Genomic DNA, 57,671 nt, shown 5'->3' with positions numbered 1-57,671 from the left:
GCGTGTAATTACTTGATTCGGCAAGGAAGACGGCAAATTGCGCTGATCAATCCCGCTGCGAGCAGTTCAGCGGAGCAGGTGCTGTTAGGGTATAAGCGGGCGCTGGAAAATAACTTCTTACCGTTTAACCGCAACCTGATTTTTATGGATGCGTCTTCATCGTCGTCGGTGGCGCTGCAAGTGCTGCTCAATAACAGCACGACGCTGAATTTCAATGCGCTTCTGGTGGCGGATGAGCTGGAAGCCAAACGTGTGATTACGCAGCTTCAGGCGTTTAATAAATCCGTCCCCAAAGACATCATGGTATTCAGTCTGGCAGGGTCTCTCGATATTCCTGGCATTCCAGCGATACCCGCAATCGAATATTCGATGGATGCGGTGGCGGCCAGAATCGTGTCGTGGCTCAATGAGAAAACACAGGACGTGCTGGGTTCGTATGTCTTGCGGGGTGATTTAATCATTCCAGATATGGCTAACCGGCAATAAACGCGGCTCGTGCAATCTCCAAAATATAAAGCCCTTCTGAATCACGTATTCGGAAGGGCTTTTTGCTATTGAGTTTCTGTACTATTGAGTGATTGATAGGCTATGCAGGTTGTCGCTTAATCAGGCTGACAATAAACAGCAGCGATGCGCACAGCACCACCGATGGCCCAGCGGGCGTATTGTAGCCAGCCGAGAATGCTAAACCGCCTGTTACGGCAATCATTCCAACAATAATCGCGATGCTTGCCATTTGTTCCGGCGTCCGTGCGAAGCGTCTGGCGCTTGCCGCAGGAATAATCAACAGTGACGTAATGATCAGCGCACCCACAAATTTCATGGCGATACCAATCGTTAACGCGGTGGTCAGCATCAGGAGCAGCTTGGTGCGCTGTAGCTTCACGCCATCAACGTGCGCCAGCTCTGGGCTGATCGTCATAGAAAGTAGTGCGCGCCATTGCCAGCACATAATGGCAACAACAACGATGACACCAGCGGCGATAACCCACAGATCCTCTGTTGTGACAGAGAGCAAATCGCCAAACAAATAAGCCATCAAGTCCACGCGCACGTTATTCATCAGGCTGACGACCACCAATCCAAGCGACAGAGCGCTGTGTGCCATGATGCCGAGTAACGTATCGATAGCCAGATAGGGGCGTCGCTCCAGCCAGACAAGCCCCAACGCCAGAATGAGCGTCACGGCAATAACGGCAGCAAACAGGTTGATATTCAGCAGCAGGCCGAAGGCGACACCGAGTAAAGACGCGTGCGCCAGCGTGTCACCGAAGTAAGACATCCGTCGCCAGACGACGAATGAGCCGAGCGGACCGGCTGCAATCGCCAGCAAAATCCCCGCCAACCAGCCGGGAAACAGCAGTTCTATCATGCGTCGTTTCCACCTTGTCTTTTCAGAATGATACGTCCCTGTAGATCGTGACGATGATTATGATGGTGGCGGTAAACCGCCAATTGCTCCGCGCCGCGGTGGCCGAACATCGCTAAAAACTCGGGATGAAGCGAAACCACTTCAGGCGTGCCGGAGCAGCAAACATGTTGATTAAGGCAGAGAACTTCATCGGTTTTCGCCATCACCAAATGCAGATCGTGCGACACCATCAGTACACCGCAGTGGAATTCTTGCCGCAATTGGTTAATGAGGTCGTACAGCGCGAGTTGCCCATTGACGTCGACACCCTGCGTCGGTTCATCCAGTACCAGCAGTTGGGGCTGGTTGAGCAGCGCGCGTGCCAGCAGGACGCGCTGGGTTTCGCCACCGGAGAGCTTCTGCATCGGCTGTTCCAGCAGATGTGCAGCCTGAACTCGCTTAAGCGCCGGTAAAATATCCTGCTTTTTCACGCCGGGGCGCAGTTGCATAAAGCGGCTGACGGTCAAGGGCAGGGTGGTATCCAAATGCAGCTTCTGCGGAACGTAGCCGATACGCAGCGCGGGATCCCGTACCAGTGAACCGGAGGTGGGGGCAAGTAGCCCTAATACCACGCGCACCAGCGTCGATTTTCCTGCGCCATTCGGCCCGAGCAGCGTCAGAATTCGACCTGCCTGCAAGGTAAGAGAGATATCTGACAGAACCTTTCGGCTGCCAAATGTAACTGAAATATTATTAAGTGATACCAATGTGGACATAGAATTCGGTTTGCATAACCCATGTAACGTTATAATATAACAAACAACACGATAAAAATCGATGGGAGCGACTTTTCATGCAGCAGTCTATTCAACAAAAAAAATCTATTCAGCAAAAAAAATGGTTAAAAAGTGTGTTTGTTGCCAGCGTGCTGCTCGCAAGCGGGATGTCAATCAGCGCGGCATCCGCTGCGGTCATTACGTCAATTCGTCCTTTAGGATTCATTGCGTCAGCTATTGCCGATGGTGTGACGCCCACTGAGGTTTTGTTACCTGATGGTGCGTCGCCCCACGATTATGCCCTGCGCCCGTCTGATGTCCAGCGTTTACAGTCTGCTGAACTGGTGATTTGGGTCGGGCCGGAAATGGAAGCCTTTCTCGGAAAGCCGTTAGAGAAAGTTTCACCTGAAAAGCAGATTACGCTTTCCGCGCTCCCCGCGATTAAATCTGAGCTGGAAAAAGAGGCCGGACACGATCATGAGGATGGTCATGAACAGGCGCACGATGACCATGAAAAAGGCCACGATCATAGCCATGCCGCCCATGATGACGGCGACGATGGCCACCATCATGGTGAGTACAATATGCACATTTGGCTGTCGCCGGAGATGACAAAACAGACGGCAATTGCCATTCATGCAAAATTATTGGAACTTATGCCTCAGAATAAGGACAAACTAGACGCGAATCTGCTTTATTTCACGGATAAAATCGGGCAAGCAGATGAAAAAATTGTTAAGATGCTAGCGCCTGTGCAGGGTAAAGGCTATTTCGTGTTCCATGATGCCTATGGCTATTTTGAGAAACACTATGGGTTAAGCCCCTTGGGTTACTTCACGGTTAACCCCGAAATCCAACCTGGTGCACAGCGTTTACATCAAATACGAACACAGTTGGTTGAGCACAAAGCCGTATGCGTTTTTGCTGAACCACAATTCAGGCCAGCCGTTATTAATGCTGTTGCCAAGGGAACCGACGTGCGCTCGGGTGTGCTCGATCCATTGGGAAGCAATATTGCACTGGGTAGAGATAGCTACGCCGATTTCTTGTTGCAGCTATCGAACCAGTATGTGAGCTGTCTGGAGGAAAAATCATGAGGATACGAATAAGTGCAGCAGATAGTCCGAACTATCGCTCTGGCGTATAACAGCTTACCTCGGCCCCATCGCGTCATGCTGGGGTCGCTTACCGTTGTAACATTGGCCGTTGCTGTTTGGCGGCCTTTTGTTTATCCCCACGTCGATGATGCCCCCGTCATCGTGAAAGATATCGACCTGGAAACCAGCCAACTGCGTACGTTGACGCCTGAAGCCAGTGAACCGATAGACCAACCTTCGCCAGATGACGAGATTCCACAAGATGAGCTGGATGATAAGGTGGCCGATGAAGGCGGCGTACATGAGTACGTGGTCTCTACGGGCGATACCTTAAGCAGCATTTTGACGCAGTACGGCATTGATATTGCGGATGTCACCCAGCTTGCGGAGCAGAATAAAGATTTGCGGAACCTGAAAATTGGTCAGCAAATCTCATGGGCTCTGGCAGAAAACGGCGACCTGCAAAGTTTGACCTGGCAGATGTCCCGCCGTGAAACACGCATTTATGAGCGTGTTGGTGCCGATTTCAAAGAGCGCATTGAAACGTTGAAAGGCGAGTGGCGCAACAGCGTCCTGAATGGCCGAGTCAGTGGCAGCTTTGTCAGCAGCGCAAAAAACGCCGGTTTGACCAGCACAGAAGTGCGTGAAGTCATTAAAGCGCTGCAATGGCAGTTGGATTTCCGTAAATTACGCAAAGACGATACCTTCTCTGTCCTGATGTCCCGCGAAATGCTCGATGGTAAAAGTGAGCAGAGTGAGCTGGTCGGTGTTCGTCTGAATACGGGTGGCAAAGACTATTACGCTATTCGTGCAGAAGACGGTAAATTCTACGATCGTGAAGGTTCTGGGTTGACGCGCGGCTTTATGCGTTTCCCAACCATGAAACAATTCCGTATTTCCTCCAACTTCAATCCACGCCGTCTGAATCCTGTGACAGGGCGCGTCGCACCACATAAAGGTGTCGATTTTGCCATGCCAGTCGGTTCACCGGTTCTGGCCGTCGGTGATGGCGAAGTGGTGATCGCGAAACGCAGCGGTGCAGCGGGGAACTATGTTGCGATCCGCCATGGTCGCCAGTACACCACGCGCTATATGCATATGCATCGCATCTTGGTTAAACCAGGACAGAAAGTGAAACGTGGCGATCGTATCGGGTTGTCTGGTAACACAGGCCGTTCCACTGGCCCACATCTGCACTACGAATTCTGGATCAACCAGCAAGCGGTAAACCCGTTAACGGCTAAGCTGCCGCGTTCTGAAGGGCTGGCGGGTAAAGAGCGTCGTGATTATCTGGCGCAGGTTAAGGAAGTGGTACCGCAGCTTAAGTTTGATTAATGATATCCGTCATACTTCAAGCTGCTTGTGCGTTGGCCGCCCTTACTCACCCCAGTCACTTACTTGTGTAAGCTCCTGGGGATTCATGCGGTTGCCGCCTTCATGCAACTTGAATTATTTAGGATAGATATTGATTGCATGTTATGCCGGTGGGGCTTGCTGCCGGCATTTTCATTTATAGAACACAGGTTCCTGATTTTTTATTATCGAGCAGACGTGTTTTTGCGTAATTGCTGTCGGTGTTGCTAAACGCCGAGCGGCAATTATGATTATGTTTATTGATTGATCTGAAGAGTTTAGGCATGGAAAAAGAAAAAAAATCGAACGCTGAATTTGTTCCCCAGTTTCAACGCGCCTTTTTTCATCCGCGCTATTGGGGCGTTTGGTTAGGCGTTGGTGTGATGGCGCTCGCTGCCTATGTTCCCGCGCGATTAAGAAATCCAGTGCTGGGTGGGCTAGGGCGTTTTGTTGGGAGAATATCAAAAGGCGCCCGCCGCCGTGCCCGTATTAATCTGCTGTATTGCATGCCGGAATTAACGGAAGCACAGCGCGAAGCTATCATTGATGACATGTTTGCGACGGCTCCTCAGTCGATGATCATGATGGTGGAAGTGGGAATTCGTAACCCGAAGAAAATCGAGAAATACGTTCGCTGGCATGGCGAAGACATTCTGGAGCGTATTAAAGAACAAGAGAAGAACGTGATTTTTCTGGTTCCACATGGTTGGGGGGTTGATATCCCCGCGATGCTGCTGACCTCGCGTGGCCAGCGTATGGCGGCCATGTTCCACAACCAGAAGAATGCGTTGGTGGACTACTGGTGGAATCGGTTACGCCGTCGTTTTGGTGGCCGCATCCATGCTCGTAACGACGGTATTAAACCGTTTATCAGCTCCGTGCGCTCCGGGTGCTGGGGTTATTACCTGCCCGATCAGGATCACGGCGCTGAGCACAGCGAATTCGTCGACTTCTTTGCGACCTATAAAGCAACGCTGCCTGCCGTCGGACGGCTGATGAAAGTGTGTCGTGCTGATATCGTGCCGCTGTTCCCGGTGTATAACGCCAAAGACGGCTGCCTGGATGTGTTTATCCGTCCGCCGATGGACGATCTAGCGGATGCGGATGACGTATATATTGCGCGGCGTATGAATGAAGAAGTGGAAATTCTGGTCAAACCGAACCCTGAGCAGTACACCTGGATTCTGAAGCTGTTGAAAACCCGCAAACCGGGTGAGATTGAACCGTACTGTCGGGATGATTTATACCGCGACTAACTTATACGGTAGATAACAGCGGGCTGATAGGCCGCATAGATAAAAAAGCCGGACGAGAAATCGTCCGGCTTTTTGCTTGTATGAACCGTCCACCACCTCAGCAGCGGAGCGGCTATGGTACTGATTATTCCACGCGCAGGATGCGGATCGTGTTGGTGGTGCCAACGGTACCCATGATGTCACCTTGTGTGACGATGACCAGATCCCCAGACATCAGGAACCCTTTGTCACGCAGCAGGATCACTGCATCATTGGCGGCAGCAACGCCGTCCGTGTAGCTGTCGAAATGCACGGGAGTAACGCCACGATACAGCGCGGTCAGGTTCAGCGTGTGCTCATGACGAGACATCGCGAAAATCGGCAGACCAGAACTGATACGAGACATCATCAGGGCGGTACGACCAGATTCCGTCATGGCGATCAGCGCGGTAACCCCTTTCAGGTGGTTGGCGGCGTACATGGAAGACATCGCGATGGATTCTTCGGTGTTATCAAACTGCACGTCAAGACGGTGCTTGGAGACGTTGATGCTTGGGATTTTTTCCGCGCCTAAACACACTTTCGCCATGGCTGCGACGGTTTCAGCCGGATACTGGCCCGCAGCGGTTTCTGCTGACAGCATCACGGCATCGGTACCATCCAGCACGGCGTTGGCGACGTCCATCACCTCGGCGCGCGTTGGCATCGGGTTGGTGATCATCGATTCCATCATCTGCGTAGCGGTGATGACCGCACGGTTCAACTGACGGGCGCGACGAATCAATTTCTTCTGAATACCCACCAGCTCTGGGTCGCCGATTTCAACGCCCAGATCGCCCCTCGCCACCATCACCACGTCGGAAGCCAGAATAATGTCATCCATTGCGGCATCTGAGCAGACGGCTTCAGCACGTTCAACTTTTGATACGATCTTGGCGTGACAGCCCGCGTCACGTGCGAGGCGGCGTGCGTAGTTGAGGTCTTCACCGGTACGAGGGAAGGAGACGGCCAGATAGTCGACGCCAATTTTTGCGGCGGTAATAATGTCGGCTTTATCTTTTTCCGTCAGCGCTTCGGCAGACAGACCGCCACCGAGTTTGTTGATGCCTTTGTTGTTAGACAGCGGACCGCCAACGGTGACTTCGGTATACACTTTCAGGCCTTCAACCTGCAGGACTTTCAACTGCACTCGGCCGTCATCCAGTAACAGGATATCGCCAGGTACCACGTCGCTCGGTAAGCCCTTGTAATCGATCCCGACTTTTTCTTTATCGCCTTCGCCTTTCGCTAAGTTGGCATCCAGCAAGAATTTGTCGCCGATATTCAGGAAAATTTTACCCTCTTTGAAGGTAGAAACACGAATTTTTGGACCCTGTAGATCGCCAAGAATGGCAACGTGGCGGCCTAATTTAGCCGCAATTTCACGAACTTTGTTGGCACGTAATAGATGATCTTCTGCTGTGCCGTGAGAGAAATTCATTCGTACTACGTTCGCGCCCGCACTGATAATCTTTTCGAGATTATTATCACGGTCGGTAGCGGGCCCCAGGGTGGTGACAATCTTGGTTCTTCTGAGCCGTCTGGACATGTATAACTCCGTTCACTTGTGAAGCTGTAGTGTTGCGATTAAGCGTCGAATAACGGTGCAAAATGTCACTTTACAACAAAACTATTTCACCTGCGTTATCCGAACATCGTGTTGAGTCTGATTATCATACTGTACAGGTAATCCCCGCCATCTTTCTATGCCTGTCGTCTGTGGCCATATCAAGATGAAACAGGTTGATGATACCGCTCATTTTCCATTACCCGTCATACTTCAAGTTTCATGTGCGTTGACTGCGCTTACTCACCCGAATCACTTACTTGAGTAAGCTCATCGGGACTCCCTCGCTTGCCGCCTGCCTGAAACTCGAATTATTTAGGGTACAAAATATAGCTAAAAAACAAAGCATAACGTAAAACTTATCTATCACCTGAAGGGGTTAATCAATCGCTCGTCTTTATCAAAGCGTGACTCACGCAGGGCCTCTTTGACCCGTTTCAGGTTATCACGAAATTTTTCCCCGCGGCGTAGCGTGAAGCCCGTCGCCAGAACGTCGATCAACGTCAACTGAGCGATGCGGGACACCATCGGCATATAAACGTCGGTATCTTCAGGCACATCAAGCCGCAAGGCCAGCGACGCCTCACGCGCTAGCGGCGTGCCGTCCGAGGTAATGGCGATAACGGTCGCGTCGTTCTCGCGTGCCAACTGCGCCATTTCGACCAGACTTTTGGTTCTGCCTGTGTGGGATATCAATACCACGACGTCGCCGTCGCTGGAATTCATACAGCTCATGCGCTGCATAACGATGTCATCGAAATAGACAACGGGGATATTGAAGCGGAAAAATTTGTTCATCGCATCGTGTGCGACCGCAGCGGAAGCGCCCAGACCAAAGAAAGAGATTTTCTTCGCCTGCGTCAGCAAATCCACTGCGCGGTTGACGGCGATAATATCCAGACTGGATTTCACCTGCTCCAGGCCAGCCATCGCGGATTCAAAAATTTTACTGGTATAGGCGTCAACGCTGTCATCTTCTTCAACGTTACGGTTCACATACGGTGTACCGTTTGCCAGACTTTGCGCCAGATGTAGTTTAAAATCGGGAAAACCTTTAGTTTCAAGGCGGCGACAGAAACGATTAACCGTTGGTTCGCTGACATCGGCCATTTTGGCTAAGGTTGCGATGCTGGAGTGAATGGCCGTCTGCGGAGTGCTCAGGATCACTTCAGCAACTTTTCTTTCTGATTTGCTCAAGAGTTCTAAGTGACTCTGGATTTTTTCCAGCATATTCATACGACAAGGGCCATGTAAGTTTTTTCCAATTTCAACTAAAGGTACAACTGGCATGTATTACGTGAAAAAATGCACGTCGTGAAAATATACTACGACCCTGTAGTGGTTGGCAGAGGGCAACAGGCCAAGTTAGGTCCTTTTTTTGCCAGAACATGACATGTGTCTAACTTTCAGAAAAGTAATCGACTGTCAGAAACGACGAAAAATTTCGTTTTAGGGCGAATGCATAAGTGACTTCAGCCACTGCACAGACCGATTTATGCATGGTTTTCAGTCAATCCCGACCATTATTTAGCATTTTTATGATGGGTTTACTGGCTGTAGTCAAAAAGAGTACATTATCGCTGTAATAAAATTACAGCATCCTGCAACGAGGAGATGAACATGGCGGTAACTTCAACAGCCCAAGCGTGCGATCTGGTTATTTTCGGTGCTAAGGGCGATCTGGCACGCCGTAAATTGCTGCCTTCCCTTTACCAGTTGGAAAAAGCAGGGCACATCCATGCGGACACCAGAATTATCGGGGTGGGCCGTGCGGATTGGGATAAAGCGGAGTATACCCGCGTCGTGCGCGAAGCGCTTGACACCTTTATGAAAGAAGCCATCGACGATAAGTTGTGGGAAACGCTAAGCAGTCGGCTGGATTTCTGCAATCTTGATGTGGAAGACACCAAAGCATTCAACAAACTGGGCAAGATGCTTGACCAGAAAAACCGTACCACTATCAACTATTTTGCGATGCCGCCGAGTACATTCGGTGCGATCTGCAAAGGATTGGGAACCGCAGGGCTGAATAAAGAGCCCGCGCGCGTGGTAATGGAAAAACCGCTCGGTACCGATCTGGCGTCTTCTCGCGTCATTAACGATCAGGTCGCGGAATTCTTTAACGAGTGTCAGGTTTACCGCATCGACCACTATCTGGGTAAAGAAACCGTTCTGAACCTGCTGGCGCTGCGTTTTGCCAACTCGCTGTTCTCCTCAAACTGGGACAACCGGACGATCGACCATGTGCAGATCACGGTAGCCGAGGAAGTTGGGATTGAAGGGCGCTGGGGCTATTTTGATAAAGCCGGCCAGATGCGCGATATGATCCAGAACCACCTGTTACAAATTTTGACGATGATTGCGATGTCGCCGCCGTCTGATTTGACGACCGACCGCATCCGTGATGAAAAAGTGAAAGTGCTGCGTTCACTGCGTCGTATCGATCGCTCCAACGTGCACGAAACGACCGTACGCGGCCAATACACGGCGGGTTTTGTTCAGGGACATAAAGTGCCGGGCTATCTGGAAGAAGAGGGTGCGAACAAAAGCAGTAGCACGGAAACCTTCGTCTCGATTCGCGTTGATATTGACGACTGGCGCTGGTCTGGCGTGCCGTTTTACCTGCGTACTGGTAAACGTCTGCCGACCAAATGTTCAGAAGTCGTCGTGTATTTTAAAAACCCGGCGCTGAACCTGTTCCGTGATTCTTACCAGCAACTGCCGCAGAACAAGCTGATTATTCGCTTGCAGCCGGATGAGGGTGTGGAAATCCAGATTCTGAATAAAGTGCCAGGGTTAGAGCACAAACACCGTCTGCAAACGGTGAAGCTGGATCTGAGCTTCTCGGAAACCTTTAATCAGCAGCATTTAGCCGATGCTTATGAGCGTCTGCTGTTGGAAACCATGCGTGGGATTCAGGCGCTGTTCGTCCGTCGTGATGAAGTTGAAGAAGCCTGGAAGTGGGTGGATTCCATCATGGATGCGTGGGCGATGGACAACGATGCACCGAAGCCGTATCAGGCAGGAAGCTGGGGGCCGGTGGCATCCGTGGCGATGATTACCCGCGATGGCCGTTCCTGGAATGAGTTTGAGTAATTTTTTGATAATACGTCAGTAATGGGGAGGCTGATCGAGGACGGTCGGCATCCCACAGTTTTTAATGTATGGCTCACGGTGCGGTCGGACATCTGCGGCGACGCAGATCCCTGTGGCAGGGGCGCGCTATATAATTAATGGTGCCTTCGGGCATGACTGGAGATAACTTTTGATGAAAAACTGGAAAACGAGCGCGGAACAGATTTTGACAACGGGTCCCGTTGTTCCTGTGATTGTGGTCAACAAACTGGAACACGCGGTGCCGATGGCAAAAGCGTTAGTCGCGGGCGGCGTTCGCGTTCTGGAACTGACATTGCGTACCGACTGCGCCATCGAAGCGATTCGCGCGATTGCGAAAGAAGTACCGGAAGCCATCGTGGGCGCGGGTACGGTAACAAACCCTGAGCAACTGGCTGCGGTCGTTGAGGCCGGTGCGCAGTTTGCCATCAGCCCAGGTCTGACTGAGCCGCTGCTGAAAGCCGCAACGGAAGGCAATATCCCGTTGATCCCAGGTATCAGCACTGTATCTGAACTGATGCTGGGTATGGATTACGGCCTGCGTGAGTTCAAATTCTTCCCAGCGGAAGCTAACGGCGGTGTGAAAGCGCTCCAGGCGATCGCTGGTCCGTTTGCTCAGATCCGTTTCTGCCCAACCGGTGGCATTACGCCGAATAACTACCGCGACTATCTGGCGCTGAAAAGCGTGCTGTGCGTAGGTGGTTCATGGCTGGTGCCGAACGACGCGCTGGAAAGCGGTGATTACGCGCGTATTACTGAACTGGCGCGTGAAGCCGTTGCAGGTGCAAAAGCGTAAGTTTGTTCGTTACTGAATGATGAAGGCCACTCACTGCGAGTGGCCTTTTTTATGGTGGGCGTTTTATCTGTCGTCAGTGACGTCTGATTTCACCCCATCAGCAATAGAAAGGTATCAGCCGCTGACTTTTACGCCCGCTGCGACGCGCTTGGCGATTTCAACGGCATCGTCCGTGGTTTCCGCGCTGGCTAACGCGACGCCCATGCGACGTTTACCGCCGATATCCGGCTTACCAAACAGGCGAATTTGCGTATGAGGGAGCAGTGAGCTTTCCAGTCCCTGATAATGCACGTTGTTGCTATCCAGTTCCGGTAAAATCACGGCGGAAGCCGATGCGCCATACTGACGAACCGCACCAATGGGCAGCCCCAGGAAAGCACGAACGTGCAGAGCAAACTCGGACAGATCCTGAGAGATCATTGTCACCATGCCGGTATCGTGCGGGCGAGGGGAGACTTCACTGAAAATAACCTCATCGCCGCAGACGAACAGCTCAACGCCGAACAGGCCATAGCCACCGAGCGCTTTCACAACATCGCTGGCCATCTTCTGTGCGCGATCCTGTGCCAGTGTACTCATCTGCTGCGGCTGCCAGGATTCACGATAGTCGCCATCTTCCTGTCGATGGCCGATGGGGGCACAGAAATGAATACCGTCAACCGCATGGATGGTGAGCAGAGTGATTTCGAAATCAAAATTAACCAGCCCTTCCACGATGACGCGCCCGCCGCCTGCACGTCCACCTTGCTGGGCATAGTGCCACGCCTGATCTAACTGCTCAGCAGAGCGAATCAGGCTTTGCCCTTTGCCAGAAGAGCTCATGACCGGTTTAACAATACAAGGATAGCCAATCGCATCTACCGCCTGACGGAAGTTTTCTTCGCTGTCGGCAAAACGGTAGGTGGAAGTGGGAACGCCGAGTGTTTCGGCAGCCAGACGACGGATACCTTCACGGTTCATCGTCAGGCGTGTGGCTTCGGCACAAGGAACAACATGGTGACCCTGTTTTTCCAGCGTCACCAGCATGTCGGTTGCGATGGCTTCAATTTCCGGCACGATGTAATCAGGGCGTTCGGCTTCAACCAACGCTTTTAGTGCGTCGCCATCCAACATATTGATGACATGGCTGCGATGCGCAACCTGCATCGCGGGGGCATCAGCATAGCGATCGACCGCAATCACTTCGATTCCCAGGCGCTGACACTCAATCGCCACTTCTTTGCCTAATTCACCGGAGCCAAGCAGCATCACTCGTGTGGCATCCGCACGCAGGGCGGTTCCAATCGTTAACATAACCTTATACCTGATCGGGTTGTGAAAAATGGTCGCAGTATAAACGAAAACGTTTGCGTGCGCATTAAAGAGGGCATGCAGTGGAATATGCTGCGTAAACGGCCGTTGTATGGCGAAATGATTAAGTGCATCCTGTCGACAAATATGTCTGTGCCGTATATTAGAAAAGGCTATCATTACCAAAGTTGCTATGAGCAGAGTAAAGAGTTCGCTACCTATCTGAGTCAGCCTAAGTAGGCAACAGATGTGTAGGAAGGGAATTAACGTGTGGAGGTATATAGCCTAGGTGCGCTTGATGTTAGCCCAAATAGTAGGCTGCTGGCATTCTCGGAGGATTTCTATCCAATTGGCAGCATACACTTCGTGTTCGCTCTATGAACAGCGACGAGTGGCTACCGGACGTGATCGGAAATGTTAAGACGGGAGCGGAATGATCGGCGGATTTGACGATGCTCTATTACGCACGCTGTGGAACGATGGATGCTGAATACAGCGGAAAATCTGATCGCTTCAACCTCTATGAGGTAAAGACCCTGTAAATAATTTAGTATAATAGCCCACCATTAAAGGTGGTCGTTCATGTGGACATTGAGCACCATAATAAAACCGCTTATCAGCGGCAGCTAGTACTGGAATGTATATACTTTGCCTGTCTCCGCTGTTGGAGCGAAAATATCAAAGACAGGCAATGACATAATTTAAATTTCAATCTCTATATGTCATGAAATCAAGAGGTTGTCGCTGTTAGTAAACTACCTATTTTTATTAGGTTCCTTTAATTACTATCTACGCTGTTACTTTATAATTTTTCACCGTTTTTGTGAGTGTTGTTTTATTTGTAAATCTTCTTTTCTCATCGTTCTGACAATTTTATAAATCCATTGCAGTGATACATTATATTTCTTGGCCAAAGCGCTGTGGTTACGCCCGTCAAATTCGTCATAGATTTGAAGATCGCGTTGAGACGCGCGCCAGGAAATTCCCATCGGGAAATAAACATTTTGCCCGCCCCATACGGTCATCATATGTTTAGCAACGGCATTGCCGACCAGCTCGGCGGTTTGTGGATCTAACTCCGTAACGTTTTTGACCGTATCGGCAACGTGTTGAGAAAGTTCGACCAGAAGCTCAGGACCTTTACTGCGAAATTGTGGTTCAGTCATAAATCACCCTATTGTTATGTGTGTTGTTACTGACGTGAAAACTGGGTTGTTACCTTTGCAGGGATACCCTGCTGTTATGTGTTTATTTAAAACTATAGTTGTTTTCATGTCAACATCTTTAGTTTTAATTTGAGTTGTTTTTGGTTGTAAAAAAAATGACAACCTGCGAGGCTACACGCAAAAGAGGCCAGATGAGGGGCAAAAAAATCCCGCCACAGGGCGGGAAAGGGACAACATAGACAGGATGAATAACACAACATCAACAAGGGTTGATGAAACAATAGCACGGGGATTGTATAAAACTGTTGCACGTGAGTAAGGTTGTCTGGGGTAGGGTAAACATTTTTTAGCGACGTAGTTTTTAATGAAATGGCTTTTATCAGTAAAAATTTTATCGTTGAAACAAAGCCGGTGTCCGTATTCAGTTCACCAGCTCTGGTAAGAAGAAAGGGAAGAGCTATGATGCAGGATGCTGGCAGTGCCAGCTATAACAGTACCGAGTACCAGAACACACGGCCGATGATCTCGACGTCTGATTCGCAGGCTTCTTCATCTGCATCTCGGTTAAAGCTATGGATGACGAGAAGGCCACCAGGTTTACGGTAAAGTTGTTTGATTCTCTTTAACTTATCGTTTCCGCTGCCTTCCTGGGCAATGGCGTAGAGTTTTCCATCAATGATGCGTTTGTTGTGCGTATCAACCGCGACGGTGGTGCCATCTGGGATGATAGGTTCCATACTGTCACCCGCTGCCGGGAAACAAAGCACGCCCGAACCGTCCGTATTTGCACCAACCTTACGCAGCGTCGCTTTAGAAAAACGGAGCTTAAAGCCGTTGTAATCCTCGCTTTGAACGCGTCCATCGCCGCAGGCAAACTCAATATCCTTTAAAAAGGGCACTTCCACCTCGTCCTCTGATAGTTCTGTTGTGCTGTCCCAAGCTGATACGGTACCCCATTCTGATTTCGGCGGAATGTTCGATTCCTGAACTGCTCGAGTCCCCCCGTCGCTATGCATCGGGCCTTCGCCGTTTGCCAGCCACTCAGGGCGAACACGTAGTGCATTGGAAAGCTCAACAATCTTGGTTGTCTGCGACGCTTTCCCCACCTCGATCTTCTGTATGGCGGCCTGAGATACGCCAATCATGTCGCCAAGTGCTTTTTGGCTAAGCCCTTGTGCAGTTCTGGCGGTCTTTAATCGTTCTGCAAGTGTCGTTTTCATTCGCTCAATGTACAACCTAGGTTGTCATTTATCAAGCCGATATTAATCTTGTTTAAAAAAATCGACGTTATTTGTCATTAGAATGGGTGTGGTTTACTTATAAATACAACCTCGATAACGATTTTAGTTGTTATCTCGGGGTTAATTCTGCATGGATGTACGGGATAACGCTCACATTAGCGCTAGCACCTGACTATCAAAATCTCTAATACGTTTCAAGTTGTCATAGTATCGTCTTATTCCCCCCCTGATTTGCTTTAAACGTATCAGTCACTTGATCTAAATCACAATCCGATGGTATGCATTTTGCTTTTATGGAAATTCCGTTGTGGGAAATATAACCAATAAATTCGTTTCATTGAGCATGCGCATGACTGCGTGTCGCGGAGGATGTATGTCTGTAATTCGCACGTGTTTAAGTCTGTTTGGTGGTGATACGGTAATTGTTCGGTGTGCAAATACATTTGAAGTACAAATGAGCAATGGTGAACAGGAATCTATGGCTGGAAAGAATGGTGCTACGCAGGATTCTATTTGCCGTCATGCTGAGGGCGAAGTATATTTAACGGTGCCTTATACAGGGGTTTGGGATGTCGTAATTCGAGCGAAAAATGACACGCCTGAGCATTCAATAACCTATTTCCCCGCTTAGTTATTTCTTGGTTGGTATATTCTGTTAATGACTTGATAATATATTGTCGTCATCCGGAAATGAATATTTGAATATACCAACCTTTTCCTTTCTTTGTTCTTCATCGCTCAACGTTGTGAGTGCATCGATATCTTTCTATTTCGCTTTTCACTTATCATTTTAATTGATTCTTCCATTTGTTATTATTAGTGACGCTGAAGGGATGATAGAGTTGAGATTTTTTGCCATACTCAACATTCAACCACTAGTCTTCGTGACTCCTGACAAGAAAAGGGGCTTTGATTTGCTAACGTTGACCTGCTGTTCTTATCGTGCTCATTGCTGCAACATTTTGGATTTATAACTAAATTTTTGTCTAATCTGAACACTAATACGACGGGAGGGGGGAACCAATGAGCCGTGCCCCGATAAACAAAGATGAAGACAAACGTCTTGCAGCGCTTCGTGAGTATGGAGTTAAGAACGCATTATTTGATCCGAGTCTGAGTAACCTGGTTAGCCTGGCTGCTAACATTTTTAGTGTGCCTATCGTTTTGGTGTCGTTGGTGGAGTCTGAACGCCAGCTGTTTGCCGCCAGTGTGGGGGTTCCTTTTTGTGAAACGCCTCGCGATATCTCTTTTTGTGCGCATACGATCCTGAAGAAAAAGGTAATGGTGGTGCCTGATGCCCTCAAGGAGGCGCGTTTTAAAAATAACCCACTGGTTGTGGGAATCCCTTACATTCGATTTTATGCAGGCATTCCATTAATTACGCCGTCCGGGCATGCCATCGGCACGTTGTGCATTATCGATTTGAAGCCCAGAGCGGTATTCACCAAACGTGATGAGCATAATTTGCAGGATTTGGCTTCATTGGTTATGGATAAGCTGGAAATGCGACGTCTGGAACTGGCACGTAAAGCCAGTCAGGTGCGTTTTGAGAATATTGCCAATACTTCGCCTGATACAATCCTGTGCGTTAATGAAAAGGGGATGATTACCTTCTGGAATACCGCAGCGGAAAATATGCTGGAATACACGGACGAGGAAATCATTGGCCGCAGTATTAATACCATCGTGCCTGATGCTTTTATCGTGCAACTTAACCACCTAGTCACTGACCGTGATTCGCTGATGAAAGGTGTGACGCTGGAACTGAACGTACAAGCTAAAAGCGGTAGTCTGGTTCCGGTTGAATTATCGGTTTCGATGTGGGAAGACAACGATAATATTAGTTATGGCGCGATATTGCGTGATATTACAGAACGGCGACGTAATGAAGAGCGGCTCTTTTTGCTGGCGCATATGGATCCATTAACTGGGTTGGCAAACCGAACATTATTGACGTCCAATCTGGAAACTGCGCTAAAGAATGAACCTGCCGTCTGCATCATGATGGTTGATCTTGATGGATTCAAAGATGTTAATGATAGCCTTGGGCATTCCAGTGGCGATGATATTTTGGTACACGTAGCTAAAAAAATAAAAGCGACGGTTCGTTCCGGTGATGTTGTGGCTCGAATGGGCGGGGATGAATTTGCGCTGCTGTTTCCCGGCCTGAATGATAAAAGAGTCGCGGGAAAAATCGCTGAGCAAATTATTCATGAAATTTCGCAGGCGATGATTATTGACGATCATCAAATCAATATTAGCGCCAGTATTGGAGCTGTTCTGTATCCAGAATATGGACTGACCGTGCAGGATCTTTTGACCAGCGCCGATTTGGCTCTGTATCAGGCGAAATCCGAAGGTCGAAACTGTTACCGCTTTTTTACGCGTGAACTGCTTGAAGTCTTTCAAGCCAAGCATGCCTTCCAGTTAGAATTTGTGAGAGCCTACGAACATAATGAATTTGAGATGTTCTATCAACCACAGGTAAAACTGGCAACAAATGAGATTGTTGGCGCAGAAGCGCTGCTACGCTGGCGTCACCCGGAAAGAGGATTACTCAGTCCTACCGCATTTCTTACCGCGTTGGAAAATGGCCCTTGGGCAGAGCGAGTCGGCGATTGGATCGTCGAAACGGCATGCCGGCAAGCGGCAGAATGGTGCCGGTCTAGCGACAGCTACTTCCGTATCAGTATTAATCTTTTCAGCGCACAGTTTCGTACCGGTATGTTGGCGCAAAAGATTATGGATACTCTTAAGCGTACAGGGCTGGAGCCAAGCTCGCTGGAGCTGGAAATTACGGAAAACATCATTCTGCGTTACGATGAAAATATGCTACAGCCGTTAAAGGCGTTGCGTGACGCGGGAATTGGTATTGCTTTTGACGACTACGGTACGGGTTATGCCTCACTCAGTATGCTTAAAAACTACCCGGTTACACGGTTGAAGATCGATCAGACTTTTGTCAGAACCATGTGTGAGTCCCCTCCGGATGCGGCGATTGTCCGGGCGATCCTGTATCTCGGGAAAAGTTTCGGTCTGGGCGTGATTGCAGAGGGAGTGGAAACATTAGAGCAGAGTGAAAGGCTGCGGGGAAAAGGATGTGAGGAAGCGCAGGGATATCTATTTGGGCATCCGATGCCTGCGGAAGAATTTACCCAGCTACTGAAATTGAATAAACCAATCGATGTATAAAACAACGTTGCTATTCTAACCTTTTCAGAGGGCCAGCATCCGTTGGCTTTTATGTGTTCAGGCTTCCGCTTTTCTGATTTTTATTCTTTGCCTTCCCCACGCGGTTAACCGACTAAAAAGTGGAATCTGGATCACATTTTTTCTATAGTGCAGGCTCGTAACTTTGTAGTGGATGTCTCGTGCACGAAATATTTGAAATGCTCCTTGCTGTTTTTGACCGCGCGGCTCTGATGCTGATTTGCTTGTTTTTCCTGACAAGAACGCGCCAGTTCCGGCAACTACTGCAAAAAGAGCAACACTCGCCGAGAGAGCGCGTGACAGTGACGGCCATCTTTTCACTGTTTGCACTGTTCGGTACGTATTCCGGCATTAATGTTGAAGGGTCGCTCGTCAACGTGCGCGTGATTGCCGTGATGTCCGGCGGCATCCTCTTTGGCCCTTGGGTAGGGATTGCGACTGGCATCATTGCGGGTGCGCACCGTTATTTAATTGATATTGATGGCATCACTTCCGTACCTTGTCTGATAACCAGCATCATCGCGGGTATCACTTCCGGTTACATTAATAAGAAAGTCAAAAAAGAGCAGCAATGGAGCATCGGCATTTTGGGCGGAATGCTGTGTGAATCGTTAACCATGTTGCTGGTGGTTGCATGGGCGACGCCTATCGAGTTAGGGCTGGATATCGTTTCAAAAATTGCTGTGCCGATGATTCTTGGCTCCGTGTGTATTGGCCTGATTGTGTTGCTGGTGCAGAGCGTGGCGAATGAAAAAGAGGTGATAGCTGCCAGACAAGCCAAACTCGCGCTCGATATTGCACATAAAACACTGCCATACTTCCGTAATATCAACAGTGATTCACTGACGGCCATTTGTAGAATCATTCGTACCGAAATTAATGCGGACGCGGTGGCGATAACGAACACGCAGCACATTCAAGCTTATGTGGGTATTGGGGAAGAAAAATATAATATTGGTCACGACATCATCAGCCCGATGACGCAGCAGGCGATTCATGATGGGAAAATCATCATTAAAAATAATGATGAACAGCACCTGACGCCGGAAATCCATTCGATGATCGTCATCCCGCTGTGGGAACACGGGCAGGTGACCGGTACGCTGAAAATTTATTATCGCCATGCGCACAAAATTACCTATTCACTCCGCGTGATGGCCGTCGGCCTATCGCAAATCATGTCAACGCAAATTGAAGTTTCTCGTACAGAGCAACTGCGTGATATGGCAAATAAAGCGGAATTGAGAGCGTTGCAAAGTAAAATCAATCCGCACTTTCTTTTTAATGCGCTGAATGCGATTTCCTCGTCTATTCGTATTAATCCCGATACCGCGCGCCAACTGGTGATCAATCTGTCTCGTTATTTACGCTATAACCTCGAACTCAACGACGATGCGCTGATCGATATAAAAAAAGAGTTGTACCAGATTCAGGATTATATCGCGATTGAGCAGGCGCGGTTCGGTGCCAAGCTAACGGTGATTTACGATATCGACGACGATTTAGCGTACAAAATCCCCAGTTTGTTAATTCAGCCGCTGGTGGAAAACGCGATTGTGCATGGTATTCAACCTTGCAGAGGTAAAGGAACTGTGGTGCTGTCCGTGAAGGAACGGGGCGATAAACTGCTGGTGACGGTAAAAGACACGGGTAATGGCATTAGTCAGGAAACGATGGATCGCGTCGCGCGTAACGAATTGCCAGGGAATAGAATTGGTCTGCTGAATGTCCATCATCGGGTCCGCTTGCTCTATGGCGATGGTTTGCATATTCGCCGACTGGAACCTGGGACTGAGATTTATTTCTACATTCCACGAGAAGATAAAACCCCGTCGGCGTTGCCGGATACCATTCAGGTGCCGCAGTCGGGAGATTCTGCTGCTGAACAAACAGGAGGCAACCCATGAAAGCCATTATTGTTGAAGATGAGTTCCTCGCGCAGCAAGAGCTGAGTTATCTCATCAAACAACACAGTGATATTACGATTGAGGCGACATTCGATGACGGGCTGGATGTACTGAAATATCTGCAACATAACGACGTCGATGCAATCTTTTTGGATATCAATATTCCTTCGTTAGATGGCGTCTGGCTAGCGCAAAATATCAGCAAGTTCGCGCATAAGCCTTACATCATTTTTATTACGGCGTACAAAGAACATGCGGTTGAGGCGTTTGAAGTCGAAGCCTTCGATTACATTCTCAAGCCGTATCATGAATCACGCATCATCACGATGCTGCGTAAACTGGAAACAACCTGGCAGCAGCGGCAAATAGCACCTGCTGTTGAAACTGGCGCGCAGGCGAGTGCCCCGAGAAGTGCGCAGCACACTATTAACCTGATGAAAGACGAACGGATTATCGTCACGGATATTAACAATATCTACTATGCTGCCGCGCAGGAAAAGGTCACGCTGGTTTATACTCGACGTGAAGAATTCATCATGCCGATGAATATTACGGAGTTTTGTAGTCGCTTGCCGGAAGAATATTTCTTCCGTTGCCATCGCTCTTACTGTGTCAACCTGACGAAAATCCGCGAAATTGTGCCGTGGTTTAACAACACGTATATCCTGCGATTGAACGATTTGGATTTCGAAGTTCCAGTAAGCCGAAGCAAGATAAAGGCGTTCAGGTCATTGATGCGTCTTTAAAGGCATTTCATTCCGCGTTTTATGCATCTCATTCCCCATTCGATCAACCACTGTCAGCCCGCTTGTATACTGGCCTCAGCCCATAAGCTGACAGTGTTTTGATGGCGCTTCTCGTCTCCACATCAGCTTATATTTTTTAGCGTGCCGAGTGAATCGGACCAATTTTTGATGTAGGGGAAAACCCATGAATACTAAACCTGTTAATCGGGGATTGATTGTCCTCGGAACTATTATCACCCAAATGGGACTTGGTACGATTTACACCTGGAGTTTATTCAACCAGCCGCTGGTGGACAAATTTGGCTGGACGCTCAGTTCCGTCGCAACGACGTTTTCAATTACCAGTTTCTGTCTGGCATTTGCAACGCTGTTTGCGGGTAAATTTCAGGAACGTATTGGTTTGCGCCGCTTAACGATGATTGCAGGCATTGCGCTGGGTGCGGGTCTGATGGCGAGTGCAGTGAGCCCGTCGCTGACGCTGATTTATCTGCTGATGGGAGTTGTTGTCGGTTTTGCAGACGGCACGGCTTACATCACGACCCTGTCCAATTTAATCAAATGGTTCCCTAACCGCAAAGGGCTGATTGCGGGCATTTCTGTTGGCGCATTCGGTACCGGAAGCCTGCTGTTCAAATACGTAAACAGTTTTTTGATTGCGGAAGTCGGTGTGTCAGAAGCCTTTTTCTACTGGGGCATTATCGTTATGGCGATGATTCTGGTCGGTAGTTCACTGCTGAAAGAACCTGCTGCGGTGCCGGTACAGCAGGCTGCGGCTCAGGGGCAGACGCGTGATTTCTCGCTGGCCGAGATGCTAGCAACCAAAGAGTCGTATTTGCTGTTTATTATCTTCTTCACTGCGTGCATGAGTGGCCTGTATTTGATCGGTATTGTGAAAGATATTGGCGTGCAAATGGCCGGAATGGATATGGCGACGGCGGCAAATGCGGTGTCTGCGATTGCGATTTTTAATACCGTTGGACGTATTGTGCTTGGTGCGCTTTCCGATAATGTCGGTCGTATGCGGGTGATCACCTTTACGCTGTTCGTGACGATTCTGGCAGTGTCCGTGATGACGTTCCTGCCGCTTAATCCTATTCTGTTTTTTACCTGTGTCAGCGCCATTGCTTTCTGTTTTGGTGGCAATATCACGGTGTTTCCGGCGATTGTCGGCGACTTCTTCGGCCTGAAAAATCATAGCAAAAACTATGGCGTGATTTATCAGGGGTTCGGTATCGGTGCATTGTCTGGCTCGTTTATTGCCGCACAGTTAGGGGGCTTCCAGGCCACCTTCATGGCAATCATCATTATGTCTGTTGTCTCGCTGTTGATTACTCTGTGGATCAAACCGCCTAAGTATCAACCTGCTGCTGCTTCAATGCGTGCGGATATGGCACATGCACAGAGCTAGTCGAATATTGAACTGAGTAAGCAAGCTCATGCTGGACGCTGTTTTCCTTTTGAAAAGTGTAAAGTTATGTGGATTTAGTAACTGAAAAGTTAAGAATGCTTGAAAATGCCACGGCAACCCATACGATGTAGGTATTGCAAACTTTATCTTTCTGCAAGAGGAAATCAGACCTTTATGATGCGTATTGCGCTTTTCCTGATCACCAACCTGGCGGTGATGTTGGTTTTCGGGCTGGTACTCAGCCTGACGGGAATTCAGTCCAGCAGTGTCCAGGGCTTAATGATTATGGCTGGGCTGTTTGGCTTTGGCGGTGCGTTTGTTTCACTGCTGATGTCTAAATGGATGGCGTTACGGTCCGTTGGCGGTGAAGTCATTGAACAACCACGTAACGAAACTGAACGCTGGCTGATGGAAACGGTTCGTTCACAGTCACAGCAGGCTGGGATCGCGATGCCACAGGTGGCAATCTACCATGCACCGGACATCAATGCGTTCGCGACGGGAGCCCGTCGTGATGCATCGCTGGTGGCGGTGAGTACCGGTTTGCTGCAAAACATGAGCCGTGACGAAGCGGAAGCGGTTATTGCGCATGAAATTAGCCATATCGCGAATGGCGACATGGTGACCATGACGTTGGTTCAGGGGATCGTCAACACCTTCGTTATCTTTATCTCTCGTCTGATCGCGCAGGTCGTTTCCGGCTTCCTGTCCGGCAACCGTGACGAAGGTGAAAGCAGCAATGGCAACCCGCTGGTTTATTTTGCTGTCGCGACCGTGCTGGAACTGGTGTTTGGTATTCTTGCCAGCATCATCACCATGTGGTTCTCACGCTACCGTGAATTCCATGCGGATGCTGGTTCAGCCAAGCTGGTGGGGCGTGAGAAAATGATCGCTGCGCTGCAACGCTTGAAGACCAGCTATGAGCCGCAGGAAGAGAGCAGCATGATGGCTTTCTGCATTAACGGAAAATCGAAATCCTTCAGCGAGCTGTTCATGTCACACCCGCCGTTGGATAAGCGTATCGAAGCGCTGCGCTCCGGCGAATACCTGAAGTAATTGACAATACTACCTTCCCAAAGGCCCATTCGGGCCTTTGTTATTTCTGCGTTTATGGGTTCATCGATCCTGCGTTTTCTCCGCCCGAATGTTTTCATTCGATCTGAAACAGGTGGTGAAAATATGAAGAATGTTTTATAAAATAAAACCACGATCACGGAAAAATGAAACATTGTTTCTATAATGCCGATATAACAGGCGTCTCGCGTGAGATTGGTGGCCTGATTTTTGAACAACCGGTATCGGGATGACCGACTCATCGGGCGAACGGAATGTCAGGTGATCGAAGAGTATGCGCGTGTGGCGTCAGATTCTTCATGATAAGTTCTAAGGATTTACGGATGGCCAAAGGTAACAAGATCCCCCTAACGTTTCATACCTATCAGGATTCAGCAACCGGCACCGAAGTTGTGCGCTTAACCCCGCCCGATGTTATCTGCCACCGCAACTATTTCTATCAGAAGTGTTTCTTCAATGACGGCAGCAAGCTGCTGTTTGGCGCTGCGTTTGATGGCCCGTGGAATTACTACCTGCTGGATTTAAAAGAGCAGAGCGCCACGCAGCTGACGGAAGGCAAAGGCGACAACACTTTCGGTGGTTTCCTGTCTCCGAATGACGATGCGCTGTATTACGTTAAAAATACCCGTAATCTGATGCGTGTCGATCTGGCTACGCTGGAAGAGAAAACGATTTATCAAGTGCCTGACGATTGGGTCGGCTACGGTACTTGGGTTGCTAACTCTGATTGCACCAAAATGGTCGGCATTGAGATCAAGAAAGAAGACTGGAAACCACTGACCGATTGGAAAAAATTCCAGGAATTCTACTTCACTAATCCTTGCTGTCGTTTGATTCGTGTCGATTTGGTCACGGGTGAAGCTGAGACTATCCTTCAGGAAAACCAGTGGCTGGGTCACCCCATCTACCGTCCGGGTGATGATAACACCGTCGCGTTCTGCCATGAAGGCCCGCATGACCTGGTTGATGCGCGTATGTGGTTCATCAATGAAGATGGCACCAACATGCGTAAAGTGAAAGAGCATGCTGAAGGCGAAAGCTGCACCCACGAATTCTGGGTACCAGATGGTTCAGCGATGATTTATGTCTCTTACCTGAAAGACGATACCAATCGCTACATTCGCAGCATCGATCCCGTTACGCTGGAAGATCGTCAACTGCGCGTCATGCCGCCGTGTTCTCACCTGATGAGTAACTATGACGGTACGCTGCTGGTGGGTGATGGCTCCGATGCGCCGGTCGACGTGCAGGACGATGGCGGCTACAAAATTGAGAACGATCCGTTCCTGTATGTTTTCAACCTGAAAACTGGCAAAGAACATCGTATTGCACAGCACAATACATCCTGGGAAGTGCTGGAAGGTGACCGTCAGGTTACTCACCCGCACCCGTCTTTCACACCAGATAATAAACAAGTCCTGTTTACTTCTGACGTAGATGGAAAACCTGCGCTGTATCTGGCGAAGGTTCCTGATTCAGTTTGGAACTAATAATACTAATAAATCCGCGTCACACTTTATGGCGCGGATTATTTTAAAATATTTTCTTACATATTATTTTATTAAGTCTCTGACGCGGTTATTTCTCAAACTTAACTTGATTATCGTTATTGCTCCATTGCCATAATCAAAGCGTTCCCTTTATACTAAAACCATTGTTCTATTTTTTTTAAAACAAAAAAACCTGAGTAGGGTAACCAAAAAAATGGCTAGTGCAGATTTAGATAAACAACCCGATTCCGTGTCGTCCGTTTTAAAGGTTTTTGGTATTTTACAGGCATTAGGTGAAGAGAGAGAAATTGGTATTACCGAGCTTTCTCAGCGAGTCATGATGTCTAAGAGTACTGTTTACCGCTTCTTGCAGACGATGAAATCCCTGGGCTATGTTGCGCAGGAAGGTGAATCAGAGAAATATTCGCTGACGCTCAAGTTGTTTGAACTTGGGGCAAAGGCATTGCAGAACGTAGATTTAATCCGCAGTGCGGATATACAGATGCGTGAATTGTCTGCACTAACGCGGGAAACAATCCACCTTGGCGCGTTGGATGAAGACGGCATCGTTTATATCCACAAAATTGACTCGATGTATAACCTGCGTATGTATTCGCGCATTGGTCGCCGTAATCCGCTGCACAGTACCGCCATCGGTAAAGTGCTGTTGGCATGGCGCGATCGTAGCGAAGTGGAAGAGGTTCTGTCGACTGTCGAATTCACCCGTAGCACGCCACACACGCTGTGTTCTGCTGAAGCGCTTCTCAACCAATTGGATGTCGTGCGCGAGCAAGGTTACGGAGAAGATAACGAAGAGCAGGAAGAAGGGCTGCGTTGTATCGCCGTCCCAGTGTTCGATCGCTTTGGCGTAGTGATTGCTGGCCTCAGTATTTCTTTCCCAACGATTCGTTTTTCAGAAGAAAACAAACACGAATATGTGGCGACGCTGCATACTGCAGCAAGAAATATCTCTGAGCAAATGGGCTACCACGATTACCCTTTCTGATATTCCCTATCAATGTCTGAGCCTGTCCTTGCCGACAGGCTTTTTTTTATTTTTACACCAATACGATAGAGATACGCATCAACACGATGTGGATAACGGATAGGGTTGGGTATCGAACTTGGCTATGCCACGGTGGTAAGATAGCCCACAGGTACCTGTCATAAGTGGTTATAAGTGGAGTCGTTGTGAACATATTAGAAGTGGTTTTTGTCTTGCTGATTGTGCTGCTGGCCGCGCTGGTCTGGTTTTTTGTTAATCGGGCGAGTGTCAGAGCGAATGAGCAAGTGAAATTGCTGCAGGAGATCGTAGAGCAGCAACGCCAGCAGTTAGCGTTATTGAAAAAATTGCTGCCCAAAAATGCAGAGAAATGCGAGCCTGAAGCGCTTGCCGACGAGCTTGATCGTGATGATGTGGAGTTAACGTTTAAAAGTGTTATCCCGGAACGTTAATGGCTCAAGCACTGTGTAACGCGTAAAACACCTATCCCTTTGCCTGCTGATGTCATCCTTCATGCTGATGGCGTCAGCGGGCATTGTTATAAAATGAAGAAGGCTTTACAGGAAGCACAAAAACAACATGGCAAATGCTCAAAATGACATACCAAACCATCAAAAAAATATAGCAACGGATCAACAGGAATTGGTTTTAAAACGAGGGTTAAAGAACCGACATATTCAACTGATTGCGCTGGGTGGCGCGATTGGTACCGGATTGTTTTTAGGGATATCGCAGACTATCCAAATGGCTGGGCCGTCCGTTTTATTGGGCTATGCGGTTGCTGGAATGATTGCGTTTCTGATTATGCGACAGCTGGGCGAGATGGTGGTGGAAGAACCGGTAGCGGGTTCGTTTAGCCATTTTGCCTATAAGTATTGGAGCGATTTTGCGGGCTTTCTGGCTGGCTGGAACTACTGGGCGATGTTTATTCTGGTAGGGATGGCTGAGCTGACGGCCGTGGGGATTTATATCCAATACTGGTGGCCTGAAACGCCAACCTGGCTGTCCGCCGCAATATTCTTCGTGCTGATCAACCTTATCAATCTGGTCAATGTGCGGATGTTTGGGGAAACAGAATTCTGGTTTGCCCTCATCAAAGTCCTTGCCATCGTTGGGATGATTGTCTTCGGCAGTTGGTTGCTGCTGAGTGGCAATGGTGGTGAAACGGCAACGGTGCGTAACTTATGGATCCACGGTGGATTCATGCCGAATGGCGCAAGCGGATTGATCATGGCGATGGCGGTGATCATGTTTTCATTCGGCGGTCTGGAATTGGTGGGGATTACCGCTGCTGAAGCTGCTGATCCGAAACGCTCTATTCCGCAGGCGACGAATCAGGTGGTCTACCGCATCCTGATTTTCTATATCGGTGCGCTGTCTATTTTGTTATCGCTTTATCCATGGGGAAAGGTTGTCGATGGCGGGAGCCCGTTTGTTCTGATTTTCCAGGCGTTGAATAGCAATATAGTGGCAAACGTACTTAACATCGTGGTACTCACGGCGGCATTATCGGTCTACAACAGCGGCGTGTACTGCAATAGTCGGATGCTGTACGGTTTGGCAAAACAGGGAAATGCGCCAAAATCTCTTGCGAAGGTCAATGCGCGCGGTGTCCCTGTCCGTTCTATCGTACTGTCTGCATTAGCGACATCGTTCGGTGTAGCGATCAACTACCTGATGCCAGGCAAAGCCTTTGAGCTGTTGATGGCGCTGGTGGTATCGACGCTGGTGATTAACTGGATCATGATCTGCTTTGCGCACCTGCGTTTTCGTCAGGCGATGATAGAGAAGGGGATTGTCCCTGCGTTTAAAGCCTTCTGGTATCCGTGGGGCAACTACCTGTGTCTGGCGTTTTTGGCGGGGATTTTGGTGATTATGCTGTTGTCTCCGGGGATTCGTATTTCAGTCATCTTAATTCCGTTCTGGATTGCCGTTATTTGGTTTGGCTTCCGATTCTCCCGCAAAAATAATGCAGCGCTGAAGTCGGTGCAGACACCGTAAACACCTCGTGGCCTGTTCACCACTATGCAAAGATGAACAGGCTACCCATCCAGCTTTAACACGCAAGTTATAAGGTGTATTATTGCCCCGACGTTATCCATGTCACGCTAATGCGCTCCTTTAGTGTTCGCATCATGTGTATATATTTCACAGAGTAAAGAGAAATAGCATGGTTAACACTTTTGATTTTCAATTGATATACGATTTTTTGCATGTGAGCTTTCGTGTGGCTCACCACTGTAAATAAGGGAATTATAATGCCAGTTATCACCCTTCCTGATGGAAGTCAGCGTCATTACGACCACGCCGTTTCTCCCCTCGATGTTGCACTGGATATTGGTCCCGGTTTGGCAAAAGCCTGTATCGCTGGACGTGTCAATGGCGAGCTGGTTGACGCTAGCGATAAGATCGATACTGATGCGCAGTTAGCCATCATCACTGCCAAAGATGAAGCCGGTCTGGAAATTATTCGCCACTCCTGTGCGCACCTGCTGGGCCATGCGATTAAGCAACTGTGGCCAGATACCAAAATGGCGATTGGTCCAGTTATCGATAACGGTTTTTACTATGACGTTGATATCGACCGTACCCTGACTCAGGAAGATATTGAGCTGCTCGAAAAGCGTATGCACGAGCTTGCCGACACTGACTATGACGTCATTAAGAAAAAAGTCAGTTGGCAGGAAGCGCGCGATGCGTTCGCGGTACGCGGCGAGACCTACAAAATTGCGATTCTGGATGAGAACATCAGTCGTGACGATCGTCCGGGTCTGTATCACCATGAAGAATACATCGATATGTGCCGTGGTCCGCACGTACCGAATATGCGTTTCTGCCACCATTTCAAATTGCAGAAAACGTCCGGTGCTTACTGGCGTGGCGACAGCAAAAACAAAATGCTGCAACGCATTTACGGCACCGCATGGGCAGATAAAAAGCAACTGGCTTCTTACCTGCAACGTCTTGAAGAAGCGTCTAAGCGCGACCACCGCAAGATCGGCAAACAGCTTGACCTGTACCATATGCAGGAAGAAGCGCCAGGTATGGTGTTCTGGCACAACGACGGCTGGACGATCTTCCGCGAGTTGGAAGCGTTTGTACGCATGAAGCTGAAGTCGTACCAGTACCAAGAAGTAAAAGGTCCATTCATGATGGATCGCGTGATGTGGGAAAAAACCGGCCACTGGGAAAACTACAAAGAAGCGATGTTCACGACGTCATCAGAAAACCGTGAATACTGCATCAAGCCAATGAACTGCCCAGGTCATGTACAGATTTTCAATCAGGGGTTGAAATCATACCGCGATCTGCCGCTGCGTATGGCCGAGTTCGGTAGCTGTCACCGTAATGAGCCGTCAGGCTCTCTGCATGGCTTAATGCGCGTGCGTGGCTTCACTCAGGACGATGCACACATCTTCTGTACGGAAGAGCAGGTTCGTGATGAAGTGAACAGCTGCATTAAGATGGTGTATGACATGTACAGCACCTTCGGTTTTGAAAAAATCGTGGTGAAACTGTCTACGCGTCCTGAAAAACGTATTGGTAGCGATGAGATGTGGGATCGCGCTGAAGCCGATTTGGCCGCCGCGTTGACTGAAAACAACATTGAGTTTGCCTATCAGCCGGGTGAAGGGGCGTTCTACGGCCCAAAAATTGAATTTACCCTGCATGACTGTTTGGATCGTGCGTGGCAGTGTGGTACGGTGCAACTCGACTTTTCATTACCGGGTCGTTTGAACGCGTCTTACGTTGGCGAAAGCAACGAGCGTCAGGTGCCTGTTATGATTCACCGGGCTATTTTGGGATCAATGGAGCGTTTCATCGGTATTCTGACCGAAGAATTCGCCGGTTTCTTCCCAACTTGGTTAGCCCCGGTTCAAGTGGTGATTATAAATATCACCGATAGCCAGTCTGATTATGTCAACGAATTGACCCGAAAACTGCAAGAAGCGGGCATTCGTGTAAAAGCAGACTTGAGAAATGAGAAGATAGGCTTTAAAATCCGCGAACACACTTTACGCCGAGTTCCCTACATGCTGGTTTGTGGCGACAAAGAGGTCGAGACAGGAAAAGTTGCTGTCCGCACTCGTCGTGGTAAAGACCTTGGGAGCCTGGATGTCAGTGAAGTTATCAGTAAGCTGCAGCAAGAGATTCGCAGCCGTAGTCTTCATCAATTGGAGGTATAGGTATTAAAGGCGGAAAACGAGTTCAACCGGCGCGTCCTAATCGCATCAACAGAGAGATTCGCGCACATGAGGTACGCCTGTCAGGCGTAGAAGGCGAACAGCTGGGCATCGTAAGTCTAAATGAAGCATTAGAAAAAGCCGAAGAAGCAGGTGTTGATTTAGTTGAAATCAGTCCGAACGCCGAGCCGCCGGTTTGCCGAATTATGGATTACGGCAAGTTCCTTTATGAGAAGAGTAAGTCCACAAAGGAACAGAAGAAAAAACAAAAAGTTATTCAGGTCAAGGAAATCAAATTCCGACCTGGTACCGATGATGGCGACTATCAGGTCAAACTACGCAACCTGATTCGCTTTCTTGAAGACGGTGACAAAGCTAAAATCACACTGCGTTTCCGCGGTCGTGAAATGGCGCACCAACAGATTGGTATGGAAGTGCTTAACCGCGTTCGTGACGATCTGAGTGAACTGGCAGTTGTCGAATCCTTCCCATCGAAGATCGAAGGCCGCCAGATGATCATGGTGCTAGCACCGAAGAAGAAACAGTAAGGCATTCAAGTAACAAGACCGTACAACCACTGTGTTGTACGGTCTTGTTCGCCTTGTCTGATTCGTTTTATTAACAATGCGAAGTGGAAATAACAATGCCAAAGATTAAAACAGTACGTGGCGCCGCTAAACGCTTTAAAAAAACCGCAAGCGGTGGTTTTAAGCGTAAGCATGCTAACCTGCGTCATATTCTGACCAAAAAGTCAACTAAGCGTAAACGTCACCTGCGTCCGAAAGGTCTGGTCTCCAAAGGGGATCTGGGTCTTGTCATCGCATGTCTGCCGTACGCATAAGTAACCTTTTTTTAATTCAGAATAAGATTTTAGGAGAGAGCATATGGCTCGCGTAAAACGTGGTGTAGTTGCCCGTGCACGTCACAAGAAAATATTGAAACAAGCGAAAGGTTACTACGGTGCCCGTTCGCGTGTTTATCGTGTTGCCTTCCAGGCAGTAATCAAAGCTGGTCAATACGCTTACCGCGACCGTCGTCAACGTAAACGTCAATTCCGCCAGCTGTGGATTGCACGTATCAATGCGGCAGCTCGTCAAAACGGCTTGTCTTACAGCAAATTCATCAACGGCCTGAAAAAAGCCTCTGTTGAAATTGACCGTAAGATTCTGGCTGATATCGCAGTATTCGATAAGTTAGCGTTCAGCGCGCTGGTCGAAAAAGCGAAAGCAGCACTGGCGTAAGTCAGTTGAGAGAGGGAGCTTTGGCTCCCTCTTTTCGTCGAGTTTTACACTTTTATTTTTTATTATTTATAAGACAAAGGTAACGCAAGTATGAACGCTGCTATTTTCCGTTTCTTTTTTTACTTTAGCGCCTGAATTCAGGGGGCTTTGCGCGTAAGAAAAGAAACGAAAAGTAGCGCTTAAGCCTCCCCATAGGGAGGCTTTTTTGTTTACAATAATCGGTTTTTACTCTTGTTTTTAGTAACATTTATCGTTTTGAGTAAAACGACATTCTTCAATCATGACCGTTGGCCACATAGGCAGAAAAAGAGGAACACAATGCCACATCTCGCAGAGCTGGTTGCCAAAGCCAGAACAGCTATAGAAGAGGCTCAGGATATTACCGCACTGGAAAATGTGCGTGTCGAATATCTGGGCAAAAAAGGTCACTTAACCCTTCAGATGACCTCGCTGCGCGAGTTGCCGGCTGAAGAACGCCCTGCGGCTGGTGCTGTCATTAACCAAGCTAAGCAAGACGTTCAGGACGCGCTGAATGCCCGTAAGCACATGCTGGAATCCGCTGAGTTAAATGCGCGTCTGGCACAAGAAACCATCGACGTTTCCCTGCCGGGCCGCACCATTGAAAATGGTGGCTTGCATCCGGTGACCCGTACCATAGATCGCATCGAAACCTTTTTCGGCGAGCTGGGTTTTTCAGTCGTAACCGGGCCAGAAATCGAGGACGACTATCACAACTTTGATGCGCTGAATATTCCAGGGCATCACCCTGCGCGTGCTGACCACGACACGTTCTGGTTTGATGCTACACGCCTGCTGCGTACACAGACTTCTGGCGTTCAGATTCGTACCATGGAAAAGCAGCAACCGCCTATACGTATCATCGCGCCTGGTCGCGTTTATCGTAACGATTACGATCAGACCCACACGCCGATGTTCCATCAGATGGAAGGGTTGATCGTCGATAAAGATATCAGCTTCACCAACCTGAAAGGTACGCTGCATGATTTCCTGCGTAATTTCTTTGAGGAAGATTTGCAGGTTCGTTTCCGCCCGTCTTATTTCCCGTTTACCGAACCATCTGCTGAAGTGGATGTGATGGGTAAAAACGGTAAATGGCTGGAAGTTCTGGGCTGCGGCATGGTGCACCCGAATGTCCTGCGTAATGTCGGTATCGACCCAGAAGTGTATTCCGGCTTCGCGTTCGGTATGGGTATGGAGCGTCTGACGATGTTGCGTTACGGCGTGACCGATCTGCGTGCATTCTTCGAAAACGATCTGCGTTTCCTCAAACAGTTTAAGTAAGGCGGGTATACATCATGAAATTCAGTGAACTCTGGTTACGCGAGTGGGTAAACCCGGCAGTTGACAGTGAAACGCTATCTGAACAGATCACGATGGCAGGGCTGGAAGTGGATGGCGTTGAGCCTGTTGCCGGCGCATTCCACGGCGTGGTTGTCGGTGAAGTGGTTGAATGTGGGCAGCACCCGAACGCAGACAAACTGCGTGTGACGAAAGTCAATGTAGGCGGTGATCGCCTGCTGGACATCGTCTGTGGTGCGCCGAACTGCCGTCAGGGCCTGAAAGTGGCGGTGGCGACGGTGGGAGCCGTATTGCCGGGCGATTTTAAAATCAAAGCAGCCAAGCTGCGTGGCGAGCCGTCTGAAGGCATGCTGTGCTCATTTTCCGAGTTGGGCATTTCCGACGATCACGATGGTATCATCGAGCTGCCAGTAGATGCGCCGATTGGCACGGATATCCGTGAGTACCTGAAGCTGGATGACAACGCGATTGAAATCAGCGTGACGCCGAACCGTGCAGATTGCCTCGGTATCATCGGTGTGGCGCGCGATGTCGCCGTGTTGAATCAACTGGCGTTGAATGAACCGACTACTGAGCCCGTTGCCGCGACGATTCAGGATACTTTCCCGATTCAGGTCGATGCGCCGCAGGCATGCCCGCGTTACTTAGGTCGTGTGGTGAAAGGCATCAACGTTAAGGCGGCAACGCCGCTGTGGATGCGTGAAAAACTGCGTCGTTGCGGTATTCGTTCTATCGATCCAGTGGTTGACGTGACTAACTACGTTCTGCTGGAGCTCGGTCAACCAATGCACGCGTTCGATCTTGACCGTCTCAGCGGCGGCATTATCGTGCGTATGGCGACAGAAGGCGAAACACTGACGTTGCTGGATGGTAATGAAGCGAAGCTGAATGCGGATACGCTGGTTATCGCTGACCAGCAGAATGCGCTGGCGATGGGCGGTATCTTTGGCGGCGAACATTCTGGCGTCAATGAAGAGACACGAAACGTTCTGCTGGAATGCGCTTATTTCAATCCGCTGTCGATTACTGGACGCGCACGTCGTCACGGTTTGCACACTGATGCTTCTCACCGCTACGAGCGTGGTGTTGATCCGGCGTTACAGCACAAAGCCATTGAACGCGCGACTCGTCTGCTGATTGATATCTGTGGTGGTGAAGCGGGTCCGGTGGTTGATGTTACCAGCGAGGCAGACTTGCCGACGCGCGCAACGATTACGCTGCGCCGTGAAAAGCTGGATCGTCTGATTGGCCATGTGATTGCGGATGAGCAGGTGAGCGATATTCTGCAACGTTTGGGCTGTAACGTCGCGAAAACCGATGCAGGTTGGCAGGCGACGGCACCGAGCTGGCGCTTCGACATGGAAATTGAAGAGGATCTGGTTGAAGAAGTCGCGCGTATTTACGGCTATAACAACATTCCGAATATTCCGACTCAAGCTCCGCTGATTATGACCTCGCATCGCGAAGCGTCACTGTCATTGAAGCGCGTGAAGACATTATTAGTCGATCACGGGTATCAAGAAGCAATTACTTACAGTTTTGTTGACCCGAAAATTCAAGGGTTAATCCACCCTAATGAAGCGTCGCTGAGCCTGCCGAGTCCGATTTCCGCAGAGATGTCGGTGATGCGTTTATCGCTGTGGAGTGGCTTGCTGAGTGCTGCGGTGTATAACCAAAACCGTCAACAAAGCCGCCTACGCCTGTTTGAAAGCGGCCTCCGTTTTGTACCGGACACCCGTGCTGACCTGGGTATTCGCCAGGATCTGATGCTGGCGGGTGTGATTACTGGCACCCGTTATGAAGAGCATTGGGATCTGGCGCGTCAGGCCGTTGACTTCTATGATTTAAAAGGCGATTTGGAAGCGGTACTGGCATTGACGGGCAAGTTGTCTGAGGTTGAGTTCAAGGCCGAAAATAATCCGGCATTGCATCCAGGACAAAGTGCTGCTATTTATCTGTGCGGAGAACGCATTGGATTTATTGGCGTTATTCACCCAGAACTGGAGCGCAAGTTGGATCTTAACGGGCGCACCGTGGTGTTCGAATTGTTGTGGGATAAGGTCTCAGACCGCGTATTGCCTGAGGCGAACGAGATTTCCCGCTTCCCAGCGAACCGTCGCGATATCGCCGTTGTGGTCGCTGAAAATGTCCCTGCGGGCGATATTTTGGCTGAGTGTAAGAAAGTTGGCGCAAATCAGTTAGTTGGCGTAAACTTATTCGACGTGTACCGAGGGAAGGGCGTAGCGGAAGGTTATAAGAGTCTGGCTATCAGTCTGACCCTGCAAGATACCACGCGTACACTGGCAGAAGAGGAAATTGCCGCTACCGTTGCAGAATGCGTAGCAGCATTAAAACAGCGATTCCAAGCATCCTTGAGGGATTGAACCTATGGCGCTTACTAAAGCTGAAATGTCAGAATACCTGTTTGAGAAGCTCGGGCTGAGCAAACGGGATGCCAAAGAGCTAGTCGAGCTGTTTTTTGAAGAAGTTCGTCGCGCTTTGGAAAATGGCGAGCAGGTCAAGTTGTCAGGTTTTGGCAATTTTGATTTGCGAGACAAGAACCAACGTCCGGGACGTAACCCAAAAACTGGCGAAGATATTCCGATTACGGCGCGCCGTGTGGTCACGTTCCGTCCGGGGCAAAAGCTAAAAAGCAGGGTAGAGAACGCCTCTCCCAAAGAGTAACAGAGTCACCCAAAAAGGCCGCGCAAGCGGCCTTTTCCTATCTTATTCGTCTTCACATTATCTATTTCAACGCCGATTCGGTATCTGCTGGTGCCGTATGCTGCGAAGCTAAGCGGGTTGCCCGCCCGATTGACACTTTTGGCGCGGTCTCTTTTTTCGGATAGTCCGGCACGGGTCGATGATCGTCAATTAAATGGCGTATTGCCAAAATCGGGTGGCGTAACAACATCCGTGGCCCCGACCAACGCATAATTGCTTTTATCGCCTCACGTCTGGCGGGTTGATAGCAGTGAATGGGGCAATGCTTACACGCGGGTTTATCTTCACCGAACTGGCAGCGTTCCAGACGCTTGATGGCGTAATTAAATAAGTCTTTATACTGCGCGTTATCGTCGGTTTCAGGATGATGCTTTTCATACAGTTCGATCATCAATCCGACGGTACGGATCTCCCGCTGTCGGTATTTTCCCAGGGGTTTTCTCGCCATGTGCGTCATGTCCTGATGAAATTATAATAGATGTATTTTAAATGCAATTTATTGCAAGGAAAACCTCTGAAGTCACATCTATGTGGGAAAGCAGAGAGAAAAAGGCGAGGAGAACCCTCGCCGAGGGAGATCGCAATCAGGCCTGACCGAACTGCGCCTGATGTAATCTGGCATAGATACCACTTTGATCCAGCAGTACCTGATGGCTGCCTTGCTCAATGATGCTGCCGTTATCCACCACCACAATGCGCCCGGCATTCTGTATGGTTGCCAGCCTGTGGGCGATGATCAACGTGGTACGTCCTGCGGAAAGCTCGCTGAGCGACTGCTGTATCGCCTGCTCTGTCGCGGTATCCAGTGCAGATGTCGCTTCGTCCAGAATCAAGATCGGCGGGTTTTTCAGGAAAATTCGCGCGATTGATAAACGCTGCTTTTGTCCGCCTGAGAGTTTAACACCGCGCTCGCCGACCACGGTATCCAACCCGTCAGGCAGATTTTCGATCAGCTCATCTAACCGCGCACGTCGTGCGGCTTCCATGATTTCTTCATCGCTGGCATCAAGCTTACCGTAAGCGATGTTTTCCCGAATGGTGCCGCCGAATAGGAAGACATCCTGCTGTACGATGCCGATTTGACTGCGTAGCGATGCCTGCGTCATCTGGCGGATATCCATGCCGTCAATGGTGATGGCCCCGCTGGTTAAATCGTAGAAGCGGGGAAGCAGGGAACAGAGGGTGGTTTTGCCCGCACCGGATGGGCCGACAAACGCCACGGTTTCCCCTGCGCGAATCGACAGGTCGATATTACGCAGAATCGGACGATCGGCAGAATAACCAAAGCTCACCTGATTAAAGCGGATATCGCCTTTCAGCGGCCCGGCATCATGCGCATCGGGGGCGTCCGCAATCTCAGGAACGGTGTCGATCAGTTGAGTAAAGCGTTTGAATCCCGCAATACCTTTGGGATAGCTCTCCAACACCGAGGTAATTTTGGCGACCGGTCGGAAGAAAACCTCAATCAGCAGCAGGAAGCCGATAAAACCGCCGTAGCTGAGTTCGCCCTGAATGACATACCAAATACCGGCCAGCATCACGATAAGCTGTATCAGGCGCGTGCTGAGGTAACTGAGCGTCATGCTGGCGGTCATGATGCGATAGGCCTGCAACTTGGTACGACGGTAGTTTTCGTTATCGTTGGAGAACAGTTTCTTCTCATGCGCTTCATTGGCAAACGCTTTAACGACGCGGATACCCCCAACGCTTTCTTCAATTCGGGCGTTGAAGTTGCCCACCTGACCGAAAAGCTGGCGCCAGGTCTCTGTCATGCGCGCGCCGTAACGGCTGACGAGATACGTCATGAACGGCACGATAATAATCGTCAGCAGCGCCAGATTCAGGTGAACCGTCGCCATCAGGATGAACGCACCAATAAACGTCATGATCGCGAGGAAGAGGTCTTCCGGGCCGTGATGGGCAATTTCCCCCACTTCTTCCAGATCTTTGGTGACGTGGGTGATGATATGGCCGGTCTTCATATTGTCGTAGTAACGGAACGGCAAATTTTGCAGGTGCTCAAATGCCTGCCGCCGCATATCGGTTTCAATACCCACGCCCAGCGCATGTCCCCAATAGTTGACGATGGCCATCAGCGCGGTATTCAGCAGGTACACCGCCAATAGCGCCACCGACGCTAACAGGATCAGCGACCAATCCTGATCCGGCAATAGTTTGTCGATGAACGCTTTAATCGCCATCGGAAACCCTAATTCAAGCAGGCCAGCGATAATGGCACAGCCGAAATCGAGGACGAATAACCCTTTGTAAGGGGAATAGTACGAAAAGAAACGCCTTAACATGTGTGACTATTTTTTAGGTAACGAAATGTGAGGACGACTATAACAGGTTAGTAAGAAAAATATGACCACGAGCAGATTAGGGTTTTTATTGGTCAGGAAATCCAGACGAAAACAGCAGGGGGCGGCGGCAGATCAGCTTGTCGGCGTACGCGTTGCATACCAGCAAAGCAGTGAGCCTGCCGTGACCATGACGACGCCTTGCCAAAATGAAATGGCGGGCGTGATATTGAGCCAGAACGCGGCCAATAGTGTGGAAAGCACGGGCGTGAAATAAGAGGCGGTTGCCAGAAATGTTAGGTTGCCATGCTGAATACCAGCATTCCAGGCGGAATAGGCCAATGCGGTTGATGCGCCCATAAAGAGTAGTTGCAGCGAACTCGGCAAGGTTAATGAAATCGCACTTTCGCCACTGAAGGAATACTGCGTCCAGAGTATGAGGGCGGTGATGAGAAAGAACAGCGAGACACCGCTTTTTCCTTGCCCATAACGCTTAGTGATATTGCAGTAGAGCGCCCAGGTTAAGGCCGCAGAAAACGCCAGACTGTAGGCCAGCGGGTTAGCAAGAACGTTGTTCCACAGCAGTTCTGGTGTCCAATCACTTTCTCCTTTCATAATCCATATGATGCCGCCCAGCGCGAGCGCGAGACCGGGCCAGAGCAGGAAACGACTTTTCTGCTGATTGATAAAAAGAGAAAAAAGAATGGTCAAACTGGGCCACAAATAGTTAATCATCCCTATTTCTATCGCCTGCATGCGGCTATCCGCTAGCCCGATGGACAGTGACAGAAATATCTCGTAGCAGACAAACATCGCACCGCCTGCGAATAAATAGATTCTGGGTAGCGTTTTAATGCGGGGAAGACCATAAAAGGCCAGAAGACATAGCGTGCTGGTGGAATAAATCATCGCGGCGCCGCCGATGGGGCCGAGCGCTTCTGTCAGACTACGGATAAGCCCGACGGATGTGCTCCATAAAACGATCGCCAGTAGGCCCGTGAGCGTGGCGCGCTGTGGCGTCATATTCATACCCGGTTATGAAGTCTGTGCAGAAGAAACCAAAAACAAACCGGACGCCGTTATCCACGCCCGGTTTGTTCATCGCGATGACTTATCGCCAGAAATCATCAAAAACGGTAATCGGCGGACGACGCTTGTGTTCGGTTTTGCGATACCAGTTTTCGATAGTGGCCGCATCATTAGCCTCGATCTGCTTGCCTTCCAGATAGTCGTCGATCTTCTCATAGGTCACACCGAGAGCGACTTCATCGGGGAGGGACGGACGGTCTTCTTCCAGATCGGCGGTGGGGGCTTTGGTATAAAGATGAGAAGGGCAGCCCAGTTCGCGTAGCAGCGCTTTGCCCTGCCGCTTGTTCAGTCGGAAAATCGGGTTGATATCGGTACCGCCATCACCGTATTTGGTGAAAAAGCCCGTTACCGCCTCTGCCGCATGATCGGTGCCGACGACGAGGCCGGCATTCATACCTGCGATGCTGTACTGCGCTTTCATGCGTTCTCTGGCTTTCTCGTTACCTTTTACAAAATCGGAAAGCTCTACGCCAATGGCACGTAAGGTGGCTTCACTGGCCTCGATCGCAGGCTTGATGTTGACGGTTAATACGCGGTCTGGCTGGATGAAGGCGATGGCGTCCTGACAGTCGGCTTCATCCGCCTGCACGCCGTAAGGCAGGCGCACGGCGATGAACTGATAGCGAGAATTTCCGGTTTCATTGCGTAATTCCGTGATAGCCATCTGGCACAGTTTGCCGGTCAGCGTGGAATCCTGACCTCCGCTGATACCCAAAACTAACGACGTAACGAACGGGTGAGCGTTCAGATAATTCTTTAAAAAATCAACGCTAACACGGATTTCCTGTGCTGGTTCGATGCTGCTTTTCACTCCCAACGCAGTGATAATGTCGTTTTGTAATGACATGCCATCCCCTCCTGAACTTATTGATACTGCAAAAGAATTATTACGATTGCCTGAGTGTAAAACGAATTGGCGTGAAGAAAAAGAACAAGCTGTCAGGTAGCTATTTTCCCTATAGATAACCCGTTTTAGACTATTGGCCAATAGGTTACATACTCTCCTTATAATTTGAAAAAGTGGACGCTGCCGACTAGCCTTAGGGTGACCCATTAATAATGAGGTAATGAGATGAAGAATAACAGATTACTGATATGTATTGCGGCAGCGGGTGCTGTCATGTTGGCGGGATGTTCGGCTTATAATAAGGCAGAAAGTTATGTTAATGAGCCGGTGGTGAAAGGTGTGAAGGTAGGAATGACGAAGCAGCAGGTTCATCAACTTGCAGGCAGCGGGGTAGAAAAACGTCTGGTGAATGCCAAGGGAACCTGTAGCGATTATCTGCTGAAGAACCGTGATGGTACTGCACAGAACTATTTCGTTAGCTACAACGAGACTGGACATGTGCTCAATAAAGGTTTCCAGAGCTGCCAAGCTTACGATACTAACCCACAGCGCTAAGCCACCGTACCTGTCATAAGAAAATGCCGACAGCTTCCGCTGTCGGCGTTTTCTTTTGCATGGCAAATGTGGCTTAACGATGTGTCAGCTCAGCGTCATCCTGTGCGTTAAAAACCGCTTTATCCGTCTGCGTCAGCAACTGCTATGACGTTAAGTGTGGTCTAAGACTGCAAAGCTGACGACAGATTGCGGTATGCTAATACAGCGCGAGCTTCAATGTCGAGTGGGGGCGTCGCCGTGGTGGGGCGACGGGTAAACACGAACCATAAGTGAATCCAATAGATGGTCGAAGGAGATTCAATCCTTAGCCTCGATTAAGATAAAGACTCAGTGCTGCCAACATGACGGTATCATCAAGCTTATTATTTTTCTCATAAACAGAACGTTTGTTTTTGGATACGGCAGTCTCGAAACGAATATGTGAGTCTTTTATTTTGGCACGACTTAAAACGTCAATCATGTATGCATTATATTCCGCAGAATTCAGAAGCGTGTCTGCTTTAATTAGCTTGCTGTTTTGCAAAAGAACATATGCCAGATCTTTAAACTCTTCGATGATGTTAGCATTTTCGGGCAATCTTAAAGCATATCTTGCGCTCAATTTGGCTGTCCGTTCATTTTCATAAAAATGCCTCGAATCGCGAGCTGAATGCTCAAATGAAGAAGGGAATGAACCGGTTTCCTCTCGTACATTTCCTATATAGGTATAATCCTGTGCGTGAAAAGCATTATGTGAGGCTTCATGGGTCACTGTGTCAACTAATCCACCGTGGCGTTGATGATCTGGTAGCATAGCCAGCAGAATTCTTTTCTTCCTGTCATAGGGCAGGGCAAAGGCATCAGGTTTGGACGAATCAAATTGGTGATATTTAAATAAAACAAAAGAGTCATATTTTCCTGTCTTTTGTGCCAGCAAAAAATTCTCTAGACTATTTATATTACTTTTAAATTTATTGTAGACCATGTTAGATATAGTAGGAATGTCTGTTTTGTCAATATCAATGACAATTTCGTCGTTTAATCCAGTGGCCTCATTAAGCAGTTCTTTAAATTCAGCCTTAATATCGGGGCGAGATTCTGCCAAATCAAAAAGAGATTTTACGTTAGATACTTTTTTATATGACTCTTCAACAGCGGCAATGACTTTATCAGAAAAGTCTCTTAACTCATTATCTACGTTGCTTTTACTATCAATAATATTCCAGGATATTATATCTGCATTGCCGTCACTCATTATCTTTTTTATGGCTTCCTCCGCTGCTGCGTTGGATACTATTTTTATGGGTTCAATGGGTGTGAATGAATCTCTTACATTAGCTTTAATTTTTTCTAAATTCTCCTGAAAATAATCGTTATCTGTTTGGTGGGTTTGACTCTCTTCCAAATTGCCAATGGGATATGACATATCAAAAACATTTTTTTTTGAAAAAATATGAGAAATACTTTCAATTTTATAACCGATTTTTTGAATAATAGGATTAGCTCCTTCAAATGAAAATGACTTTACTTTAAGATCGGGAATGGAGTTATCAAAATCAATCTCACTACGTATCGCTTTAGCACCAAGGTATCGAGCTACATTTTTTATATTATATCGAGAGATGTCGGATGTAGAAAAAAAATCTTTTCTAATCAGATAATCCCTAAATGTAGGGTATTTATTTATACTGACGTAAGGGTGAGCAGTAAGGAAACGAAGGTGAAGTTCGGAGTTATAAATTTTAAAATCAAAGTTAACTAATCCGTAATGATTATTTATATCTCCAGGTTGTGAGTTTTTTCTGACCAGTGCATAAGTGGTAACCTTCGAAAAGGCATTAGGAGAATTTATATTAATTTTTATATCATCCAGTGCCTTCTGGGTGAGTCTCATATTCTCGGTGATGGCTTCTTTGTCGCTTCCTGAATATAAATCAATCTGATTCATTAATTGATCTGTCTTCTCTTTCATGTCGTTAACCGATGCGATGAGTGCATCAGAAGATAGAACTTGATCGGTTTTTTTAGTGGCGAAATCTATATGGGCGAGAGTAAATTCATTACTGTCTTTGTATTTCGAAGAGTTTAAATCAAAAGAACGTATTCTTATATCGGAAAATTTTCTGAAGAGTACTAATTTGGTGAATTTATTAAGATTTATGCGATGTTCGGTAACTTGGTCAAATGTTGTTTGATGCCTCCCAGAGACTCCTGAATATACTGTCCACAGACCCCTTTTTTCATATTCCGATAGATTATCATCTGCTCGTAAATGCCCCTGAGATGCTGGTTGCGGTGTTTTCACTGTCGTGCTTTCTGCTGACTGACTAATCGGTTCGAGAACCAAGGTGATCTGCGTCATAGACTGGATGCGTATCTCTTTTATTTGCTTACTAAATTCCGGATAGTGGCGTAACATACGCGCTGTCGGCTTGACGTCAGGCGTGGTTAGCATGGCACTAAAGGCGTCCTTCGTCGTTCCTTCTGGCTTCAGCACTATCGGTTTTTTCTCACTCGCGTGGAGCCTTTCTTCACCCAACGCCAGATGCAATACAGTCCGTGTTTTGGCATTAGTGATATTCATCCGAGAAATAAATTCAATATTGTCAAGTAGTCGCTCATTTTTCTTTATGAACTCACCCTGAATTTGATACATTTTCAACGGTTCCCCTATTTCTTTCCTGGTTATCTGAACATCCCGTTCTTTGTATGGATCACCCAAAATGAGTCCATCGACGACGAGTGCTCTTCCGTCATCAGACGTTCCGAATGTATAATGAGGTGTCTGTTCTCCTTTAACGTTTATATCAGTAACCGTTCCTACAAATCTATCTACGGTACCGTCATTGTTTATATAAAGTATCGGTTTAGTGTCGGGCCTAGTACTCTCTTCATAGCGAAGTCGATATTCATCGTGTTTTGATATCGTATGAGGGAATCTCTCATTCAACTGTTCATATTTCCGTTTTCCTTTCTCCAGATATTCCTCCCATTGAGCATTTTTTTTATAATAGGAAACGAGACTGTCATAGTATTGCTTTTCTTTTGGGGGCAAATCTGTCTGTTTATTGGATGTCCCAAAATTATATAATACTTGGCTCTCCAGTTCTTTAGCTCTGGGTTCAGAAATAATATTCATATCTAACGGGCTGGGTTTGATCGGCCCAAAACGCAATGAACTGGCGTTATACTGTAGGATCTGTGTCCGTGATAACAACGATTCGGGTGGGTTTTCATTTAACGGGTAATCAGCATGAGAGGTTGAAGTATCGATTTCAGGACGCTGACTTTTGTTTCCTTGCTCCTGGATGGATTCGTTTTTACTGAGTATCTCCATTTTTTTTGGGATATTTAGCTTGGCCGACATATTCTTTGCCATTTCATAAGAGTTATGAATACTCATTCCAGTGGTCAGAAAGGCCTGATAAATAGCAAGAGGATCTCTAGTTTCCACAGCCGTTTTTATGCTTCTCCCAACGATTGCCAGGTCGACTATTTTATTTCCAGTTGCCAGTGCGTATTTAATGGAATTACTTCCAACATTGCTGAACTTTCCTATTTTAGCTACAATTTTTTCTCCAGGAATGCACATTAAAATTAAAGCGGCAATCGATAACGGGTCAAGGGTCTTCCCCTCTACGACATCACTAGTTATTTCTGCTGCTGATTGCAATCCATTTAGAACCAACCCCTGAGGAGTAAATGAAGTCGCTGCCCCTAAACTGATGTCAATCCAGCTTCCTATATATTCAGATCGTTTTACATTTCTATCTGTTTCTTGTATTGTTTCGCTTGTAATGTCGCTAGCTATTAACTGAACCAGTCCGCTGAGTTTAGCAAATGGTCGTGAAAATGAATTCAGATACTCTGCTGGGGTCAAATTATCCCATGAGAAACCAAGATTATATCTTACCTGAGTTACACTGACATCTGGGTCAGGGATATGAGAGCCAAGAATCGCTCTGAGAACTAAAGTGTTATTTTCAATATGTGTTTTTCTATTTTTATAATCGGCTTCGATCGTATTTGCAAGTAGTGAGGAAATGCTTGGTATGTTCATCGAATTTGGATTTTTTTGATTAAAATATAAATCAAAATTATATTTTCCGTTAATAAGCCCTTGAAGTTTTTCATAGCCACTTGGTAGAAATCTTGGTTTATGGTCTAGGTGATAGCCTGGCATGTAATAGGGCTTTTTTTCTCCAGCATTGTAAGGCATAGAGAATTTAATTTCATCTAAGATATCTTTTCCTTTGCTAACGTAATAATAAGGTGTTCTCGAATCTAACACAATAAGCATTCCAGATTTACCACCATCATTATCAGGAAGGAGAAGTGTGTTGTTAAGTTTGTATCCACTTATATCAACAGGAACTAAAAGTGGGGCTCCTATCCTGGATAAATAGGCGTTATGTCTGATTTTTTGCGATAAATTCTCATCATTTTCTATCTGAAGCAATAAGTATTTTATAGCATGTAAATAGGTTGTTTTTTTCTTGTCACTGGAGAAGTCTTTATAGTGTCCATTCTGATTAAAATCAACATCTTTTACCTGTAGAGCTTTGATGGTTATTGATCTCTCAAACCTGTTCTTAGTTTGAACAGTATCTGATTCATACTCATCAGGGAGTATTTTTAATTTATCCAGAATACTTCCACTTTTTAGCATCATTTCGTCTGCCGCTTCCCACTTACGACCGATTCGATGTTGATCGACATCCTCGTCACTATTATCAGAGAACGGCTTCGTATCTGTTTGTTGCTGCAATACCGATGTGTGGCCCATCAGGCCGGCTTCCTCTTCTTTCATCCCAGCATTCACCAATGTGGTGGTATAAGCTTCGACCGCCATTCTGCTTTCTGCATTCAGTGCATGCCAGGGCGCTTCTCCCATGATAGCCTTCGCTATCTTTCTCCCTGCATCTTCTAGTCCTCCTTCGTAAACGTTCAATGCAATCGAGGTAATCCCCAGCATTGTTGCCAACCCAGGGGGAAGTGAGAGCACGACTTTAATCGCCGCCGTTTTATAACTCCACTTTGCATATTCCGCTATCTCATCAGTGATATCACTTTCACCTCCGCGTATTCCCTTTCGCCCTTTATGGGCAATCCATGCCACTTTTGCGCTCGTTATAACAAATTTAATAGCCCCCCGTAACGGGAATGCAGCCAAGTTTGGTATCAGCTTAACCCCTTCCAGGCAGACTACCAGAAAGCCCCATCTGATCAGCTTTCTTTCTGACCAATTTCTTATTGCTTGCTCGGGGCTTTTCATCCCTGCAAGGATATCGGTCATGGTCGTAGGGTAGATAGTGGTGCCTTTAGCTGCGTTGTTTGCTTCGAGGCGCAATCGCTGAAGAAACTTATCTCCCTGAGGGTCCGGTTCTTTAGATAATATTGGCAGGTAGTGCTGAATCAGCTCAAAAAACAATATGTCATATTGCTGCTGGGCTGCTGGCAGGTCTTCTGAGGAAAGCGACCTCAGATAACGTTGCTTCTCCATTTCATGAACTTCTCCCATTCTCCTGGCCAACATACCTGTACGGGAAAAATTGTTAATCGACCGCCCTGTTACCTTTGTGATATTGGTTTTAAGTTGACCTTTTATGCATTTCAGATTCTGTAACAAAGTTATTGTATGGCCATCGAATTCTTTATTGTCGGTTTCGCCATGCTCAGAAAGACGTAACAGCGCCTGGCTTAGGCTCTGTTCAATACTGGCTAATTTATCAACAGCCATTTTTACCTGTATATCAAAATCACTGATGATGCTATTTGATGCCAAAGGTCGAGGACGGTTTAACTCATTTCTCAGTGCTGACAGAAATTTTTGTTTTACGTACTCTTCTGTCAGCGTTGTTATTTCGTCAATTGTTTGTTGTAGTCGTTTTTTTAATATTTTTACCTTTTCTTGCCATCTGCCAGATTCAAAGCGTAGCCTCGCATCCAGTATTTTGTTGGATGGCATATCAGATATCGTCCGTTCTAGTTCACTGTAATGTGTTACTGCCTGCTGAAGTAGACGCGAAGCTTGCCTGGCTTTATGTACACCGAATTCAGTTTGTTGAATTTTATCAAGCAGCATTATTCCGGCCTGAAAAACGGCTTTATTTGTGTCCGCATCCGTTATAGAGGAGCAGGAGAGTGTATGTGGAATACGGTGTACGTTTTTTTGTGCCTTATCAGACATCATTCTAAAATCGGACTTGAATTCTAGAGTGCTCTTACCCGCTACTTTCCACAATGTCATCAGTTGTTGTTTTGCCACCTCTGCTAGGGTGAATTCTTCCTTCTGCCCAGATAATTTATGCTCTTCCAACAGCTTGTTCGTCAAAGGCCGGATTTGTTTCCCTAAGCACTTGATTATTTCAATAACGTCCAATAAGACCTGGCAGAGTGCAACGATATCGCGAATAATCCCGCTGGATTCACTTTTTTTATCTATTTTTTTCGCATGATTCTTGGTCAGTGCAATACCACTCAATAACCTCTTCGACAGCCTTTCTAGCTCTGTGTACAATGCCTCGCTGGCCATCCTGTCATCCCAGGTGACTGAGTTCACAATGGCATTAAACTTTATGTTATCAGGATGTTTTTTGGCTAGATTGGCACGGATTTGGGCACAATACTGGTTATTGTGATCATCAGTATCCACTGGGAGAAGCTCATTCAGGAGCACATTGTGACCTGTTTTCCTAATAGTTTCTTCCGACGTCTGCCATTCTAAGTTGCCATTGAGGAGATCAATAAGGTTCAGCGTACCTGAGAGATAATAGCCCAGACGGTTGGCATACTTAAGCGCCTCATTGTAATCTCGGGTTTGCTGGTCATCCCAACCTGCTTTTCTTACCGCTAAGCGAAATCTGATAAATTCCAATGAGTTATTATTCCAATCTATCTCTTTCCTGAACTGTCTGAACCGATCCAGAAATGCATTGGCAGTCTGTTCCAATTGTGTCTGCAGCGGTTGTAATAATGTCGGTATCTGCATTGAGTTGATTCGCGCTTGTAATGCGTTGATGTCGACTGGTTTTGGATATAGGGTATTGCAACCTGTTTGCTGGAATTCATAAAATTCTGGCAGGTAGCTATTGATAATCGCATGTTGATGATCTCTCAATGCTGTCAGATCGAACCCAACTTCTTCATCTGAACTATCTGGGTGATTGGCGGCAGGAATATCAGGCTGATGCTCTATGTTATGAGGTTTGTTTTCGGGAATAACGAATAAATTTTCTTTTCCCGTCAATGTATTGAAGAAAAGCATAATAATATCCTCAAAATACGCTTATTTAAGTTTGTGTTCTGAAAGGTTCTATGGCCGAGTGAAGGCAAAGTGGCTTTTCTTTACCATGCTAACGATGTCACGTTTAATGGTTAACGACACGACTGCATGTTGTTATCATCTCTTTCCAGATCGGTAAATTCAGTGAGTCAGCTAAATGTCGTGAATATACTGAGCAATAATTTCGGCGAGATAATGCAGGCAGATGAGGGGATGATTTTTAACAGACTTATTCGGGAGATAATATAAAAAAACAGCATGTTACATGAAAATGCATTACTGTGGTAAGAAGTAACCTATAAATGCCATATTGGCCTGATTTATCAACAGTGCGAATCGCTACTGATAGTGTAGACACTTCCGGATCGTCGATAATACGGCTGTTCATATTCATTCTTCGGTATATGGCCACTCGCGCTATGCCGACGTCTCGGTTATAAAACATTTCAATTTTCAATGTAATTAAAGGGAAGCTTATGATCACTTTTGAGATTCGTATGGAAATTAAAGTCCTGCACAAACGTGGAACGAGCATCCGGAGAATTGATCTGTCCTTGATTTAATGCCCACCTTGTTTTCAAATCAATTAACGAAAACGAGGCCACTATGGCGAGACAACAATATACCCCTGAGTTCAAGCGCAGAGCTGTCGCGTTACTGCTCGAAAGCAGCGGCGTTCTTTGCGCGGGAAAACCGCTAAAATACGCTATGGTCACTCAGTTATCGGCTTGGCGTGGGCTACGGATATAACGTATATCCGTACTTACGCTGCTCAATGAGTGGAAAGGGTTGCTGTTACGATAATGCGGTAATGGAAAGCTTTTATCACATACTGAAAACGGAGCTGATGTGTGGAAAAGTGTTTGTCAGCAGAAAAGAGGCGATGAACGCGATATTCGATTATATCGAGGTATTTTATCATCGCCGTCGCAAACATTCAACGCTGGGTTATCAAGCACCGGTGAATTATGAAATGGTGGCGTAATGAGGTAGGAGTAATTTCAGGGGCAGATCAAAAACGGGTGTACTTAAAGAATACAGCTATTTCACGTATTGAAAGAGGTACGTTTGCGCCGACTGCAAAAAGCGAAATGATTGTTCGTAGGTGCAGCAATTCAAATTTTTTTGCGGCTGATACAGCGAAAAAACGATACAGGCAAGGCACAGAAAGCGTTCCAACTGATTGCCTTTTTGGCTGTTTAAAATTGGCAAACGGAAACGCCAGCGACAGGGCCAGAGTAGAGGAACGCCAGAGGGCGTCAGCATATCCGCGAGAATGTGGCTCAGATAACCGACGATCATGGCATGGTAGGCATCGGTTGGAATTGGCCAGTCTGGCGGCAGGCGCGTCTGAATAAAGAAAATACCGGCGGCGATGGCAAGAAGGCTGTGCGTAAACCCGCGATGGCCAAAGAGGCGGGCAATGGGCGAAGAAAGCCACTTCAGGCGCTGCCCGAGAACGGATTTAGGGTGATCGATATCGGGCAGCAGCGCGGTAAGGAGTGCACCGGGAATAATGTGCCACCAGTCTCCGGTAGCCAGCGCTGGCGATAGCTCAACTTTTTTAGCCAGAATCGCGCAGGCAACAGAAAACAGCAGGTGTCCTTCCGCAGTCATGAAACTTCTCAAATAAAACTGTTATTTTATACAGTATAAGAGATTATCCCTGCCTGCGGAAGCGGTGACGGCGTAATGATTTATTTCGGCTGTTCGTTACTTACCGGTAAAACACGCAGCCAATTGTCCAGCAACTGAGGCCAGGCTGCCGCAGGAAGTCCTTTGGTACCGCGTAGGCCGAAACCGTGTTTCCCTTTCTCAAACAGATGCATTTCGACGGGAATCTGTTTTTCCCGCAGCGCGCTGAACATCACCAGACTGTTATCAACTGACACTGACGGATCGTCAACGGCATGCACCAGAAACGTGGGCGGCGTCTGAGCGGTAACCTGCTTCTCTGGAGAATAACGCAGCACCTGCGCCTCCGTCGGTTGCTCACCGATTAACTGTTTACGCGAACCGGCGTGTGCAATATCCGCCTGCATCGAAATGACGGGGTACATCAGTACCATGAAATCAGGGCGTGCGCTTACGCTGTCAATGGCATCCGTCGCGGGGTAAACGGACTGGGCGAATCGGGTTCCAAGGCTGGCAGCAACATGACCACCGGCGGAGAATCCCATAATACCGATACGCTGTGGGTTAATGTGCCACTTATCGGCGTTGGCTCTCAGCGTTCTGATTGCACGCTGGGCATCGGCTAACGGGGCGTCAGCGCCTTCTTTATGACCTTCACCGGGCATACGATAGGTCATCACGAAAAGGGTATAGCCCTGTTGATTAAAGAACGGTGCCAGATCGCTGCCTTCCTTATCCAACACGACGCGCTGGTAAGAGCCGCCAGGCGTAATGAGCAAAGCCATGCCATTGGGCTTCTCTGCCGGATAAACGGTAATTTCGGGACTGCGAATCCCAGTTGCAGCCCGATCGGGAAGAGAGGGATCTTTGCTACGCTCGACCACTTGCGGTTGTACCGTTGACGAAGAGGCACCTGGCGCTTCGCCATGTGGCCAGACAGGAAAAACAGGTTGGGCGTAACTTAATCCATTTACAGACATCATAATGGCCCCGACAAGCAGAGAACGAACAATCATGATAGATCACCTGACAAAGGGGAGAAGGGGGGAAATCGTTGGGCGATGGTAAAAAAATAGGGTAGCCATCACATCGGAGAAAAAATGACTACCCTGAACCGCAAACTTTAATAAAGAAATAACATTCATACACGAAGAGGGTAAATCAGACACAGCAATTCGAACAGCTAACTCGCATATAGCTAAATTACATTTAACGACGCCACATGTAACAACGAAACGTAACTAACTTGTTTAACCAACAACACATCATAATAAAGGGATGCTAATGATAAAGCTGAGTGAATCAATTAACACTCACATCCCTTTTGCCAACTAATGACGCTTATTTAAATAACAAGGCCGTTATTAGAAGCTGTATTGCACACCAACACGGAAACGAGTCTGACGGCGATCTGTTTTTCCATCCTCAGCTACGTTACCTACAGCCGTATATGGTTTCCAGTTTTTATCCCATTTATAAGAAAGTTTTACGTCATGATCGAAATTATCATTATCGTTGTCGTAGAGTGTTTTTCCAGCTTTAGTTGCTTTTTTATAATCTAACTCATAATCAACTTGAAAATCTTTCAGGAATTTATAACTTAATACAGTTGTTAAATTGTAACCTTTTTCAACGGAAGGATCACTGTTTGCTTTTCCAATATTAAGTCCACTGTTTCTTAAATAGTATGGGCGATAGCGGAAAGAAACAGAAAAATCATCAGTAACTGCCGCACGCCCACGCAAATAAGGACGGTAGTTGTTAGAAGTAGAGCTTGAATCTAAAGAGAAACCTGGTTCAACTTGGAAGGTTTTGTTAATTTTATACACATAGCTGGCAACCACTTCTGTACCATTGCTGACGGTTTCATTAAATGGTTTATTCGGCGTGTTGTCGTTATTTGCCTGACGCCATTTTGCTTCGGCAGAAAGGCCAAAGCCGTTATCAAAACGGTGTGATATTGACAAACGATCGCGATGATCATTTTTTGGTGTATCTTTCATTTCATGACGATAATCGATTGTCACAGCCATTGCATTCACACTAATTAATGACGTAACAGCCAGAGCTAATAATTTAAATTTCATTGTTATATTCCCTATTGGTTAGGATGATGCTTAATACTTTATTTCGAAAGACGCATTATGCTTTTTGGGACAAGTTCTATTTTATTTATTATTAAATTACGTTCTGTGATCGAGATCGGCTTGGGTAACAAAAAGTAAAATGGGGTTTCAAATTGTGAGGGAGATCGAATTGAATATAGCGGTTGTTTTAATTTAAATGAAAAATCCCTGCCGTCAGTGCGGCAGGGATGAATTACAGCTTAAATCGGGTACGACATTACTTCATTGCGCGCTTCAGAATACGCTCTGATTGACGCTGGAAGTATTTCGCTGCGTCTTCCACAGATTTCTGACCGTAATCGATAGACTGGATGGTATCACCAAACAGAGAAACGATTTGCGGGTCGTCGAAATAAGGAGAGACAGACACTTCATGCGGCAGAGCCAACGCCAGTTTCAACCCGGCAACGGCTGGTGCATCATCTTTAATGACGCCATCCGCAGTCAGCTGAGCCACAGCGGCTTTACTCAACGGCACACCACGTTCCAGACCCAGAGCCTGAGCACCTTCTTTGCTGTTCAGCAGGAAGTTGATCAACTGAGCAGATTCTTTAGGGTACTTGGTTGACTTACCGATAGACAGCATCTGTGCAGGTTTGAAGAACAAGCCGGCATCTTTCGCACCAGGCAGCATTGGGTAGTTACCCAATGCCAGTTTTGCTGGTGGTTGCAGGTTATCAGAGTACTTGGTAATGGTGGAGTTCCACATGTAAGTACCAGACCACTCGCCGTTGATCCATGGCTTCATCTCATACATGTTGCTCTTGCCGAAAGAGGCATAGTATTTCGCATCAGGCATGACATGGCTGTCGATCAATTTCTTATACATGCCAAAGAATTCAACCCATTGCGCATCGGTGTAGGCGAATTTCTGACTTTTTACATCAATAGCAGGGATGTTGTATTTCTGAACCATGTAAGAGTTCAGCAGTGCCAGAGAATCCTGGTGTTCCAACACGATAGGGTAGTATTGGTCGCCCAGTTTTTCTTTGAACACTTTACCGGCGTTCAACAGTTCGTCCCACGTTTTCGGATATTCCAGTCCCGCTTTTTGCCAGCTTTCGGTGTTGAAGTAGAATACGCGAGCAGTAACGGAAATTGGAATACCGTTCAGTTTCCCGTCGACCGTGGTGCTTTGCAGCTCTTTAGGATCGAACTGTGCCAGATCCAGAGTATCTTTCACTTTGTTCAGATCATAAAAACCAGTACCGTTTTTAGAGAAAATCGGCAGCCAGTTCCAGTTAGTCTGCATTACATCTGGCTCGGTGTTACCAGCAATCTGTGTAGTCAGACGAGACAGGTGACCGTCCCATCCGGTGTATTCCGCTTTCACCGTGATGTTCGGATGCTGTTTGTGGAACTCTTCAATGGCTTTGAGCGTCTGCTGGTGACGGCTGTTACCGCCCCACCAGGACATTCTCAATTCAACATTATCAGCGGCGAAAGAAGGCATTGCCACTAATGCCAGAGATGAAACTATTAACGTGTGTAGGATCGCTTTTTTCATCGGTTACTACTCCTGTTAAAGAGAGATATTTTTTTCTGTTTTTGCATCAAAAATATGGCATTTTTCCATGTCGAACTGGAAATACACCGGACGATGCAGTCCCTTCTCGATAATCAGCCGACCTTCGTCATAAGGAATGCGGCTGGTTAATTCAAAGCCATCGACTTTAATGTACATAAAGAATTCGTGACCCATGTTTTCTACGCGAACCAACTCACCCTGTGAGTGGCTGCCTTCAAATGGCGTATCTGACACGGAAACATAGTCTGGGCGAACACCGAAGAAGACGTCTTGCCCGACATAGCTGCGGACTTTGTCTTGCTTCTCGCTGTTTAATACCAGCGCGTTGTTGCCCACCACAACGCCAATCTGACCGTCTTTCTCGACCAGTTTACACGGCTTGATGTTCATTTCTGGTGAGCCAATGAAGCCAGCAACGAACATGTTGACAGGGAAGTGGTACAGGTTGTCTGGCGTATCGACCTGCATGATGTGACCCAGCTTCATGACGCAGATACGGTCGCCCATGGTCATTGCTTCAGTCTGATCGTGGGTAACATAGACTGTTGTTGCTGCTTTACCGCTTTTCTTCAACTGCTTATGCAGGTCAGAAATACGGATACGCATCGAAGCACGCAGTTTGGCATCCAGGTTAGATAACGGTTCGTCAAACAGGAACACATCTGGCTTTTTAACGATGGCACGGCCTACGGCCACACGCTGTGCCTGACCACCAGACAGCTGGCGCGGCAGACGATCCATCAGGTCTTCCAGCTCCAGAATTTTGGACGCTTCAGCGACCTGCGCTTCAATTTGCTCTTTAGGCAGTTTGCTCAGCTTCAGACCAAACGCCAGATTCTCTTTTACCGTCATGTGAGGGTAGAGGGCGTAGTTCTGGAACACCATGGCAATCCCACGCTCTTTTGGCGCCAGATTGTTAACAACGCGCTCGCCGATACGGACTTCACCGCCGCTGATGGTTTCCAGACCCGCCAGCATACGCAGCGTAGTGGACTTCGCACAGCCAGACGGGCCGACGATAACCATGAATTCACCGTCTTTAATGGTCAGGTCGATGCCGTGAACCGCTTTGAAACCGTTGGTGTATACTTTTTCCAACTTTTTGAAAATAACTTCAGCCATGATAAATCCTCTATTAACCTTTAATTCCGCTGCTGGTCACGCCTTGTACGAAGTAACGCTGTGCCAGGAAGAAAACAATAATGGATGGCAGAATGGAGATGCTGGACATGGCCAGAATTTCATTCCACGGAGCGCCTTCAGTAACGTCGATAGACATTTTCAGCGCCAGCGCAATCGGATACTTATCCACGCTATAGACATAAATCAGCGGACCGATGAAGTCGTTCATTGACCACATGAACTGGAACAGCGCAACAGAGATGATGGCTGGTTTCAAAATCGGCACGACCACATACCACAGAACCTGGAAGGAGTTACAGCCATCGATCTGTGCGGCTTCTTCCATATCACGTGGTACCCCACGCAGGAACTGGATTAGCATGAACACAAAGAATCCTTGTGTTGCAAACGCCAGCGGCAAATACAGTGGTAGATAGCTGTTCAGCATGCCCATTTCACGGAACATGAGGTACTGCGGAATCAACAGTACGGTGCTTGGCAGCAGCATGGTAGTAATCAGCGTAGCAAACCAGAAGTTCTTCCACGGAATGTCAAAGCGAGCGAAGCCATAAGCCACAATCACCGAGGAAATAACGGTCAGAACCACTTTCGGAATCACATACTGGAACGTGTTAATCATGTAGTGACCGAAATTGTATTCCGTACCGGTTTTCCAACCGTTAACGAAACCGTCCCAGGTGGCGTGTTCTGGCCACAGACCCAACGTGGTGAAGATCTCATGGTTCGGTTTGAACGATGCTGAGAACATCCACGCCAGTGGATAAAGCATCAGCAAGCCAACGAACAGCAGAACCACGTAACGGATAGCGGCACTGATTTTTTCTTTACGCAGCGTGCGGCGTACTTCTGCAGCAGCAATTTCTTGTGCTGTCGTCAGGTTTGAATGCATGTCAGCCATTTTTTCCTCCTTTATCAGCGGAGTAGAACACCCAGTATTTCGACGACTTAAAGGAGATAGACGCAAATACCGCAACAACCAAGAACAGAACCCATGCCAATGCAGCACCGTAGCCCATATCAAAATACTTGAACGCCGTATCGTAGATATAGAGCGAGAACAGGTAGGTGTAGTGCGTTGGACCACCGCCAGTAATGACGTAAGGTGCCGTAAACTCCTGGAATGCCTGAGTGGTCTGCATGATAAAGTTAAAGAAAATAACCGGTGTAATCAGCGGTACCGTTACTTTCAGGAACATTTGCCATTTGGATGCACCATCGATCATGGCGGCTTCATACTGAGATTGCGGAACGTTCTGCAATGCAGCAAGGAAGATAACCATGGCGGAACCAAACTGCCATACGCGCAGCAGGGTTACCGACATCAGTGCCAGCGACGGCTCGCCCAGCCAGTTGATAGCGTCAAAGCCAAACACGCCGAGGAAGCTGTTTAACAAGCCATCGATAGCGAACAGTGCTCGCCACAGAACGGCGATTGCCACGCTGCTGCCCAGAATAGAAGGCACATAGTAAGCAGTACGGAAGAAACCGATACCACGTAATTTGAAATTAAGTACAAACGCAATTAACAATGCGAAGATTAATTTCAATGGAATGGTCAGAAATACATAGGCAAAGGTGACGCCCATGGATTTCCAAAAGAGATCATCTTCCAGGAACATACGGTGATAGTTTTCTAGCCCCGTAAATTCAGGCGGATTGATCAAATCATACTCAGTAAAACTGAGGATAAATGACGAAACAAAGGGGAAAGCGGTAAAAACTATCAGCCCTATAATATAGGGGGAGATATAGGCTAACCCCAGCATTCTGTTTTCATTCATAATGCTTACCTATTGATTAATTGTGAACCATTAAAAAAAACATAAAATTAAGCTGTTAATAACTCTGGATAAATTAATTCCACGTCATAAACAATTCTATTTTCCCCATTAACGTGAAAATCCCCGTGAACATATCCACCTTGTGTCAGATACGATGGGATATCGTTTAATTTGTTGCGACAAGCGGCAACGAAAGTCAGTAAAGCCAGCGGATAGGTATCATCCAGACGAACATAACGATGCTGTGCGGAGCGAACGAACAAACCACGGTGGAAATGTTGTTCAAACAAAACGTCAGCCAACTGCGCGGCGTAATGTGCCCAGGATTCTGATTGTTTGTGATCGGCCAGTTCGATAACGGTCAACAAAAGTACCGGGCTGGCGATGTGCTGAATCTCTTCTTTGTTCAGCCGTGTCAGCATGGTGTTAACTAGAGTATAAAGGTCCTCATCGCCGCTCAGACGATAAGCACGAACCAGCGGTAATAAATAATCACCTTCTAATGCAAACGGTTTTAATTCCGTACCCGCTTTACCATAATAGCCATCGCGTTTAAAACGGTAGCCTGTCATGTCCTGGCCGTTGTTCCACATCGGGCGCAGTGTATTGCTGGTGACATCGTAGGCGTACTGATAGTAATTTTTTAGCCCTGAAATAACCCAGTTCAGCATTTCTGCATCAGGCTGCGTGCGGAGAATATCCAACATTGCCAGTGGGTTATCAATCAGCAGTGGGCGCATATCGCGGAACAGCACATTGGCTTCACGCGCTATTTCACCGAACTCTGGGCCAAACTGGCGTTGAGCACGATCGCCAAACCAGGATTGCGTCTGGTTATCGTCTTCCGGCACTGGCTGGCGCTGCTGTGGTGAACTGAACTGATACACAGGCATACCAGTTTCTGGGTTGCGGGCCAAAACGTATTGGCGATAAAGATGTTTACCCCAAGCCGCGGCGTGACTATCGCCCGTATATTCTGCGTATTTGAATGCGGCATAAATCAGGTCTGTGCCAGCATTAACAAAAGTTAACCCCTTCGTTAATGGCAGAACAGGCCACTGTGCCGGATCGACGACATCATGGCGGGCATGCAGGAACACATTTGGATCGCGTTTTTTGCTGTAATCACCATGACGGCCTAGATCCAGTGAATCCCAGTCTTCAACGTGTGCGTTCCAGAAACCCTGAAAGAAATTCAGCGTCTTTTCCGCATTAACACGATGCAACAACGCGTAATAGGGCAGGTGGTGTTTTAATTCATGCACCTGAGCTTTAGATTCTGGCCCTTCGCCTGCCAGCGTATCCAGATTAATAAAGCGGTGGCCGCCCCAGAAGAACAGGCCGCTATTATCATCAACGAAATGATCCAGGAAATATTCGCTTTGTGCGATAGCGTGCTGCTGGTAACTCTCATTACCCGTAACGACGCTCATGGCACACAGCGTTCTTAGCCAATTTTGCTGGCTGGCAAAATTAGAAATAGGAGCGCTATGTCCATCTGGGAATGTCCACATCGCAGGTGCATAATTTTCCACATCAAAACCGTCAGCCAATAATAACGTCGGCTGACTTTGGCTGCGGCCTTTCTCCTGAACGCAGGCAATGTGGCTATCGAGTGCTGCAACCCATTCGTCGAGCTGCGATTTCCTGCTGGTGTATAAGCTTTCAAAAATACTCATGGAGTACCTTCTTATGGAACCGTGTGAACAGTTCCTTATAAATAGAAACACTGTTTTGATTGATTATATTGCGCTATTAACCTTGTCGTCATGCACGCAATATCGAAAGTGTGATCAAAGTCGGAACGTTGTTTTGATTTTTTTTAAGAAAGGATTTTGGCAGGAGAAAGAATCATGAAAAACGAAATAACAACTTGAAAAACAAATAAAAAGCACAACCGAAATTGTGCTTTTTATCGTAGGTTGGCGAAATGCCGCTAAGAAAGGTTTCCCTTAGCGAGCCAGCCAGCCACCATCAACGGCAATCGTGTAACCATTGATGTAATCAGATGCGCTGGATGCCAGGAAGACGGATGGGCCCATCAGATCCTGTGGCAAACCCCAACGGCCAG

47 protein-coding genes and 1 other annotated feature (2 of these 48 cut by a window edge) are annotated in these 57,671 nt (G+C 47.7%); of the genes, 26 read left to right on the top strand and 21 right to left on the bottom strand.

The window, feature by feature from the left end; all coding sequences use genetic code 11:
* On the top strand, positions 1-486 hold the 3' portion of the coding sequence (locus tag JFY74_12155) for a LacI family DNA-binding transcriptional regulator (GenBank protein QQG26890.1). It extends 474 nt beyond the left edge of the window; the window shows 486 of its 960 coding nt (coding positions 475-960); its start codon lies off the left edge, out of view; it ends in the stop codon at positions 484-486.
* A gap of 100 nt (positions 487-586) precedes the next feature.
* Here the strand turns inward: JFY74_12155 and znuB are convergent, their stop codons facing one another.
* Both znuB and znuC read right to left on the bottom strand, forming a co-directional pair.
* Positions 587-1,372: a zinc ABC transporter permease subunit ZnuB gene (znuB, locus tag JFY74_12150; protein ID QQG26889.1), complete on the bottom strand. Its 786-nt coding sequence runs from the start codon at positions 1,370-1,372 to the stop codon at positions 587-589.
* Positions 1,369-2,127, bottom strand: coding sequence for a zinc ABC transporter ATP-binding protein ZnuC (gene znuC / locus JFY74_12145; protein QQG26888.1), 759 nt, complete (start codon positions 2,125-2,127; stop codon positions 1,369-1,371). Before znuC ends, znuB begins: the two co-directional genes overlap by 4 nt.
* 77 nt (positions 2,128-2,204) lie before the next feature.
* Here znuC and znuA point away from each other — a divergent pair, with 77 nt between their 5' ends.
* The 3 genes from znuA to lpxM all read left to right on the top strand — a co-directional run bounded on the left by znuA (position 2,205) and on the right by lpxM (position 5,833).
* Positions 2,205-3,224 (top strand): zinc ABC transporter substrate-binding protein ZnuA, encoded by a 1,020-nt coding sequence (gene znuA / locus JFY74_12140; GenBank protein ID QQG26887.1) that lies wholly within the window; start codon positions 2,205-2,207, stop codon positions 3,222-3,224.
* Between the two features lie 12 nt (positions 3,225-3,236).
* The gene (gene mepM, locus JFY74_12135; protein ID QQG26886.1) at positions 3,237-4,559 is read left to right on the top strand and encodes a murein DD-endopeptidase MepM; all 1,323 of its coding nucleotides are present in this window, start codon (positions 3,237-3,239) and stop codon (positions 4,557-4,559) included.
* Between the two features lie 302 nt (positions 4,560-4,861).
* On the top strand, positions 4,862-5,833 hold the full coding sequence (lpxM, locus tag JFY74_12130) for a lauroyl-Kdo(2)-lipid IV(A) myristoyltransferase (GenBank protein ID QQG26885.1): 972 nt from the start codon (positions 4,862-4,864) through the stop codon (positions 5,831-5,833).
* 124 nt (positions 5,834-5,957) lie between these two features.
* Here lpxM and pyk read toward each other — a convergent pair whose 3' ends face one another.
* Positions 5,958-7,400 carry a pyruvate kinase gene (gene pyk, locus JFY74_12125; GenBank protein QQG26884.1) on the bottom strand — a complete coding sequence of 481 codons (1,443 nt, stop codon included), beginning with the start codon at positions 7,398-7,400 and terminating at the stop codon, positions 5,958-5,960.
* Positions 7,401-7,784: 384 nt separating this feature from the next.
* Positions 7,785-8,654, bottom strand: coding sequence for a MurR/RpiR family transcriptional regulator (locus JFY74_12120; protein ID QQG26883.1), 870 nt, complete (start codon positions 8,652-8,654; stop codon positions 7,785-7,787).
* A 384-nt stretch (positions 8,655-9,038) separates the two neighbouring features.
* Here JFY74_12120 and zwf point away from each other — a divergent pair, with 384 nt between their 5' ends.
* On the top strand, positions 9,039-10,514 hold the full coding sequence (gene zwf, locus JFY74_12115; GenBank protein QQG26882.1) for a glucose-6-phosphate dehydrogenase: 1,476 nt from the start codon (positions 9,039-9,041) through the stop codon (positions 10,512-10,514).
* Between the two features lie 172 nt (positions 10,515-10,686).
* Positions 10,687-11,328, top strand: a complete 642-nt coding sequence (locus JFY74_12110; protein QQG26881.1) for a bifunctional 4-hydroxy-2-oxoglutarate aldolase/2-dehydro-3-deoxy-phosphogluconate aldolase — start codon at positions 10,687-10,689, stop codon at positions 11,326-11,328.
* 114 nt (positions 11,329-11,442) lie between these two features.
* Here the strand turns inward: JFY74_12110 and purT are convergent, their stop codons facing one another.
* The 3 genes from purT to JFY74_12095 form a co-directional block, all read right to left on the bottom strand.
* Positions 11,443-12,621 (bottom strand): formate-dependent phosphoribosylglycinamide formyltransferase, encoded by a 1,179-nt coding sequence (gene purT, locus JFY74_12105; protein QQG26880.1) that lies wholly within the window; start codon positions 12,619-12,621, stop codon positions 11,443-11,445.
* Positions 12,622-13,430: 809 nt separating this feature from the next.
* Positions 13,431-13,784, bottom strand: coding sequence for a DNA-binding protein (locus JFY74_12100; protein ID QQG26879.1), 354 nt, complete (start codon positions 13,782-13,784; stop codon positions 13,431-13,433).
* A gap of 485 nt (positions 13,785-14,269) precedes the next feature.
* The gene (locus JFY74_12095) at positions 14,270-15,004 is read right to left on the bottom strand and encodes a helix-turn-helix transcriptional regulator (GenBank protein QQG26878.1); all 735 of its coding nucleotides are present in this window, start codon (positions 15,002-15,004) and stop codon (positions 14,270-14,272) included.
* A 394-nt stretch (positions 15,005-15,398) separates the two neighbouring features.
* Between JFY74_12095 and JFY74_12090 the strand changes: the two genes are divergently transcribed.
* From JFY74_12090 to ihfA, 18 genes are all read left to right on the top strand, one after another.
* The gene (locus JFY74_12090) at positions 15,399-15,656 is read left to right on the top strand and encodes a hypothetical protein (GenBank protein QQG26877.1); all 258 of its coding nucleotides are present in this window, start codon (positions 15,399-15,401) and stop codon (positions 15,654-15,656) included.
* Positions 15,657-16,048: 392 nt separating this feature from the next.
* Entirely contained in the window at positions 16,049-18,217 is a 2,169-nt protein-coding gene (locus tag JFY74_12085; protein QQG26876.1) for an EAL domain-containing protein, read from the top strand.
* Positions 18,218-18,396: 179 nt separating this feature from the next.
* Positions 18,397-20,142, top strand: a complete 1,746-nt coding sequence (locus JFY74_12080) for a sensor histidine kinase (GenBank protein QQG26875.1) — start codon at positions 18,397-18,399, stop codon at positions 20,140-20,142.
* Positions 20,139-20,888 carry a response regulator transcription factor gene (locus JFY74_12075; GenBank protein QQG26874.1) on the top strand — a complete coding sequence of 250 codons (750 nt, stop codon included), beginning with the start codon at positions 20,139-20,141 and terminating at the stop codon, positions 20,886-20,888. The genes JFY74_12080 and JFY74_12075 overlap by 4 nt, the downstream gene beginning before the upstream one ends.
* A 184-nt stretch (positions 20,889-21,072) precedes the next feature.
* A complete protein-coding gene (locus tag JFY74_12070) occupies positions 21,073-22,296 on the top strand; it encodes an OFA family MFS transporter (GenBank protein ID QQG26873.1) in 1,224 nt (407 codons plus the stop codon).
* A gap of 174 nt (positions 22,297-22,470) precedes the next feature.
* Positions 22,471-23,352 (top strand): protease HtpX, encoded by an 882-nt coding sequence (htpX, locus tag JFY74_12065; protein QQG26872.1) that lies wholly within the window; start codon positions 22,471-22,473, stop codon positions 23,350-23,352.
* Between the two features lie 341 nt (positions 23,353-23,693).
* Entirely contained in the window at positions 23,694-24,860 is a 1,167-nt protein-coding gene (locus JFY74_12060; GenBank protein QQG26871.1) for a PD40 domain-containing protein, read from the top strand.
* A gap of 214 nt (positions 24,861-25,074) precedes the next feature.
* The gene (gene kdgR / locus JFY74_12055) at positions 25,075-25,866 is read left to right on the top strand and encodes a DNA-binding transcriptional regulator KdgR (GenBank protein QQG26870.1); all 792 of its coding nucleotides are present in this window, start codon (positions 25,075-25,077) and stop codon (positions 25,864-25,866) included.
* Positions 25,867-26,051: 185 nt separating this feature from the next.
* Positions 26,052-26,315, top strand: a complete 264-nt coding sequence (locus tag JFY74_12050) for a YebO family protein (protein QQG26869.1) — start codon at positions 26,052-26,054, stop codon at positions 26,313-26,315.
* A gap of 127 nt (positions 26,316-26,442) precedes the next feature.
* A complete protein-coding gene (locus JFY74_12045; GenBank protein ID QQG26868.1) occupies positions 26,443-27,864 on the top strand; it encodes an amino acid permease in 1,422 nt (473 codons plus the stop codon).
* A gap of 257 nt (positions 27,865-28,121) precedes the next feature.
* A complete protein-coding gene (gene thrS / locus JFY74_12040) occupies positions 28,122-30,050 on the top strand; it encodes a threonine--tRNA ligase (protein ID QQG26867.1) in 1,929 nt (642 codons plus the stop codon).
* Positions 30,051-30,052: 2 nt separating this feature from the next.
* Positions 30,053-30,595, top strand: a complete 543-nt coding sequence (gene infC / locus JFY74_12035; protein QQG30530.1) for a translation initiation factor IF-3 — start codon at positions 30,053-30,055, stop codon at positions 30,593-30,595.
* Between the two features lie 95 nt (positions 30,596-30,690).
* A complete protein-coding gene (gene rpmI, locus JFY74_12030) occupies positions 30,691-30,888 on the top strand; it encodes a 50S ribosomal protein L35 (GenBank protein QQG26866.1) in 198 nt (65 codons plus the stop codon).
* Between the two features lie 43 nt (positions 30,889-30,931).
* Positions 30,932-31,288, top strand: a complete 357-nt coding sequence (gene rplT / locus JFY74_12025; protein ID QQG26865.1) for a 50S ribosomal protein L20 — start codon at positions 30,932-30,934, stop codon at positions 31,286-31,288.
* 84 nt (positions 31,289-31,372) lie between these two features.
* Positions 31,373-31,498 (top strand) — a sequence feature (Phe leader region).
* On the top strand, positions 31,379-31,423 hold the full coding sequence (gene pheM / locus JFY74_12020) for a pheST operon leader peptide PheM (GenBank protein ID QQG30529.1): 45 nt from the start codon (positions 31,379-31,381) through the stop codon (positions 31,421-31,423). Its footprint overlaps the feature before it by 45 nt.
* A gap of 108 nt (positions 31,499-31,606) precedes the next feature.
* A complete protein-coding gene (gene pheS, locus JFY74_12015) occupies positions 31,607-32,590 on the top strand; it encodes a phenylalanine--tRNA ligase subunit alpha (protein QQG26864.1) in 984 nt (327 codons plus the stop codon).
* Positions 32,591-32,604: 14 nt separating this feature from the next.
* A complete protein-coding gene (gene pheT / locus JFY74_12010; protein ID QQG26863.1) occupies positions 32,605-34,992 on the top strand; it encodes a phenylalanine--tRNA ligase subunit beta in 2,388 nt (795 codons plus the stop codon).
* A 4-nt stretch (positions 34,993-34,996) separates the two neighbouring features.
* Positions 34,997-35,293, top strand: a complete 297-nt coding sequence (gene ihfA / locus JFY74_12005; protein ID QQG26862.1) for an integration host factor subunit alpha — start codon at positions 34,997-34,999, stop codon at positions 35,291-35,293.
* A gap of 61 nt (positions 35,294-35,354) precedes the next feature.
* On the opposite strand, the gene JFY74_12000 is transcribed toward ihfA, so the two are convergent.
* The 4 genes from JFY74_12000 to nadE all read right to left on the bottom strand — a co-directional run bounded on the left by JFY74_12000 (position 35,355) and on the right by nadE (position 39,568).
* Complete coding sequence (locus JFY74_12000) at positions 35,355-35,780, bottom strand: nitrous oxide-stimulated promoter family protein (GenBank protein QQG26861.1); 426 nt, start codon at positions 35,778-35,780, stop codon at positions 35,355-35,357.
* Between the two features lie 136 nt (positions 35,781-35,916).
* Entirely contained in the window at positions 35,917-37,635 is a 1,719-nt protein-coding gene (locus JFY74_11995) for an ABC transporter ATP-binding protein (GenBank protein QQG26860.1), read from the bottom strand.
* A gap of 132 nt (positions 37,636-37,767) precedes the next feature.
* Complete coding sequence (gene yddG / locus JFY74_11990; GenBank protein QQG26859.1) at positions 37,768-38,655, bottom strand: aromatic amino acid DMT transporter YddG; 888 nt, start codon at positions 38,653-38,655, stop codon at positions 37,768-37,770.
* Between the two features lie 88 nt (positions 38,656-38,743).
* Positions 38,744-39,568, bottom strand: a complete 825-nt coding sequence (nadE, locus tag JFY74_11985) for an ammonia-dependent NAD(+) synthetase (GenBank protein QQG26858.1) — start codon at positions 39,566-39,568, stop codon at positions 38,744-38,746.
* 225 nt (positions 39,569-39,793) lie between these two features.
* On the opposite strand from nadE, the gene osmE reads away from it, so the two are divergent.
* Positions 39,794-40,123, top strand: a complete 330-nt coding sequence (gene osmE, locus JFY74_11980; GenBank protein ID QQG26857.1) for an osmotically-inducible lipoprotein OsmE — start codon at positions 39,794-39,796, stop codon at positions 40,121-40,123.
* A gap of 304 nt (positions 40,124-40,427) precedes the next feature.
* Here osmE and JFY74_11975 read toward each other — a convergent pair whose 3' ends face one another.
* Entirely contained in the window at positions 40,428-47,369 is a 6,942-nt protein-coding gene (locus JFY74_11975) for a hypothetical protein (protein QQG26856.1), read from the bottom strand.
* A gap of 793 nt (positions 47,370-48,162) precedes the next feature.
* Here JFY74_11975 and JFY74_11970 point away from each other — a divergent pair.
* Positions 48,163-48,372: an IS3 family transposase gene (locus tag JFY74_11970; protein QQG26855.1), complete on the top strand. Its 210-nt coding sequence runs from the start codon at positions 48,163-48,165 to the stop codon at positions 48,370-48,372.
* Positions 48,373-48,428: 56 nt separating this feature from the next.
* Here the strand turns inward: JFY74_11970 and JFY74_11965 are convergent, their stop codons facing one another.
* The 9 genes from JFY74_11965 to kduD all read right to left on the bottom strand — a co-directional run.
* The gene (locus JFY74_11965; GenBank protein QQG26854.1) at positions 48,429-49,004 is read right to left on the bottom strand and encodes a metal-dependent hydrolase; all 576 of its coding nucleotides are present in this window, start codon (positions 49,002-49,004) and stop codon (positions 48,429-48,431) included.
* 80 nt (positions 49,005-49,084) lie between these two features.
* Positions 49,085-50,038, bottom strand: a complete 954-nt coding sequence (locus JFY74_11960; protein ID QQG26853.1) for an alpha/beta hydrolase — start codon at positions 50,036-50,038, stop codon at positions 49,085-49,087.
* A gap of 348 nt (positions 50,039-50,386) precedes the next feature.
* The gene (locus tag JFY74_11955; GenBank protein QQG26852.1) at positions 50,387-51,109 is read right to left on the bottom strand and encodes a porin; all 723 of its coding nucleotides are present in this window, start codon (positions 51,107-51,109) and stop codon (positions 50,387-50,389) included.
* A gap of 256 nt (positions 51,110-51,365) precedes the next feature.
* Positions 51,366-52,655 carry a carbohydrate ABC transporter substrate-binding protein gene (locus JFY74_11950; protein QQG26851.1) on the bottom strand — a complete coding sequence of 430 codons (1,290 nt, stop codon included), beginning with the start codon at positions 52,653-52,655 and terminating at the stop codon, positions 51,366-51,368.
* A gap of 15 nt (positions 52,656-52,670) precedes the next feature.
* Positions 52,671-53,798 carry an ABC transporter ATP-binding protein gene (locus JFY74_11945; GenBank protein ID QQG26850.1) on the bottom strand — a complete coding sequence of 376 codons (1,128 nt, stop codon included), beginning with the start codon at positions 53,796-53,798 and terminating at the stop codon, positions 52,671-52,673.
* 13 nt (positions 53,799-53,811) lie between these two features.
* Positions 53,812-54,717: a carbohydrate ABC transporter permease gene (locus tag JFY74_11940; GenBank protein QQG26849.1), complete on the bottom strand. Its 906-nt coding sequence runs from the start codon at positions 54,715-54,717 to the stop codon at positions 53,812-53,814.
* Positions 54,710-55,600, bottom strand: a complete 891-nt coding sequence (locus JFY74_11935) for a sugar ABC transporter permease (GenBank protein ID QQG26848.1) — start codon at positions 55,598-55,600, stop codon at positions 54,710-54,712. Before JFY74_11935 ends, JFY74_11940 begins: the two co-directional genes overlap by 8 nt.
* Positions 55,601-55,647: 47 nt before the next feature.
* Complete coding sequence (locus tag JFY74_11930; protein ID QQG26847.1) at positions 55,648-57,279, bottom strand: pectate lyase; 1,632 nt, start codon at positions 57,277-57,279, stop codon at positions 55,648-55,650.
* A 273-nt stretch (positions 57,280-57,552) separates the two neighbouring features.
* Positions 57,553-57,671: the 3' portion of a 2-dehydro-3-deoxy-D-gluconate 5-dehydrogenase KduD gene (kduD, locus tag JFY74_11925; protein ID QQG26846.1), read on the bottom strand. It continues 643 nt past the right edge of the window; only the last 119 of its 762 coding nucleotides appear in the window; its start codon lies beyond the right edge, outside the window; the stop codon is at positions 57,553-57,555.

It is taken from the genome of Pectobacterium carotovorum, from assembly GCA_016415585.1.
Lineage (GTDB): Bacteria > Pseudomonadota > Gammaproteobacteria > Enterobacterales > Enterobacteriaceae > Pectobacterium > Pectobacterium carotovorum_K.
Note: the sequence above shows the minus strand (reverse complement) of the source record. Positions and strands in the feature narration are given on the sequence as shown.

Bases quoted from the DNA above. Each gene is read 5' to 3' on its own strand.
- JFY74_12095 (QQG26878.1), bottom strand. From the start codon at position 15,004: ATGAAAACGACACTTGCAGAACGATTAAAGACCGCCAGAACTGCACAA.
- JFY74_11970 (QQG26855.1), top strand. From the start codon at position 48,163: ATGAGTGGAAAGGGTTGCTGTTACGATAATGCGGTAATGGAAAGCTTT.
- JFY74_12110 (QQG26881.1), top strand. From the start codon at position 10,687: ATGAAAAACTGGAAAACGAGCGCGGAACAGATTTTGACAACGGGTCCC.
- JFY74_11975 (QQG26856.1), bottom strand. From the start codon at position 47,369: ATGCTTTTCTTCAATACATTGACGGGAAAAGAAAATTTATTCGTTATT.
- pyk (QQG26884.1), bottom strand. From the start codon at position 7,400: ATGTCCAGACGGCTCAGAAGAACCAAGATTGTCACCACCCTGGGGCCC.
- zwf (QQG26882.1), top strand. From the start codon at position 9,039: ATGGCGGTAACTTCAACAGCCCAAGCGTGCGATCTGGTTATTTTCGGT.
- yddG (QQG26859.1), bottom strand. From the start codon at position 38,655: ATGACGCCACAGCGCGCCACGCTCACGGGCCTACTGGCGATCGTTTTA.
- JFY74_11935 (QQG26848.1), bottom strand. From the start codon at position 55,600: ATGAATGAAAACAGAATGCTGGGGTTAGCCTATATCTCCCCCTATATT.
- JFY74_12060 (QQG26871.1), top strand. From the start codon at position 23,694: ATGGCCAAAGGTAACAAGATCCCCCTAACGTTTCATACCTATCAGGAT.
- JFY74_12100 (QQG26879.1), bottom strand. From the start codon at position 13,784: ATGACTGAACCACAATTTCGCAGTAAAGGTCCTGAGCTTCTGGTCGAA.
- rplT (QQG26865.1), top strand. From the start codon at position 30,932: ATGGCTCGCGTAAAACGTGGTGTAGTTGCCCGTGCACGTCACAAGAAA.
- JFY74_12090 (QQG26877.1), top strand. From the start codon at position 15,399: ATGTCTGTAATTCGCACGTGTTTAAGTCTGTTTGGTGGTGATACGGTA.
- htpX (QQG26872.1), top strand. From the start codon at position 22,471: ATGATGCGTATTGCGCTTTTCCTGATCACCAACCTGGCGGTGATGTTG.
- JFY74_12120 (QQG26883.1), bottom strand. From the start codon at position 8,654: ATGAATATGCTGGAAAAAATCCAGAGTCACTTAGAACTCTTGAGCAAA.
- kdgR (QQG26870.1), top strand. From the start codon at position 25,075: ATGGCTAGTGCAGATTTAGATAAACAACCCGATTCCGTGTCGTCCGTT.
- thrS (QQG26867.1), top strand. From the start codon at position 28,122: ATGCCAGTTATCACCCTTCCTGATGGAAGTCAGCGTCATTACGACCAC.
- JFY74_12085 (QQG26876.1), top strand. From the start codon at position 16,049: ATGAGCCGTGCCCCGATAAACAAAGATGAAGACAAACGTCTTGCAGCG.
- purT (QQG26880.1), bottom strand. From the start codon at position 12,621: ATGTTAACGATTGGAACCGCCCTGCGTGCGGATGCCACACGAGTGATG.
- JFY74_12070 (QQG26873.1), top strand. From the start codon at position 21,073: ATGAATACTAAACCTGTTAATCGGGGATTGATTGTCCTCGGAACTATT.
- znuB (QQG26889.1), bottom strand. From the start codon at position 1,372: ATGATAGAACTGCTGTTTCCCGGCTGGTTGGCGGGGATTTTGCTGGCG.
- JFY74_11930 (QQG26847.1), bottom strand. From the start codon at position 57,279: ATGAGTATTTTTGAAAGCTTATACACCAGCAGGAAATCGCAGCTCGAC.
- JFY74_11960 (QQG26853.1), bottom strand. From the start codon at position 50,038: ATGATTGTTCGTTCTCTGCTTGTCGGGGCCATTATGATGTCTGTAAAT.
- pheT (QQG26863.1), top strand. From the start codon at position 32,605: ATGAAATTCAGTGAACTCTGGTTACGCGAGTGGGTAAACCCGGCAGTT.
- nadE (QQG26858.1), bottom strand. From the start codon at position 39,568: ATGTCATTACAAAACGACATTATCACTGCGTTGGGAGTGAAAAGCAGC.
- JFY74_11950 (QQG26851.1), bottom strand. From the start codon at position 52,655: ATGAAAAAAGCGATCCTACACACGTTAATAGTTTCATCTCTGGCATTA.
- lpxM (QQG26885.1), top strand. From the start codon at position 4,862: ATGGAAAAAGAAAAAAAATCGAACGCTGAATTTGTTCCCCAGTTTCAA.
- JFY74_11945 (QQG26850.1), bottom strand. From the start codon at position 53,798: ATGGCTGAAGTTATTTTCAAAAAGTTGGAAAAAGTATACACCAACGGT.
- ihfA (QQG26862.1), top strand. From the start codon at position 34,997: ATGGCGCTTACTAAAGCTGAAATGTCAGAATACCTGTTTGAGAAGCTC.
- pheS (QQG26864.1), top strand. From the start codon at position 31,607: ATGCCACATCTCGCAGAGCTGGTTGCCAAAGCCAGAACAGCTATAGAA.
- JFY74_11995 (QQG26860.1), bottom strand. From the start codon at position 37,635: ATGTTAAGGCGTTTCTTTTCGTACTATTCCCCTTACAAAGGGTTATTC.
- JFY74_12000 (QQG26861.1), bottom strand. From the start codon at position 35,780: ATGGCGAGAAAACCCCTGGGAAAATACCGACAGCGGGAGATCCGTACC.
- rpmI (QQG26866.1), top strand. From the start codon at position 30,691: ATGCCAAAGATTAAAACAGTACGTGGCGCCGCTAAACGCTTTAAAAAA.
- JFY74_11955 (QQG26852.1), bottom strand. From the start codon at position 51,109: ATGAAATTTAAATTATTAGCTCTGGCTGTTACGTCATTAATTAGTGTG.
- JFY74_12075 (QQG26874.1), top strand. From the start codon at position 20,139: ATGAAAGCCATTATTGTTGAAGATGAGTTCCTCGCGCAGCAAGAGCTG.
- JFY74_11965 (QQG26854.1), bottom strand. From the start codon at position 49,004: ATGACTGCGGAAGGACACCTGCTGTTTTCTGTTGCCTGCGCGATTCTG.
- osmE (QQG26857.1), top strand. From the start codon at position 39,794: ATGAAGAATAACAGATTACTGATATGTATTGCGGCAGCGGGTGCTGTC.
- znuA (QQG26887.1), top strand. From the start codon at position 2,205: ATGCAGCAGTCTATTCAACAAAAAAAATCTATTCAGCAAAAAAAATGG.
- JFY74_11940 (QQG26849.1), bottom strand. From the start codon at position 54,717: ATGGCTGACATGCATTCAAACCTGACGACAGCACAAGAAATTGCTGCT.
- znuC (QQG26888.1), bottom strand. From the start codon at position 2,127: ATGTCCACATTGGTATCACTTAATAATATTTCAGTTACATTTGGCAGC.
- JFY74_12045 (QQG26868.1), top strand. From the start codon at position 26,443: ATGGCAAATGCTCAAAATGACATACCAAACCATCAAAAAAATATAGCA.